Origin of the sequence: Streptomyces sp. NPDC048196, from assembly GCF_040652715.1 — a bacterium.
Taxonomy (GTDB): Bacteria; Actinomycetota; Actinomycetes; order Streptomycetales; family Streptomycetaceae; genus Streptomyces; species Streptomyces siderophoricus.
Map to the genome: position 1 here is coordinate 1 of NZ_JBEZMM010000054.1, position 49,572 is coordinate 49,572.

Genomic DNA, 49,572 nt, shown 5'->3' on the forward strand with positions numbered 1-49,572 from the left:
CGCTTCCCTTCGGTCTTGCGTTTCCGACTCTATCAGATCCTCGCGGCTCCGATTTTCGCCGGTGCGATTCGGCCTTTCGGCTTCTTCGCGGTTCCAACCTTACCAGATCCGTTTCCGTCTCCGGCGCCCTGTTGAAGCAGGCTCGGCCGTTCGGCTTTCGCTTTTCGGCCTTTCCGACTCTATCAGATCTTGTTCGTTCCGTTTACCGGTCCGAATTCGTTTCCGATTCCCCGTCGGAGGGGGTTTTGCCGCGCCTTTCGGCGTGGTCACTACGTTAGCGGAATTCCTCGTCGACGCATAATCGCGCCGCGGTCCGAATTTCGGCATGCCGAAATTGTTCCCGGTGAGGGGCCGTGCAGTAGTGGTGTGCCGCGAGGCGGCGGAAGGGCTGCCGCAGAACCGTTCCGGCGCTGTGGCAACTCGGAGGACACTACAGATCCGGGTGACCGGTGTCAACCTGCCTCGGGCGGGTCGCTCCTCAGTCGAGGTCGGTGAGGCGACCGCCGGCGTCCGGCTGGGCCTCTTCCACGCGGCGCAGCAGGCGGGTGAGTACCTGGCCGAGGAGTTGACGCTCCTCGCCGGAGAGGTCCTGGAGGAGGTCCTCCTCGAAGACCGAGGCCATGCGCATCGCGGCGAGCCACTTCTCGCGGCCCTCGTGGGTCAGTTCGACGATGACGCGGACGCGGTTGTTCTCGTCGCGTTCGCGGGTGACCAGTCCTTCGTTCGCCATCCGGTCGATGCGGTGGGTCATCGCGGCCGGCGTCAGGCCGAGGCGCTTGGCGAGTTCGCCGGGGCCCATCCGGTAGGGGGCGCCGGAGACGACGAGGGCCTTGAGGACCTCCCACTCGGCGTTGCTCATGCCGAGGGTCGAGGTCTGCCGCCCGTAGGCGACGTTCATCCGGCGGTTGAGGCGCTGGAGTGCGGAGACGACCTGCTCGACCTGGGGGTCGAGGTCCTGGAATTCGCGCTGGTAGGCCGCGATCTGTTCCTCGAGGGACGGCTCGGCAGCGTCGGCGGCCGCATCGGAGGGCTCAGGCATGCGGCGCAGTATGACATGAAAGTGATTGGCGTTGAAGTTCTTCGCCATGTACTCTTTAGCTTCGAAGTCTAGAGCGTTCAAGTCTTCAGGGTGAGACCGTCCGGATGACAACTGTCCGGGTCGCGCGTCTCGCCCTGGTGTCTGTCCAGCCCCTTCGACTGTCCCTTATGTCTTTGATGACCTGACCTAGGTAGGTGAGTGTGACCACCGCGATGGGCGCCGCGCTGCGCCGGATCCAGCTCGGGAACGCGCTGAGCGCGTTCGGTAACGGCTTCACGGTTCCGTATCTGTACGTCTATGTGGCGAAGGTGCGCGACCTTGGTGCCAGTACGGCCGGTGTCGTGCTGGCGATGCTGGCCGTGGCCGCGCTGGCCGTGCTTCCGCTGACCGGTCGGGCGATCGACCGGCGCGGCCCCCTGCCGGTGGCCATCGTCGGTACGGTCTCCGCCGCGATCGGCTCCCTGGGGCTCGGGCTGTCGTCGACCGAACCGCTGGTCATCGCCTCGGCGGCGGCGCTGGGTGCCGGTATAGCGGTGGTCCAGCCGGCCCTGGCGACGATGATCGTGTGGTGCTCGACGACGGTGACCAGGTCGCGGGCGTTCGCCACCCAGTTCTTCCTCAACAACCTGGGGCTGGGCGTCGGCGGGCTCGTCGGCGGGCTGCTCGTCGACGAGTCGCATGCGGCGAGCTTTGTGCGGCTGTTCGCCATCGAGGCCGTGATGTTCCTGGTGCTCGGCGCGGCGGTGGCCACCGTACGGCTGCCGCGGGTGCCGAAGGTCGAGGACGCGGTGCCGAGCGAGGAGCGGCCCGCGGGCGCCTGGCGGGCGCTGTTCGCCGACCGGCGGATGATGTGGGTCTGCCTGCTGGGGTTCGTGCTGTTCTTCGCCTGCTACGGGCAGTTCGAGTCGGGGCTGGCCGCGTATGCGACCGAGGTGACCCGAATACCGCCGGCCAGCCTGGGCATCGCGCTCGCGGCCAATACGGCGGCGATCGTGGCGGCGCAGTTCGTGGTGCTCAAGCTCGTCGAGCGGCGGCGTCGCAGCCGGGTGATGGCGCTGGTCGGCATGGTCTGGACGGTGGCCTGGCTGGCCGCCGGACTGTCCGGGCTGGTGCACGGTGCGCAGGCGGTGGCGACGACGCTGCTGATCTCGACGTACGCGCTGTTCGGCATCGGTGAGTCGATGCTGTCGCCGACGGTGGCGCCGCTGGTGGCGGATCTGGCGCCGGCCTCGTTGATCGGCCAGTACAACTCGGCGTTCGCGCTGGTCAAGCAGTTGGCGCTGGCGGTCGGTCCGGCGGTCGGTGCCCTGATGGTCGGTCATGGCATGTACGGCGCGTACATCGTGATGCTGGTGGTGTGTGCGCTGGGGATCACCGCGCTGTCGCTGCGGGTGGGCCGGATGCTGCGGCCCTGGCAGGACAACCCGCACCGGGCGGCGCCGGCCGCGGTGGTGCCCGCGGCGCGGGTGCCGGCCGAGGCGGAGTCGGTGGTCTGCGGGGCCTGAGGTCCGGCAGGTGTCGGTCGGCCGCGGTCCCGTGGGGGGTCCGCGGCCGACTGTCCGTTTCAGGCGCCCCCTGGAGGAGGCCCGTTTCAGGTGGCCCGTTCAGGCGTCCCTGAGGACGGTCCGTTCGGCCGCGTGGCCGGATCAGCTCCGGGGCAGGGCGAACTCGCACCACACGGCCTTGCCACCGCCCGGTGTCCGGCGGGAGCCCCAGGACGAGGCGATGGTGGCGACGATGGAGATGCCGCGGCCCGCCTCGTCGGCCGGTTCGGCGCGGCGGCGGCGCGGGAGGTGGTCGTCCCCGTCGGTGACCTCGACGATCAGCCGGCGGTCCGTACGGCGCAGGCGCAGCCGCATCGGGGGCGTGCCGTGCTGGAGGGAGTTGGCGACCAGCTCGCTGGCCGCCAGGACGCCGAGGTCGTGCAGCTCCGGTGAGAAGCGCCAGGAGGCGAGCACGCCGGAGGCGAAGGCGCGGGCGCGCGGGGCCGCTTCGGTGCCGCCGTGGAGTTCCAGGGCGGCGTTGTGGAAGAGCTCGGCGTCGTGGCCGCTGCGCTCGGGGTGCTGGAGGACGAGGATGGCGACGTCGTCGTCGTGGGTGGCCGTGATGCCCAGGGAGCGGAGCAGGCGGTCGCAGACGATGTCGGGCGGGCCGGCGGCGCCGGCGAAGGCGCGTTCCAGGGCCTCGACGCCGTCGTCGATGTCCTTGTCGCGGCGCTCCACCAGGCCGTCGGTGTAGAGGACGGCGCTGGCGCCGGGGCCGAGCGTGACGGACCCGGAGGTGTGCAGCCAGCCGCCGGTGCCCAGGGGCGGGCCGGTGGGCTCGGCGGCGCGGCGGACCGTGCCGTCCGGGTCGCGGACGAGGATGGGCAGGTGGCCGGCCGAGGCGTAGGCCAGGCGGCCCTCGTTGGGGTCGTGGACGGCGTAGACGCAGGTGGCGATCTGGTTGGCGTCGATCTCGGCGGCCAGGCCGTCCAGGAGCTGCAGGACCTCGTGGGGCGGGAGGTCGAGGCGGGCGTAGGCGCGGACGGCGGTGCGCAGCTGGCCCATGACGGCGGCCGCGCGCACACCGCGGCCCATGACGTCGCCGATGACCAGGGCGGTGCGGCCGGCGCCGAGGGTGATGACGTCGTACCAGTCGCCGCCGACCGCGGCTTCGGTGCCGCCGGGCTGGTACGTCGCGGCGACCCGGAGGTCGTCGGGCTGTTCGAGCTCCTGGGGGAGCAGGGAGCGCTGGAGGGTGACCGCGGCCTCGCGCTGGCGGGCCTCGCTGGCGCGCAGTCGTTCGGCGGACTCGACCTGGTCGGTGACGTCGGCGCCGAAGACCAGGACGCCTTTGTGCGGGGCGACGCAGGCGACCTCGGGGTCGGGTGCCGGGCCGCTGGCGGCGACCTCGATGGGGGTGCAGGTGAAGGTGTAGTAGCCGCGGGAACGGTCGCCGCCGGCCCCGCCGGGGACCTTGCGGGACTTGACCGTGCGGGGCTTGCCGCTGCGCAGGACCTGGTCCATCAGGGGGAGCAGGCCGAGCGCGTCCAGCTCGGGAAGGGCCTCGCGGGCGGTGCGGCCGGCGGGGCGGGGGCCGAAGACGGAGGCGTAGGCGCCGTTGACGTAGGCGAGGCGGTGCTCGGGGCCGTAGACGACGGCGACCAGGGCGGGGATGGTGCCGAGGATGTCGTGGACGGAGAGCGCGTCGACGGTGGGCGACAGGGTCACGGGCGCGGTCTCCTGGGCGGACGCCGGGTCGGGGCGCTCGGCGCGGGCGGCGGGGACGGAGCCGGTGGTGGCGGCCGTCGGGGCGGCCGGGGTGCCGTCCGCGGACGCGGGCGGGGCGGCGGGCTCCGGGGCCGCGGTGGGCGGGGTGGCCGGCGTACCGGCGGCGGGGCGGGCTGCGGCGCGGTCGGACCGCGCGGCGGCGCGCCGCTGTGTGCCGGGGAGTTTGGCGCTCCAGCGCGTGAAGATCACGGAGGGGTACCTCTTACTTCGCGTCGTCGCGCGGGATCGGGCCGTCGGCATGGTGGGACCTCCCGGCGGCGGGCCGGGGGAGGGTCGGCTGGGGGCGCTCTCGGCGCCCTTTTGCGGAATGCAGCAAACGTCCAGAATCCTCGTGATTGTCACTCTTTGCAGATACGAGCCCACCCATGGTCACACGTCCAGTGTGGCCGACCGGACGGACATCCGTCAGACGCCCGGCGGCCGGTGTGGAGTTCCGCACTCCGCAACCACCGGCCCGCCCGGGGCTGACGTCAGGTCAAAATTTCTGTCGGTACGGCGCGTCAGCTGGCTTCGTTGTGCCGGCCGGTGCCCGCGGCGAGTTCGAACTCGGCGCGCGGGTTCTCCAGCGAGCCCAGCGAGACGATCTCGCGTTTGAACAGGCCCGCGAGGGTCCATTCGGCCAGGATCCGGGCCTTCCGGTTGAAGGTCGGCACCCGTCCGAGGTGGTACGCGCGGTGCATCAGCCAGGCGGGGTAGCCGCGCAGCTTGCGCCCGTAGACGTGCGCGACGCCCTTGTGCAGGCCGAGCGAGGCCACCGAACCGACGTACTTGTGCCGGTAGTCCTGGACCGTGCCGCCGCACACCGTCGCCGCGACGTTCTCGGCGAGCACCTTGGCCTGCCGGAGGGCGTGCTGGGCGTTGGGCGCGCACACGGGGCGGGGCTCGTCGGGCTTGGCGGGCGGTTCGGCCGTCAGGTCGGGGACCGCCGCGGCGTCGCCCGCCGACCAGGCGTGTTCCACGCCGTCCACCCGGAGCGTGGCATTGCACCTGAGGCGGCCGTGGTCGGTCAGCGGCAGGTCGGTCGCGGCCAGGATGGGGTGCGGTTTGACGCCGGCGGTCCACACCAGCGTTCTGGTGGGGAAGCGGGAGCCGTCGCTGAGCTGGGCGACCCGCTTCTCGCACGAGTCCAGGCGGGTCTCCAGCCGTACGTCGATGTTGCGGCCGCGCAGCTCCCGTACGGCGTAGCGGCCCATTTCCGGGCCCACTTCGGGGAGGATCCGGCCGGTCGCCTCGACCAGGATCCACTTCATGTCCTCGGGCTTGACGTTGTGGTAGTAGCGGACGGCGTAGCGGGCCATGTCCTCCAGTTCGGCGAGGGCCTCCACGCCCGCGTAGCCGCCCCCCACGAAGACGAAGGTCAGCGCGGCGTCCCGGACCGCCGGGTCGCGGGTGGAGGAGGCGATGTCGAGCTGTCCGAGGACGTGGTTGCGCAGTCCGATGGCCTCTTCGACGGTCTTGAAGCCGATACCGAATTCGGCCAGGCCCGGGACCGGCAGGGTGCGGGAGACCGAGCCGGGGGCCAGAACCAGCTCGTCGTAGACCACCTCGATGGCGCCGTCGCCGGACTCCTCCGCCGCCAGGGTGGCGATCGTCGCCCGGCGTTCGTCGTGGTTGATGTCGGTGACTTCGCCGACCACCACGGTGCACTGCGGCAGGACGCGGCGCAGCGGGACGACCACGTGGCGCGGGGAGATGGAACCGGCCGCGGCCTCGGGCAGGAACGGCTGGTACGTCATATACGGATCGGGATCGACCACGATCACCTCGATGGAGCCCTCCCGCAGCTGCTGCTTCAGTTTCCGCTGCAGGTGCAGGGCGGTGTACATCCCCACGTAGCCACCGCCGACGACGAGAATGCGGGCCACGTTGTTCGAAGACACAGCCTTCACAGGGGTTCTCCTCGCGGTGTCGACCGGGCCCGGGGCGGCGCCGATCAGGCGGCCGGCCGGCGGCGCGACCACCCTCGGGTGCCGCGCTCCCGGGAAAGCGCAGCACTGTTCCATGACGCACCCCCGCAGCGCCTTTGTCCACAGGCCCGTCGAAATGTATGACCGGGCGCTGCCCTGGGGACGGAGCCGCACCCTCCGGGTTGCCGGGCCCAGCTGCGCTGGTCAGCGGGCGGGTGGCGGAAAGCGTACGGGGGCACAATTCGGGCGGATCAGTCCGTTGGGCCGATCGGGGGGCGCACCGTGCGGAAGGCCCCCTTCAAACTTGACCCGGGCTCAACTATGTTCGTATCTCGTTGGGGTGCACCCTTTCGTCGGTGCGTCCCGGCAGTCAGGGCGGGGAGTCTCCGGGGGGAGACGTCATTACCGGGGGATCACTATGACCATTCAGGGCTCTCAATGGCCGACAGCCGTCGCCATGGCGCACGCCACCGACGGCGGCAGCGGCACGCACGGCAACAACGGCAACAACGGTGCGAACGGCACCCACGGCAACGGGGGCGGCGGCAGCCTCGGTGCCGGTTCGGGCGCGGGCGGGCGGACCACACCGCTGCGGGTGGACGCCCAGCGCAATCTGGAACACGTACTGCGCGCCGCGCGCGAGGTGTTCGGCGAGCTGGGCTACGGCGCGCCCATGGAGGACGTGGCACGGCGCGCCCGGGTCGGGGTCGGCACGGTCTACCGCCGGTTCCCGAGCAAGGACGTCCTGGTCCGCCGCATAGCCGAGGAGGAGACCTCCCGGCTGACGGACCAGGCGCGTGCGGCGTTGGGGCAGGAGGACGACCCGTGGTCGGCGCTGTCCCGCTTCCTGCGGACGTCGGTCGCCTCGGGCGCCGGACGGCTGCTGCCGCCGGGGATCCTGCGGGTGAGCGCGGAGGCCGACCGGGCGGACGCCGCGGTGGACGGCCTCGGCGAGGCCCGGGTACCGCAGCAGCGGATGGCGCCCGGCCCGGACGGCGGGCCGGCCGACCTGCGGCTGGTCGAGCGGCGCGGCGGGCCCGAGGACGGCCCGGCGGCCGAACCGGCACCCGCCCCGGCCGAGGCGACGGACGGCGCGGAGGCGCTGCTGGAGGTCGTCGGACGGCTCGTGGAGCGCGCCCGGGCGGCCGGTGAGCTGCGGCCCGACGTGACGGTCTCGGACGTCCTGTTGGTGATCGCCACGGGTGCGCCCGCGCTGCCCGACCCCGGTCAGCAGCAGGCTGCCTCCGCGCGGCTGCTGGAGATCCTGCTGGAGGGACTGCGCTCGCGCGCGGGGCGGTGACGTGGGGGCCCGTTCCGGTGGGATGTCCCGCTGGTTCCGGCCCCGGGCGTTCCGGGCGCGCGGGGGCCTCGGCCCGCGATGTGGCCCGTACGGGTTTCCCGTGGCGTATGACCCGATTGCGCCATATGGCCCGTACGGGTGAACGCCCGTGCGGGCGGGCGGACGCCCTCCCCGGATGAGTGGTTGACGGACGAGGCCCCCAGCCGCCACCGCCCGATGTGGCACGCTTGCGCGGTATTCGGGTGTGACGGCGGCTTCGGGGGCCTCGGCGATGGGTGTTGACGGGCGGGACGAGCAACGCGACGGCGAGACCGGGCCGGGCGGGTCCGGGACGGCGCCGCCCCCTCAGGTGCCCGGGCAGGCCGGGCCGTCGGGGGCCACTCCGACAGGCGGGCAGGCCGGGCCGTCGGGGGCCACTCCGACAGGCGGGCCGGCCGGGCGGCAGGCCCGCGCCGGCGGTCCGGCGGGCGACGGCCCCAGCGTGCCGCCGCAGCGGCACGGGGCCGGCCGGGCGGCGCCGCGCGGCGGGCCGGGGGGCGTCGGGGGCGCCACGGGAGGAGCGGCCGGAGGGGATCAACTCCCGGCGTCCGACGACAAGTTGATCGCCGGGATGCGGGCCGGCGGCGACGGTGCGTACGAGGAGATGTACCGCCGGCACGCCGACGCGGTCCGGCGCTACGCCCGGCACTGCTGCCGCGACGAGCACACCGCCGAGGACCTGACCGGTGAGGTCTTCGCCCGGACGCTGCAGGCGGTGCGCGGCGGCGCGGGACCCAGCACCGCGGTCCGCGCGTATCTGCTGACGACCGTGCGCCGGGTCGCCGCCTCCTGGGCGAAGACCGCCCGGCGCGAGCAACTGGTCGAGGACTTCGCGGTGTTCGCGGTCTCCGCGGCCGGTGCGACGCTGGACGACGGCACCCTGGACCTGGGTGCGGACGTGCACGCCATGCACGAGGCCGAGCAGTCGATGGCCGTGCAGGCGTTCCGCAGCCTGCCGGAGCGCTATCAGACCGTGCTGTGGCACACCACGGTCGAGGACGAGTCGCCGAGCGAGGTCGCCCCGCTGCTGGGGCTGACCGCGAACGCCACCGCCGTATTGGCGCACCGCGCCCGCGAGGGCCTCAAGCAGGCGTATCTGCAGGCCCACGTCAGCCAGTCGCTGACCGCCGGCGGGGACTGCGCCCGGTACGCCGACCGGCTCGGCGCGTACGCCCGCGGCGGGCTGCGGATGCGGGCCGAACGGGGCCTGCGCGAGCACCTGGACGGCTGCGCCCGGTGCCGTACCGCGGCGCTGGAGGTCGAGCACGTCAACGAGCGGATCGGTGCGGTGCTGCCGGTGGCGGTCATCGGCTGGTTCGCCGCCGGGTACGCCGTGAAGACGGCCGCCGCGGCGGCCGGGGCCGCGGGGGCGGCGGGGGCCGGTGCGGTCGCCGCGGCAACGGGCGGTTCCGGTACGGCAGGTGGCGCGAGTGGCACGGGTGGCGCGAGTGGCACGGGTGGCGGTGTCGCGGGTGAGGGGCTCGGCGCGCCGGTCAAGGTCGGCATCGGCGTCGGAGTGGTGGTGGCCGGTGTGACGCTCGTGCTCGCGCTGGCCGGCGGCGACCCCTCGCCCGCGTCGCACCCGCGGGCCGAGCCGCACCGGCCGGCCCCGGCCGCGCCGCGTCATCCGTCGCCCGCCCCGGCGAAGCCGCTGCCACCGGCGGCCGGTGCCGCACCGAGCCCCCAGCCGACCCCGTCGCACCCCTCGGCCCACCGCCCGGCACCGTCCCGGCCGGCGCCCGCCCCGACGCCCACCACCCGTACGCCCGCACCGACGACTCCCCCTCCGAAGCCCCCGCACGAGCCGCCCCGGACGCGCCCGGAGCCGCCGGAGCCGCCGGAGCCCGCCCCGACCTCGTATCGAGTCGCCGCGCTCGACCACGACTTCATGGGCGACGGCAGCGAACCGGAGGTGCGCACCCTGGGGAGCGGCTGGCTGTGGCAGCGCCGGTCGCCGGAGATCGCCGGGACGTCCTACGCGGACGGCGCGACCATGCACGCCGGGTCGTCCGTCCTCATCGACCTCAACCGGTCGTGCACCTCTTACGACGCCCTGGTGGGTGTCGACGACCTCAGCCTGGGGATGGGCGCCCTGCGCTTCTCCGTGTACGCGGACGGGGAGCGGCTCTGGCGGTCCGCGGTGGTCCGCGGCAATCGGCCGGCCGTCCCGGTCCATGTCCCCCTGAGCGGCCACAGGACGCTGCGCCTCGTCGTCGACCCGGCGACACCCCTGGACGCGGTGGCTCTGGGCGACTGGGCGGAGGCCCGCATCAGCTGCCGCTGAACCCGCCGGCGGCGCCAGCGACGCACTCGGACCGGCCTCCAGGCGTACGCCCACGGCGCGCAGTGCGTCTTCCCCGCCGTCGCACGCGCGGCCCGGCCGGGCACACGGGCCGCGCGCCCCGTAGCTCCGGCCCGACCAGGGCAAAGGGCAGACGCGGGGCCCGCAGACCCGGCCTCAGGACAACCGGGCGCGCGGAACCACGCCGCCCGCGACCGCCTTCTGGCGCGGCGCCTCCGCCCCCGTCCAGCAGCTCCCGCGGCGGGCGACCAGGCGGCGCAACCACAGTTCCGTGGCGACGAGTTCCGCCAGCCCGTCCAACGGGAGCGCGGCGCCCTCGGCCGCCGCGCGAAGGGCGGTGCGGACCACCCGCGCCTCGATCAGGCCGGCGTCGGCCAGCAGGGGCGCGTCGAAGAGCTGCACCAGATCGCCGACCGCACCGCGCAGCCCGGCGCGTACCGCCGCGGCGTGGGTGACGTGCGAGGTGGCGCCCCAGCCGGGCGGCAGGTCCCGTACGCCCGCGCCGGCCAGTACGGAGCGCAGTACGGCGGCCCGTGCCCCCGGCTGCACCCGGAGGGTGTCCGGGAGCGCGCGGCAGGCGAGCACCACCTGGTTGTCGAGGAAGGGCGCGTGCAGCCGCTGGCTGCGGACCTCCGCGGCCTGCTCGAAAACCCGGTGGTCGGCGGCCTGCCGAGCCAGAGCCGCGCGGGCCCGCCGCTCACCGGGGCGCCCGACCGCGGCCGTACGGGACGCCGCCTCGCTGAGGCGAACCGATACTTCGGCCAGCGCCTCGCCCGTGAGCCAGCGCGCCGCAGGCCCGGGACGACACCAGGTCAGCGCGGCCAGCGAGGCGTCCACCGCCCCGCCGGTCACCGGCTCGTCGGCGAACTGCCGCTCCAGCAGGCGCCGCGCGGCCTCCGTGATGCCCTCCGGGTACGGCGTACGGGCGAGCCGCCGCGCCGCCCGGTAGACGGTGAACGGCACCAGGACGGACTGGGCGGACGGGCCGTCGGCCTTCGCGAGCGCGGTGACCGGCCGCAGGAGATGGCGTCGGCGGCGGTCCATGAGGAGGTCGGCGAGCCGGGCGGGATGGGCGTCGAGGACCTGCCGGGCGCCGTGCCCGACGAAGTGGTCCGCGCTGCCCGCCAGCAGCCGGCGCCGGTGGCGGCCCGCCACCGTCAGGGAGGGCCCGGGCTCGTCCGTGAGCGGGCCGCTTTCGAGGTCGGCATACGGGAGGGCCTCCTCCCCGGCGGCGACGACGACGTGGTGCAGCCGCGGGTTGTCGGCGATGCTGCGGGCCCGCTCCAGTTCGGCGTCGTGGTGGGCCCGCGCGCCATTGGTGGCGCGGTCGTTGAAGGTGACGGCCAGCAGGCGTTCCCCGTGGCCGTTGAGGCGTCCTGGACGGCCGGGCAGACCGGCGGCCAGAAGGGCGAGGGTTCCGGACGCGGAGCCTCCGGAGAGGTCGGCGCCGACGCCGGGGGCCGGCGCGCCGCGTGCCGCGCGCCGCTCGGCGGGCCCCATACCGGGCACCGGGCCGGGATCGAGGCCGTCGAGCCCGTCCGGGTCGGGGGCGTGCCGCGGGACCGCCAGCCGGGCGCGGACGGCCTCGACGAGCGCGTCCCGGACCCCGTCCACGGCCTGTTCCGGCGGGAGTTGGGGCGCGGCGACGGCGAGCGAGGTGGTCGGCTCGTAGGAGGTGATCTCCCTGGCGCCGCCGCGCAGCACGAGGGCGTGGCCGGGCGGGATCCGGCGGACGCCCTCGTACGGTGTGCCGGCGCCGAGCGCCTCGGGGGCGTCGGGGCAGGCCAGCAGCGCGGCGAGGTGGCCGATGTCGAGGCTGGCCTCGATCAGGTCGGCGAGCGGCAGCGCGGCGGTGGCGTAGGCGGTGCCGCCCGCCCAGGGGGTGTGGAAGACGGGGCGAGCGCCGGCCAGGTCACCGGTGACGGTGATCCGCCGTCCTACCTGGACGACCGCGGTGTAGCTGCCGGACCAGGCGGTGAGGTGCCGCAGGGCGCCCCCGCGGGCCGCGTACAGGCCGACCCGCAGCTGGTCGTCGGTGGCCCCGCAGATGCCGAAGACGGCGAGCCGGGTCTCGGGGTCGGCCTGGACGACGCGGACCTCGTCCGGCCGCCAGTCGCCGACCGCCCACAGGGGGTCCGGGTCGCCCCAGAGGATCTGCGCGCCCACCGGGAGGACGGTGCGGCTGCCGACGCCCTCCGGGTCCGCGGCGGACGGCCTCGTGGCGGCACTGCTCCACCCCACCAACCAGCGCATGCCGCCTCCACCCGAATTACCCGCCCACCGGGGCCAACGGCCGCCCCGTACCGCGGATCGCCAAGCTGTCGCCGAGCCGTAGTGACGGCCTTGCCGCCCGTAGTGGCGACCATGCTGCCATGACAACGGCGCGCCGGAGAGGTCGCGGCGGGACGTATACGGGCAGTTCACGGCGGACGGCGGGCGGCGGGCGCGTACGGTGGACGGCAGACCCGCGGCGCGGCACCAGGGGATCCGTCGACAAACCCGACAACTGGCCATCTGGGCGAGGCATTTGGTCCACCGATGCGCCAACTCGCCCCCGGTAGGCCCCCCGTGTGGCCCCCGAGGCGCCCGCGCGGCGCTCCTTGACGCGCCACGGCGCGAAATCATCACCCGTCGATTTTCGGCCAAAGTCCGTAGGGCACAGCGCAGTTGACAACTACGAGCCTCATGTCAACCGGTGGCACGATCCTACGGTGGACGGCCTGCGCGACGGTCCGGGAGGCGGGCTTCGCCCCCCGGACCGGACCGTCACCCGCGGGGAATGAGGTGACGGTGTCCCCCAGCCCACTGGATCCAGTGCAGCGGGCCGACCCACGCACCAGTCATGGAAGCGCTCCCGGGGTCGGGCAACCAGCGCGCACGGCCAGGCGCACGGGCACACGTACCCGGAGCACATGCCAGATCCCGCACCCCTGTCTGAACATGAATCTCGCCATCCGGGACACCGGCCCTTAACGGTCGGGATCCGGCGAACTACTCTGGGTGGACGCATGCCCCGGGGTAGCGGGGCGGCCGTCGCTGTGTCGAGGGGTGCGCATGTCCAGGGATATACGCGGGCCGAACGAGAAGCTCGGCACCGTTCTCGCCCTCGCGGGTATCAGCAACGCCGGACTGGCCCGCCGGGTCAACGACCTCGGCGCGCAGCGCGGGCTGACGCTTCGTTATGACAAGACGTCGGTGGCGCGATGGGTCTCCAAGGGCATGGTGCCGCAGGGCGCCGCGCCCCATCTGATCGCGTCCGCGATCGGCAGCAAACTGGGCCGGCCGGTGCCGCTGCACGAGATCGGGCTGGCCGACGCCGACCCTGCGCCCGAGGTCGGCCTGGCCTTCCCGCGCGACGTCGGCGCCGCGGTGCGCTCGGCGACCGAGCTCTACCGTCTCGATCTGGCCGGACGGCGGGCCGGCGGAGGCGGCATCTGGCAGAGCCTGGCCGGATCCTTCGCGGTGAGCGCGTACGCCACCCCCGCCTCGCGCTGGCTGATATCCCCGGCCGACAGCTCGGTGGCCCGGGAGGCGGCCGAGGCGCGCGACAAGGACGCCGCGGCGGCCGGCGACGCCGGGATCCCGCAGCACGTGGGGCACAGCGACGTCAGCAAGCTGCGCGAGGCGGCGGAGGACGCGCGCCGCTGGGACTCCAAGTACGGCGGTGGGGACTGGCGTTCTTCCATGGTGCCGGAGTGCCTCCGGGTGGACGCGGCGCCGTTGCTGCTCGCCTCGTACAGCGACGAGGTGGGCCGCGCGCTCTTCGGGGCGACCTCCGAGCTCACCCGGCTCGCGGGGTGGATGGCCTTCGACACCGGCCAGCAGGAGGCCGCGCAGCGCTACTACATCCAGGCGCTGCGGCTCGCCCGGGCGGCCGCCGACGTCCCCCTCGGTGGGTACGTCCTCGCCTCGATGTCCCTCCAGGCGACGTACCGCGGCTTCGCCGACGAGGGCGTCGACCTCGCCCAGGCGGCCCTGGAGCGCAACCGCGGTCTGGCCACCGCCCGCACCATGAGCTTCTTCCGCCTGGTGGAGGCGCGGGCGCAGGCCAAGGCCGGTGAGGCGCGCGCCTGCGAGGTGGCGCTGAAGGCGTCCGAGGGCTGGCTGGAGCGGTCCCGGAGCGGCGACCCCGACCCGTCGTGGCTGGACTTCTACTCGTACGAGCGGTTCGCCGCCGACGCGGCCGAGTGCTACCGCGACCTGCGGCTGCCCCGCCAGGTGCGCCGCTTCACCGAGCAGGCGCTGTCCCGGCCGACCGAGGAGTTCGTCCGCTCGCACGGGCTGCGGCTGGTGGTGTCCGCGGTGGCCGAACTGGAGTCCGGCAATCTGGACGCGGCCTGCGCGGCGGGCGCCCGCGCGGTCGAGGTGGCGGGCCGGATCTCCTCGGCCCGTACGACGGAGTACGTCCGCGACCTGCTGCACCGCCTCGAACCGTACGGCGACGAGCCGCGCGTGGTGGAGCTGCGGGAACGGGCGAGGCCCTTGCTGGCGGCGCCGGCGTAGGTGGGCGAGGCGGGCGGTGGGGCGCGGGGCCGGGCGACGGGCCGGGCGACGGACCGGTGAGCCGCGGTGGGGCGGGCGACGGACCGGCGGGTCGGGCGACGGACCGGTGGGCCGCTGGGCCGCCGGGTCGCCGGGTCGCCGGGTCGCCAGGTTGCCGGATCGCCAGGTCGCCGGATCGCCCGGCAGTTCCGAGCGGCCGCCGAGGGAGCTTGCCGATCGAGCCTGCCTATCGACGATCAAGCTTGCCGATCGAGCTTGCCGGGGGAAATGCCGACGGGATTGTCAGTGCCGGCCGTCATGATGGGATACGTCGTCGGGATGGCGCGCGGACCCGCGGTGACGGTCGGGCCTGCGGTCATGCGGTTGGGCATGCGGTAGGGGAGGTGCAGTGTCGTCGTACGACTGCGACGTGCTGGTGATCGGTGCCGGCATCATCGGGCTCTCAACGGCGTATGCGATCACGCGCGCCGCGCCGGGCACGCGCGTCGTGGTGCTGGAGAAGGAGCAGGGCCCGGCCCGGCATCAGACCGGGCGCAACAGCGGAGTGATCCACAGCGGCATCTACTACCCGCCCGGTTCGCTCAAGGCCCGCTTCGCGCTCCAGGGCTCCGCGGAAATGGTGAAATTCTGCACCGAACACGACATTCCGCATGAGGTCACCGGCAAGCTGATCGTCGCCACCGACCGCAGCGAGCTGCCCCGGCTGCACGGCCTGATCCAGCGCGGCCGCGAGCACGGCCTGCCGGTCCGCGAGCTGGGCCCGGCCCAGATAGCGGAGTACGAACCCGAGGTCCGCGGCCTGGCCGCCATCCATGTCGGCACGACCGGCATCTGCGACTTCGGCGCGGTCGCCCGCCGGTTCGGCGCACTCGCCACGGACGCCGGCGCCCGGATCGTCTACGGCGCCGACGTGACGGTGATCGGCCGCCGCCCCGGCCGGGTGGCGGTCCGTACGGCCGACGGCACGGTCCACCGCGCCCGCGCCCTGGTCAACTGCGCCGGTCTGCACTGCGACCGGATCGCCCGGCTGGCCGGCGATGCCCCCGGGATGCGGATCGTCCCCTTCCGCGGTGAGTACTTCACCCTCGCCCCGGAGCGCGCCGCCCTCGTCCGCGGCCTGGTCTACCCGGTCCCCGACCCCGCCTTCCCGTTCCTGGGGGTCCACCTCACCCGCGGCATCGACGGCGCCGTCCACATCGGCCCGAACGCCGTCCCCGCCCTGGCCCGCGAGGGCTACGACTGGCGCACGGTCCGCCCCGGCGAGCTGGCCGGCACCCTCGCCTACCCCGGCTCCTGGCGGATCGCCCGCCGCCACTGGCGCTACGGCGCCGGCGAGCTGCACCGCTCCCTCTCCCGCCGCGCCTTCGCCGACGCGGTCCGCCGCCTCCTGCCCGCCGCCCGCGAGGAGGACCTCCTCCCGTCCCCGGCCGGCGTCCGCGCCCAGGCCGTCCTCCCCGACGGCACCCTCGTCGACGACTTCCTCTTCTCCGAATCCCCCGGCATGATCCACGTCCTCAACGCCCCGTCCCCCGCCGCCACCGCCTCCCTCCCCATCGGCCGCGAGGTGGCCCGCAGGGCGCTGGGGGTGCTCGAGGCGGCCCGGAGCTAGGGGTGTCGCCTCGATCAGACCGGGGAGGCGCCCCCTGGCTCCGTCGATCCGGAGCCCGCACGCCACCCCCGTAGAATCGAACCCACTGTGTCCGAGAACCGCACCCCCTCCCCCGCCCCCGTGACCGACGCCGTGGCAGCCGACGCTATGGAAGCCGTGGCCGTGGCTGACGGTCGGCGTACCGCGCCGGCGCCGCGTCGTGGCGAGCCGATGTTCCCCGACGGCACCGGGCCCGCGGCCGACCCCGCGGGGTCGCACCACGAGCGGCGGATCCGGTCGTTCCAGCCCCGCCGCAGCCGGGTGTCGCCCTCGCAGGCCGATGCGCTGCGCCGGCTGTGGCCGACGTGGGGCCTGGACATCGACGGGCTGTCGCGGCTGGACCTCGACGCGTTCTTCGGCGGTCTGCCGGTCGTGCTGGAGATCGGTTTCGGGATGGGCGAGGCCACGGCGCAGATGGCCGCCGCCGACCCGGCCACCGGCATCCTCGCCTGCGACGTGCACACCCCCGGCCAGGGCAATCTGCTCGGTCTCGCGGAACGGAACGGGCTGTCCAACATCCGGGTGGCCAACGGCGACGCGATCATCCTGCTGCGCGAAATGCTGGCGCCGGGCTCCCTCGCCGGGCTGCGCGTCTACTTCCCCGACCCGTGGCCCAAGAAGCGCCACCACAAGCGGCGCCTGATCCAGCCCGAGTTCGTCGCCCTGGCGACGACCCGGCTCGCGCCCGGCGCGCTGGTGCACTGCGCGACCGACTGGGAGCCGTACGCCGAGCAGATGCTTGAGGTGCTCTCCGCCGAGCCGACGCTGGAGAACCTCCACCCCGGCTTCGCGCCGCGTCCCGACTTCCGGCCCCTCACCAAGTTCGAGGGCCAGGGCCTGGACAAGGGGCACACCGTCCACGACCTGCTGTTCCGCCGCCGCGGCGCGTAGGGCGACCGCCGCTCGTTACGGTCGAGGGGTGCACCCGCCCGTTCAGCCACCGCCGCAGCCGCGCCGGAGAGCCCTCTGGCGCGGCCTGCTCCGCCGTACGAACCGCGACGTGACGACCGACGACACGCCCTGCGACATGCCCGGCAACTTGGCGGGCGGTACGCCCCGCGACACGGTCCGCGATGCGACCGGCGACACACGTTGCGACATGCCCCACGTCCTGGCCGGCGATACGGCCGGGGGCCGCCCCCGCGAGACGAGCCGCGGTATGCCTTACGACGGGACCCGCGGTATGCCACGCGACAGCACCCGCGGTATGCCACGCAACAGAGCACGCGGTGTCCGTCGCCACAGGCCCCGCCGTACGACCCTCCGCGCTACCGCGCTGATATCCCTGCTCGTCTCCCTGCTCGCGCTCTCCGGCGTGATCATCGTCGGGATGGTCCGCCGGGAGACCGGTACCGAGGGCCTGCTCGTGGGGCTGGGGCTTGCCGTCTTTCCGGTGCCGCTGCTGGTCGCGGCGTTCCGCTGGCTCGACCGCATCGAGCCCGAGCCCCGGCGGAACCTCGCGTTCGCGTTCTCCTGGGGGGCGTGTGCCGCGGCTCTGGTGGCGCTGGTCACCAATGGCTTCGCCACCGACTGGCTCGCCGCCAACCTCGCGTCCGCCTCGCCCTCCGAGGCCGAGACCTGGGGCGCGACGGCGATCGCCCCGGTCGTCGAGGAGACGGTGAAGGCCGCCGCCGTACTGCTCCTCTACCGCTTCCGCCGACGCGACTTCGACGGCATCACGGACGGCATTGTCATCGCCGGCATCACCGCCACGGGCTTCGCCTTCACCGAGAACATCGTCTATCTGGGCAACGCCTTCGGCGAGGACGAGTCCATGGGCCACACCGGCCTGGACTCGCTCACCGTGGGTACCTTCTTCGTCCGCATCATCATCTCCCCCTTCGCCCACCCCCTCTTCACCATCCTCACCGGCCTCGCCTTCGGCATAGCCGCCACCCGCTACCCCCGCCGGCGCGCCGCCCGTATCGCGCTCGCCGCCCTCGGCCTGCTCACCGCCGTGCTCCTGCACGCCATCTGGAACGCCGCCTCCTCCCTCGGCGACATCGGCTTCCTCCTCGTCTACGGGCTCTTCATGGTCCCCGTCTTCCTCGCCCTGACGGCCCTGGCCGTCTGGGCCCGCAAGCAGGAGCTCCTCTCCCTCCCCGGCTACCTCGCCCCCTACATCACGGCCGGCTGGCTCACCCCGGCCGAACCGGACGCCCTCGCCTCCCTCAAGACCCGCGCCCTGGCCCGCGACATCGCCCGCCGCACCGAGGGCCCCGCCGCCGCCCGCGCCGTCACCGCCTACGCCACCGCCGCCACCGCCCTCTCCTTCCACCGCCGCCGCGCCCACCTCAGGGGCCCCGACCCGGACTTCACCACCCGCGAGCAGTACCTGCTGCAACGGGTCAGGCAGTACCAGAGGTGGGGACGGCCGGCGTTGACGTGTGCGTTGCGGACTAGCCGTCGTACGGACGGTCCGCCCAACGTGACCGATGCTGGCGGATGCAGTCGACCCGTATCTGGTGCTCCTTGACCCGCGTCAGCGCACGAACGAACTGCTGCGTCAGCCCGTCGATCACCTCATAGGCGTCGGTCAGCTGGAGGGCACCCCGGTCGAAGAGGGCATGGCAGTTCGGGCAGAGGCACAGCACGTTGTCCACCGTGTCGGGCCCGTGGTGCGGCTTGCCCAGGGCCTGAATGTGCGCGGCTTCGCTGATGGCCTCGCCCTCGGGTGACACCACGAGCCGCAGTCCACACACCTGGCAGGTGTTGTCGTACATCTGCTTGACCTCGCGTACGACGGCCGAGTCACGTATGAGTCGTTCGTAGGCGACGGTTCGGCGAAATTGCTCTTCCAGGTCGGTCTTCTTCTCACCGTCCGGTGCCACGGGTTGCGGTTTCGGTGATTCGCCGGGTGCCAGCTTGAGCAGCCGGAACTGACAAATGCGAAAGCCTTCCTTACCGATCGTGGTCCAGCTCTCCGCGACTCGGAAGAGGCCGCAGTACTCATAGCCACCGGTGGCCTTCTGCCGCTTGATGTCCAAGCCGCGAATGACGCGTACCGGATTCCCCAGCGCCTGGTTCAGCAACAGTCCGGCGTTACCGCGCGAGTCCATCGTCTGATCGGCCACCATGCGCTGAGTGGTGCGGTCGCGTCCGCCCTCGCCGGTGTAGACGATCTCGGACTCGCCGTAGACGTCGTCGAGGTAACCGCCGGAGAGAACGATGGAGTCGACGCCCTGGTGAGCGGTTCCGGAGATCCCCAATCCGCTTTGCCGGTGCACCCCTTTCTCGTGCAACTCGGCATGTCCCTTGAAGTGCTGACCTTCATGGACACCCGGTGGGCTACCGAACTTCACGGGGTTCGCCGCGTTCTTCTTCGCCATGCACGCATACTGCCAAGTGCTTGATCGCTACGTCATCAGTTGGTGCAGCAATCCCGGGCGTAGGCTCACAGGAGTTGTTTCTTCTGTGGTTTGTCTGGTGTCTCTTCTGAGGAGTGGAGTGGGCATGGCCGGCGTTCCGAGCAGTGTGGTGGCGGCGAGTGGGTTGCTCGGGGGTTATGGGGTGGCTCGGTGGACGAAGAAGCGGCCGTTGGGGGGTGTGGCGTTGGCTGCGGCGGGGGCGGTGGCGGCTCGGGAGTGGCAGCGGAAGGCCGGTGGTAAGACGGCGGCGGCGTTGAGTGGGGCCTATGTGGCGGCGTTCGTGGGGTCGCATCCGTTGGCCAAGAAGATCGGGGCCTGGCCTTCGGTGTTCGCGGTGGCCGGTGGGGTGGCGCTGGCGTCCTGGGCGGTGGTGGACCGGCGGGGGTAGTGCGCCGGGGGTCACCGGTACGCAGCACGCATCACGCACTACCTCTCGCGCACTACCTCTCGCGCGGTACCTATCGCGCGGTACGCATCACGTATCACGCGATACGTATCGCGCAGCACTACGTCTCGCGCGCTGCGTATCGCGTACCACGCGGTGCGCGCTGCGTGATGCTCCCCAACACGCAACGCAGGAAGCGGGGCCCCCAGGGCCCCGCTTCCTGCGTTGTGGGGGGAGGCGGCTCTCCCTGGCGTGGGGCAGGTCAGGCCGATGCCTCGTTCAGCAGGGTGAGTTCGGGGGCGGTGAGGGTCAGGTCGGTGACGGCCAGGAGGGGGGCGAGCTGGGCGGTCGTGCGGGCGCTGGCGATCGGGGCGGCGACCGTCGGCTGGGCGGCGAGCCAGGCCAGCGCGACGGTGGCGAGCTCGGCACCATGGGCGGCGGCGACCGTGTCGAGGGCCTTCAGGACGCGGGGGCCGCGGTCGGTGGCGAGGTACTGCGCGGCCTTCCCGGACCGGGCGCTGTCGACCGCCGCACCCGGCCGGTACTTGCCGGTCAGGAAGCCGGAGGCCAGGGCGTAGTACGGGACCGCGGACACGCCGTTGCGGGCGGCCACGTCGGCGAGTTCGCCCTCGTACGTGTCGCGGGAGACGAGGTTGTAGTGCGGCTGCAGGGCCACGTAACGGGCCACGCCCTCGCGGTCGGAGAAGGCGAGGGACTCCTCCAGGCGCTGCGCGGAGATGTTGGAGGCGCCGATCTCGCGGACCTTGCCGGCCCGGACGAGGTCGTCCAGGGCGGTCAGGAACTCACCGACCTCGACGGACTCGTCGTCGTAGTGGGTGTAGTAGAGGTCGATGTAATCCGTGCGGAGCCGGGTGAGGGACTCCTCGACCGCGGACTTGATGGTGGCGGCGGACAGACCCTTGTAGTCCGGGTGCGCGCCGACCTTGGTGGCGATGACGATGTCGTCGCGATTGCCGCGCGCGGCCAGCCAGTTGCCGAGGACCGTCTCGGATTCGCCGCCCTTGTTGCCCGGCACCCAGGCCGAGTACACATCGGCGGTGTCGATGAAGTTGCCCCCGCCCGCCACGTACGCGTCCAGTACGGCGAAGGACTCGGCCTCGTCGGCGGTCCAGCCGAAGACGTTGCCCCCGAGGGAGAGGGGGGAGACGGACAGCGAGCCCAGGGCCCTGGGGGTACGGGAGTTGTTGCTTGTCGCGCTCATGGTGGGGACAGCGCTGCGGGGCGGGTGGTTATTCCCTCGTGCGGCGGTTGTTCCCCCGTAGGGCAGCTATTCCCTCGAAGGGGATATTCCCCATGGTCCTATCTCCAGGGTCGCATCCCCATGGTCGTGTCCCCATGGTCGTGTCCCCATGGACGTGTCCCCATGGACGTGTCCCCATGGACGTGTCCCCATGGACGTGTCCCCATGGACGCGTTCCCATAGTCACATCCCATGGTCGTGTCCTCACGGCCGTATCCGTGATTCCTGTGGGCCGCCCGCCCCGCTTCGTCAGACGTTGACGCCGTGGTCGCGCAGCCAGGGCATCGGGTCTATCGGGTCGCCGGCGCCGGGGCGTACCTCCAGGTGGAGGTGCGGACCGGTGACGTTGCCCGTGGCGCCGACCCGGCCGATGACGTCGCCAGTGCTGACCTTGCCCGAGGTCTTGACCATCGAGGACAGGTGGCAGAACCACAGCTCGGTGCCGTCGTCGAGGGTCAGGACGATGCGGTAGCCGTACGAACCGGCCCAGCCGGCCTGGGTGATGGTGCCGGAGTGCACGGCCTTGACGGGCGTGCCGGTCGGGGCGGCGAAGTCCTGGCCGGTGTGGTCCGCGACCCAGCGGTCACCGGCCTGACCGAAGCTCGCGGTGAGGGTGTACGAGGAGACCGGGGTGATGAAGCTCTGCGCCAGTTTGGCGAGGCGTTCGGCCTCGACCTTACGGCGGGCCTCCTCCTCGGCCTTGCGCTTGGCCTCGGCCGCTGCCTCCTTCTTGGCGGCCGCGGCCTGCTCGGCGGCCTTCAGGTCCGCGGCGGCGTCCGTGGTGGCCTGCTTGATCGCGGCCTGCTCGGCGGCCTCGCGGGCCTCCTGCTCGGCTGAGCCCTGCTGGGCGTCGGCCTGCTGGAGGATACGGCTGCGCAGCGCCTCACCGGCGTCCGCGCCAGAGCCCGAGCCCGTAACCGCGTCAGAGCCGGAGCCCGTGCCCGTGCCCGTGCTCGATCCGGCGCCCCCGCCCGTACCCGTGCCCGCGTCCGTGGTGGACGGCGAGCCCGGACCGGCGTTCCCGGTGAGCGGGTCGGCGGGAGTGGTGGCGGAGGAAGAGGCGGAAGCGGTGTGCGCGCCCCCATCGGTGTGCGAACCGCCGTCGGATATCAGGTCGCCGACGCCGGGCAGGGAGGCGGCGTCCGGGAGGTGGTCGGAGACGGCGTCGGCCACTCCGCCGAGGTCGGGCATCGAGATCGGCACCGGCGGCCGGCCCTCGGCCGTGGCCATCCCGCCCGCGCCGACCGCCGCGATGACGCCGACGCCCAGGACCGTCCCGCCGCGGGCGAGTCCACCGCCGCGCTGCTTGGCCACCCGGTGCTTGCCGCGGGCCGGGCGGACGGACTCCTCGGTGGGGTTCCATTCCTCCCACTGGCCGTCGGCGTCACCGTTCGCCTCACCGGCCGCCGCGAAGCGGGTGTCGGTGCCGACAGTGGTGTCGGCACCGAAAGCAGCGTCAGTGGCGAAAGCAGCGTCGGTGCCGAAAGCAGCGTCAGTGGTGAAAGCGGTGTCGGTGACGGCTGCGGTGTCGCCGGGATGCGCGAAGGCGTGGGGGGCGCCTGACGCGTACCGGGCGTACGGGGCGTCCGGGCCCCGGTCGTCGGAGTCGTAGGCGGACGGAGCCTCGGGGCCAGGCCTGTTGGACGCCACGGGGGCGCACTCCTTTCCTTCCTTCTCGCCTACCGGGTTAGCTGACGGGTTCGGAGCAGGAAGGTCTCCTACGGGCACCCTCTGGCGAAGGCGTCCGATTCACCCCAAGGTGGTGGTTCCCCGGTTCCCTTGGTGCAGTTCGAGGTGCTGGAGGTGCGTGAAAAGCGCGTGCGGGATTCGGCGTCGGCGCACGGTGCCGCCTCTTGCGGCGGCTGGGACGACCGCGCTGCGTTATCGGACAGTAATAGAGATCGCGACGGTTTTCCAAGCCTTCCCGGGAATCCATATGCCTCGCGCACCAGCTTTGGCGTGGTGTTTTCCGGTCACCATGGCCATAAATCGGGCGAGTTGACCGCACCGCCCCGTGCCGCGTCTAAACGATCTCTCGATGATTGTGCGTCAGTTGTTATGCGGAGGGGTGCCTGCCCATTACGGAACGTGAAGACAGTAACGTCGGATCATGGTCGTCAACGCCGAGCGCCCTGGACACTCCCTGCACCCCGGACACTCCGAGCGCCCCGGACCCTTCGAAAGTCCCGGATACGCCGAGAGCCCCGGACCCGCCGAACCCCTCCGCAACGCCGGTCACGGCCGCCACGGCCGTCCCGGCCACGGCGGAGTCCCGACCGGAAACGCCCAGGAGGTGGCGCGGCGGTACCAGGAGTTCTCCTGGCGCGAGGCGCGCGGCCGGTCCGACGCCCACGAGGAGTTGAGCGCCCGGATCGGCCAGGACCAGGAGCTGTGCGAGCTGCTGGCGGGTTCGCTGCCGGCCGGCGACAAGCAGCAGCCCCAGCTCCTGCTCGCCGCCGTACGCCATCTCGACGGGCCGCACGCGGAACAGGGCCCGCGCGGCGCGGTGGCGTACGGGCGCTGGCGCGAATGGACGATCCGGCACTGGGACCAGGTGCGGGACGTCATCATGCGCCGCGGCACCCAGACCAACGAACCGGCCCGCTGCGCCACGCTGCTGCCGCTGCTCGCCCGGCTGCCCCAGCCGCTGGCCCTCCTGGAGGTCGGCACCTCGGCCGGGCTGTGCCTGCACCCGGACCGCTACCGGTACGCGTACGGACCCTGGTACGGGGAAGCAGGCGATCCGGCGGCCCACGCCCCGCTCGTCGACGTAGGCGCGGCCGACAGCCCCGTGGTCTTCCACTGCCAGGTGCAGTCGCCGGGGCCGGGGGCGGGGGCGGCGGAGCAAGGGGCGTCGCACGTCCCCATCCGCCTGCCCGAAGTCGTCTGGCGGGCCGGGATCGATCTCGCACCGCTCGACCCGGTCGCCGACCGGGACGACCTGCGCTGGCTGCAGTCGCTCGTGTGGCCCGGCGACGAGGCGCGGGCGGCCCGGCTGTCCGCGGCCGTCGACGCGGTGCGGGCGGTGCCGCGGCCGCGGATCGTCCGCGGGGACCTGATCGACGAACTGCCCGCTTTGGCGGCCGAGGCGCCGGCCGGGGCGACGCTGGTCGTGTTCCACACCTCCGTGCTGAGCTATCTGCCGTACGCCCGGCGCGAGGAGTTCGCCCGGCTCGTACGGTCGGTCCTCGACGGGCGGGACGGCGGCGGGCACTGGGTCTCCCAGGAGCACCACTCCGTACTGCCGTGGCTCCCGCTGCCCGCGCACCACACCCCACGCCCGGACGACCCGCTGCAGCTGACGCTCGCCCTGGACGGGCACCCGGTCGCGCTCACCGGGCCGCACGGACAGAGCTTCCGCCCGCTGTAGGCGGCCCCCGGCGGGTGCCTGGCAGCGGCCGGCCCTGCCGGGCCCAGGCCCAGGCGCACCCTTGTCAGCCCCTCCGCCCGCCGTAGTAGTGCGCCGCGCGAACCGGCCCGGAGCGCCGAGCCCTCACTCCCCCATCGGCCGCTGCACCGCCAGCAGGGCCATGTCGTCCGCCGGGTCCCCGCCCGTGTGCCGGGCGACGTCCTCGATGAGGGCGTCCAGGAGGCTGCCGGGGCCCGGGAAGTGCCGGCCGCGGAGCTTGTCGGCCGGGTCGTAGAAGCGGCCGCGCAGGTCGCGGGCCTCGGTCACACCGTCCGTGAAGAAGACGAGCAGCGAACCGGCCGGGAAGAACGACTCGTCGGAACGGTCCGGCCAGCTCGCCACCTCCCTCATCCCCAGCGGCAGCGCAGGCACGGCGGGCGTCAGCTCGCACAGCCCGCCGTCCGGGCCCAGCAACAGGGGCGCCGGGTGGCCGCGGTTGAGGACCCGCAGCACGGGCCGCCCGTCGGCGGGGATCTCGGCCAGGACCGCGGTGGTGAACCCCTCGTACCGGTCGAGCCCCGCGCGCCGCCCGCCCTCCCGTTGCAGTGCCCGCTCCAGCCGGCCGGCCACCGCCTCCAGGGTGGCCTCCTGTTCCGCCGCCTCCCGGAAGGCGCCGATGACGACCACGGCGGACTCCACCGCCTCCAGCCCCTTGCCGCGGACGTCGCCGACGATCAGCCGTACGCCGTGCGGGGTGTCCTGCACCGCGTAGAAATCGCCGCCGATCCGGGCGTCCGCCCGCGCGCCCACGTACCGGGCGGCGACCGCGAGCCCGCCGAGCCGCTCGGGCGGCGCCGGCAGGACGGCCCGCTGCGCGGCCTCCGAGACGTCCCGTACGGACGCCAGACGGGCGTCGGACCTCCGGACGACGCGGTTGATGGCGAGCGCCAGCAGGGCGACCACGAAGACGGTCGCGATCTCGGTCACCGACTCGTGGGTGTCCTGGGCGGCGCTGCGGTACGTCACCACCAGGGACTCACCGGCCATGGCGGCCAGGGCCGTGAGGGCGGTGGCGGGCAGCGACAGGAGCGGCGCCGCCACCAGCGGGGCGGCGGAGAAGAAGGGCGCGGCGGTGTACCTGGGCGGCGTCGCCATGTCGAACGCGAGGCCGCCGACGATGAGGACGGCGGGGAGCCAGCAGGCCAGGCTGCGGCCCAGCGGGGACATCCGGGCCCGGCGTGCCCGGCGCTCCCCGTCGCCTGAGGGCCCGTCGCCCTGCAGCATCCGCACCGGCCTCTCCCCGCTCCGCCCGTCCGCCGTACGCGTACCGGCATGCCGGCCGTCACCTCGACGTCCCAAGGCTGTCCGCTCCGGGGAGGCACGGCGATCCCACGGGGGCCGGACGGGTCAGCGCCGGATCACATGACGCGCCCCCGGAGGATCACCGGCGGATGCGCGACCGGGCCCTGGAGGACCACCGACGAGCGTCACCAGGAGGAGGGGAGAAAGAAGGCAAGGGAAAAGGGGAGGGGAGAGAACCAGCCCCTCCCCTTCCCCTTCTGGTGGGCCATCAGGGGCTCGAACCCTGAACCAATGGATTAAAAGTCCACTGCTCTGCCAATTGAGCTAATGGCCCGCACCGAGCAGCATAGCCCGAGGACGTGCCGCAGCCCGAAGGCATTACCGAACGGCCAGGTCACAGGGGTGCCGCGGACCGTGCGGCGGGCCCTCGGGCGGGGCCTCCCGACCGTACAACGCACCGGGCCCGTACGGCACTTGTGTGCGTACGGGCCCGGTGGTGAGCGGCGTCGGTCAGTGATCAGCCGTTGCGCTTCCAGCGCGGCTTGTCCTCGCGGCGGCCGTAGGAGCCGGCGGTGGCGCCACGGTGGTCGTCACGGCGGCCGTAGGGACGGTCACCGCCGGAGCGGTGGCCACCGGAGGAGGGGCGGCCGCCGGAGCGGTCGTCGCGGTTGAAGGGCCGGTCGCCACCGCCGGAACGGTAGCCGCCGGAGCGGTCGTCGCGGTGGAACGGGCGGCTCGGGCGGTCGCCGCGGTCGCGGTTGAAGCCGCGGTCACCGCGGTCGAAGGAACGGCCACCGGCGCGGTCGCCACGGTCGTCCCGGCGGAAGCCACCGCGGTCGTCACGACGGTCACGGTCGAAGGAACGGCCACCGGAACGCTCGTCCCGGTTGAAGCCACCACGGTCGTCGCGACGGTCATCCCGACGGTCCCGGCGCTCGAAGCCACCGCGGTCGTCGCGACGGTCGCGGTCGAAGGAACGGCCACCGGAGCGGTCGTCACGACGGTCGTCGCGGCGGTCGAAGGACCGGCCACCGGCGCGGTCGCCACGGTCGTCCCGGCGGAAGCCACCGCGGTCGTCACGACGGTCACGGTCGAAGGAACGGCCACCGGAACGCTCGTCCCGGTTGAAGCCACCACGGTCGTCGCGGCGGTCCCGGCGCTCGAAGTTGCCGCGGTCGTCGCGACGGTCGGAGGCGGCCGGACGGCGCTCGTCGGCGGCGCTCCGCTCGGCGGCGGCGGCCTCGGCGGCGACCTCCGCGGCGGCGGTCTCGGCGGCGGCGGCCAGCACCTCGGCCGGGTCCTCACCGCGCTCGCGGGCGGCGCGGGCGGTCAGCCGGTCGGCGTCCTCGCGCAGCTCGGCGGCCCGGCGCTGCAGGCGCTCCAGCTCGCGGGTGAGCTGGGCGACCTCGCGCTCGGCCTGCTTGGCGGAGTTGTTGGCGGACTCGGCCTGGACCTCGGTGAGCGAACGGGCGCCGGTGATCCGGGCGACGTCCTCGTCGAAGGTGCCGGAGCCGACGATGTGCCGGGAGGCGTCCACACCGGCGTCCTCCATCAGGCGGAAGATCTGCCGGCGCTGGTGGGGCAGCGAGAGCGAGACGACCGTGCCGGACTGGCCGGCGCGGGCGGTACGGCCCGAGCGGTGCAGGTAGTCCTTGTGGTCGCCGGCCGGGTCGACGTTCAGGACCAGGTCGATGCCGTCGACGTGGATGCCGCGGGCGGCGACGTCGGTGGCGACCAGCGCGTTGACGTAGCCGTCCTTGAAGTCCGCGAGGACCCGGGTGCGGGCGCCCTGGGTCATGCCGCCGTGCAGCGCGTCGGCCTTCACGCCGGACTCGACGAGCTGCTCGGCGATGCGGTCGGCGCCCAGCTGGGTGCGGACGAAGATGATGGTGCGGCCCTTGCGGGCGGCGATGGCGGCGGTGACCGGCGCCTTGTCCTTCGGCTTCACGACCAGGACGTGGTGGGTCATGGTGGTGACGTTGCCCTGGGCGCTGTCGACCTCGTGGCTGACCGGGTTGGTCAGGTAGCGCTTGACCAGGGTGGAGATCTCGTTCTCCATCGTGGCGGAGAACAGCATCCGCTGGCCGCCCGCGGGCACCTGGTCCAGCAGCTCGGTGACCTCGGGCAGGAAGCCCAGGTCGGACATCTGGTCGGCCTCGTCGAGGACGGCGACCTGGACGTCCTCCAGGGAGCAGGCGCCGCGGTTGATGATGTCCCGCAGCCGGCCCGGGGTGGCGACGAGGATGTCGACACCGCGCTCCAGGGCGTAGATCTGGTTGCCCATGGACGTACCGCCGCAGACGACCTTCATCTTCAGGCCGAGCACGTCGCCGTAGGGCTGGAGGGCGTCCGCGACCTGCATGGCCAGCTCACGGGTCGGGGTGAGGATGACAGCGCGCGGCTTCTTCTTCTCGGTGCGACCGTCGGCGAGCCGGGCCAGGGTGGGCAGACCGAAGGAGAGGGTCTTGCCGGAGCCGGTGCGGCCGCGGCCGAGGATGTCCTTGCCGGCCAGCGCGTCCGGGATGGTCGCGGCCTGGATCGGGAAGGGGGTCGTCACGCCGTTCTGCGCGAGCTTGCGCACGACGCCCTCGGGGAGGCCGAGGTCGGCGAAGGTGATGGTGTCGGCGTCGGCCTCGGCGTCGGCAGCGGTGTCGGCCTGGACGTCGGCAGCGGTGTCGGCGTCGGTCGTGGCCTCGGTCACCTCGGCGGCCGGACGCTCGTCCTGCTCGTCGTGTGCGGGCATGACGGACTGATCAGTGGAAATGGACATGCGAAATGCGAAACCTTCCGGAGTCTCGGCACGCGCCCAAACTCCGTGTGTTTCACACGACCGCCTCAATGCGGTCAGCCACGGCAAGGGAGAGAACGCGCCACGCGGCGCGCTTCTTTTCTGGCGCCGGGCAAATGGGATCAAACGATCTACCACCATACGCACTCCGCCCCCCGGATGGCAAATGAGCCGCTGACCAGGGCTTTCCGGCCGGGCCCCGCGTCTTCCCGGTCCGACCCCGCGCCTTTACGGCCGCCGCCCCGCCTCCGCTTCCGCTGTCAGCCCCCTGTCAGCGCCCGGTCAGGCGCCGCCTCAGGCCCCCTCGTCCATGGTGCCCGGCTCCCCCGGATCCCCCGGCTCGGCCAGCGACGACATCGGCGAGACCGGGGAAGGGCCGGACGCCTGCGCGGTCGGCGGCGGTGCGGGGGTGCTCGGCGGCGGGGTCGGGGCGGCGGTGGGGGTGCTGGGGGGCGGGGGCGTGTCGGGCGGGGAGGACGGCCGGGCGGAGTGGGACGGCGAGGGGCCGGCGGGTCCGGGGAGCCCGCCGTGGCCGCCGGAGCCGCCGCTGTTGCCCGCGCCGGGTTCCGGCCCCGAGGGCTGCACCGGGCCGGGGGTCGCCCCCTCCTCGGAGGGCTTCGGCTTCGCGGACTTCGACTTCTTGCCCGGTTTCTCGTCGCCGCCGGCCGGGCGGGCCTCGCCGTTGCGGCCCAGTTGCCGCGCTCCGGCGCCGCGCCCGTCGGCGGTCGGTCCGCCGGGGCCGGGCTGCCCGCCCTGGCCGTCGTGCCGGGCGGCACCTCCGGACGGCTTGGGCTGCCCCGGGTCGCTGACGCTCATGCAGCCGGCCAGGGACGCGGCCAGTGCGGTGAGGGTCACGGCGGCGACGGCGACCCGGGCCAGCGCCCGGCCGGCCGGTGACGGGGCCCCGGACGGCTGCGCAGCGGACGACCGGGAGGCGTACGGCTGCGAGGACGGCACCGGTGGCTCCGGTGGCCGCGCCGCCGCGGGGGCGGCGGGCGGCGGTGTCGGGGACGGTGAGGGGCGGTAGGGGCTCGGGCGCACGGCGGGACCTCCGGATCCGGAGCGCAGGGACGGCGGCACGGACGCCCTGCCCAACTCCCGCCCCCCGCTTGAGGACACGCGCCCCGCGCCGCCGATCACGCCGGGGCGCCGCCGCGGCTCAGCCGTAGCCGAGCGAATGCAGCCGGGCGTCGTCGATGCCGAAGTGGTGCGCGATCTCGTGAACGACCGTCACCTCCGCCTCGGCGACCACGTCCTCACGCGTCGCGCACATCCGGAGGGTGGGCCCCCGGTAGATCGTGATCCGGTCCGGCAGCACGCCCGCGTACCACTCACCGCGGTCGGTGAGCGGCGTCCCCTCGTACAGCCCGAGCAGCTCGGGGTCCTCGGCCGGCGGTTCGTCCTCGACGAAGACCGCCACGTTGTCCATCAGCCGGGTCAGCTCCGGCGGGATCCGGTCCAGGGCCTCGGCGACCAGTTCCTCGAACTCCTCGCGCGTCATTTCCAGCACACCACCATTCTCCGCCACCTTTCCCCGCCTCCGATCGTCGCCGCCCGCCCGCCGTCCCGCACCACCACCCAGGTCGCCGCGCCCTGATTGACGGCCGCCCTGCCGGGCATACGGGGCCAATGGCCCGTGCTGAGCGCTCCCGGACATCGGCCCCCGACCTCCCGCGAAACCCCCTGCTCCGGTGGCTGCCCCGCCCGTTCCGCCCACCGTGGCGTCCGGGCCGGGACCGGCCGCCCGGCGTATCGGCGCCGCCCGGAGCCGTCCGCCGCCCCTCCTGCTTCCGCCGTACGGAACCCGCCGTCGACCTCCTCGACCCGCCGCGTCCGCCGGCCCGTTCGCTCGGCCTGATAGCCGTGGCCGCGCTCGGTTCCTGGCTGGGGCTGGTCCTCATCGGCACCGTGCACGCCCCGGTCGGCCCGATGGACACCAGCATGGCCCTGCGCCCCTCGCTGACCGGCGGGACCCGGATCGACGTCGCGCCGCTCGGCGACCTGGAGCTGAGCAGCCACTACGCGCCACTCCGCCTCGACGTCGACGTCGACCGGCTGGACCCGGTCCGCTCGCAGGCGCTGGTCGCCCACCCCGAACGGTTCGCCGGCCTGCAGGACGAGGTCACCCATGACGTCACCCGCGGCGCCCTCGGGCTGGCGGCGCACTCCTGCCTCGCCGTGGCCGCCGGCGCCACCGCACTGGGCCTGGTCGTCTACCGCCGCCCGCGCCGCGCCCTGGCCGCCGGCGGCCTGGCGCTCGCCCTGCTCGGCGCCTCCGCCGGCACCGCGTACGCCACCTGGAACCCGGACTCGGTCCTGGAGCCGAAGTTCTCCGGGCTGCTGTCCTCGGCCCCGTCCGTGGTCGGCAACGCACGCAGCATCGTCAGCGAATTCGACGTGTACCAGAAGGAGTTGGCGCGACTGGTCACCAACGTCACCAAGCTCTACGACGCCACCTCGACGCTGCCGGCGTACCAGCCCGACCCCAGCACCCTGCGCGTCCTGCACGTCTCCGACATCCACCTGAACCCGGCCAGCTGGCGGATCATCGCCTCCCTGGTGAAGCAGTACCGGATCAACGTGATCGTCGACACCGGCGACACCATGGACCACGGCTCGGCCGCCGAGAACCACTTCCTCGACGCGGCGTCCACGCTCGGCGCGCCGTACGTGTGGGTGCGCGGCAACCACGATTCGCGCACCACGCAGAAGTACCTGTCCGGCCGCCGGCACGTCACCGTCCTCGACAACGGCCGGGTGGTCCGGGTCGCCGGGGTGCGGATCGCGGGCACCGGCGACCCGCAGTTCACCCCGGACCGCTCGGTCGTCGCGGCCGGGGACGCCGCCGAGCGCGCCGCCGGGGACCGGCTCGCCGACGTGCTGCGCACCGAGCGGCTGGCCGGGACGCCGGTCGACCTCGCGCTGGCTCACAACCCGGCCGCCGCGGCGCAGACCGACGGGCTGGTCCCGCTGGCACTGGCCGGCCACATCCACCACCGCGAGAACACCACGCTCCCCCGGGGCACCCGGCTGATGGTCGAGGGCTCCACGGGTGGCGGCGGGCTGCGCGCGGTGCAGAACAAGAAGCCCGCCCTGGTCCAGGCGTCGGTGCTCTATCTGGACCGCAGGACCAAGCGGCTGCAGGCCTGGGACGAGATCACCCTGGGCGGGCTGGGCCTGTCCCGCGCCGAGGTCAGCCGCCACCTCCCGCGGGAGAACCAGCCCGGCGCCACGCCGGCGCCGACCCGCTCCGCTCACCCGTCCGGCCCGCACCCCGGGCCGTCGGCCGGCCGCTCACCGGGGGCTTTCTCGCGGCCGACCAGGACCCCTTCCGACGGCTCCGGGTAAACCGTTTTGGCGAACGGTCCTCCCATCCCATATGCTTCTCACGTCCCCGACGGCGCCGGTAACGACGCCAAGGAGGCCACCAGCCCTCATCGTCTAGTGGCCCAGGACGCCGCCCTTTCAAGGCGGTAGCACGGGTTCGAATCCCGTTGGGGGCACGCAACACCGTGTGTGAGAATGGTTCAGGCCGCTTTCACACAATGCAAGGTCCTGTGGAGCAGTTTGGAGTGCTCGCCACCCTGTCAAGGTGGAGGCCGCGGGTTCAAATCCCGTCAGGACCGCTGCGGCTGGGTAGCTCAGTTGGTACGAGCGATCGCCTGAAAAGCGATAGGTCGCCGGTTCGACCCCGGCCCCAGCCACACCCTTTGGACGAAGGCCCCGGTTCCTCGAACCGGGGCCTTCGTCGTTCCTCCGCCCGGCGGGATCCGCCGCTCAGCCGTCCGCCGCAGGGGCCGCCTCGCTCTCGCGGCCGCCGGGGTGGCGGTGGCGCCAGACCCAGAAGACCGTGCAGGAGAGCACCGACCAGGCGGCCAGCACGAGGAACGGGAAGGCGTGCTGGTGGCCGCCGAAGTAGACCGCGGTGTGCTGGGCGTTGACCGAGGCGCCCGGCGGGAGCCAGCGGCCGATGTGGCCGAGGACCGACGGCAGCAGCGGCCAGGAGACCGCGCCGCCGGAAGAAGGATTGCCCAGCAGCACCATCAGGCCCCAGGTGGGGATCATGGCCCAGCGCCCGATGAGGGTGTTGAACATGGTGAAGACCATGCCGGAGGTGAACATGGTCAGCGCCAGGATCAGCCAGGACTCGAAGAACGGCAGCCGCAGGGCGCCCAGCCACCAGTCGACCACCGCCGCGATGGCGAACGCGCCGAGCAGCGCGTAGACGATGGTGAAGGCGATCCGCTCGGCCGGGTTGAGGGCCCGGGCGTGCACGCTGAGCTGGATCGCGCCGACGAAGCCGATGATCACCGCGGCCAGGGAGATGTAGAAGAGGGCGAGCCCGCGCGGGTCGCCCTTCTGCAGCGGGATGATGTCCCGGAGGCGGACGTCCACACCGGTCGCCCGGCCGACCGCGGCGCCGGATTCGGCCAGCAGCTGGGCCACCGTGGCGCCCGAGGCAGCGGAGACGTCCAGTTCGACGCCGCGCCCGTGTGCGCGCAGGATCGCGAACTCCCGCTGCTCGTCGACGGCCGCCCGGGCCGCGCCGTTCGAGGGGTACCCGGTCAGCCGGAGGGCGGCGTTCAGGGCCTTCTCCATCCCCTCGGCGAAGGCCCTCACCTGCGGGGCGGCGGGGGAGCCGACCACCGCGGTGGGGATGTGCCGCGGCGCCGGGTTGGCCATGGCGTACGTGTACGAGCCGGCGAAGAGGCCGGCGGCCGCGGCGAGGATGAGGACCAGCACGCCGGCGGGGAAGAACGGGGACCTCTTGAAGGCGGACCATTTCTCCGCCCCGGTCCGGGGGCCGGGGTCGCCGCGATGATCAGGCATGCGGCCACGCTAAGCCACCGATGTCCGACATTCCCGTACGGGAGGCCGTCCGCGGGCGGGCGCCCGGCCGGGCCGGCAAATGGTTCGCCAGTCGTTCACCCGAGGTGAGATCCTGGGGGACGTATGTCCAGTCAGCCTGCCTCCGCCCTGCCCGACGGCATCTCCTCCACCCCGCCCGGCACCGCTGCTCCCACCCTCCCCGCGCTGAGCGAACGCCTGCCCGAGCTGATGCTGCGCGACGCGCAGCGGCTGGGGCGCCGGCTCGACGGCGCGCGCCGGATCCGTAAGCCCGAAGCCCGGGCCGCCGTGCTCGCCGAGATCGCCGACGGCATCGGCGAGGCCGAGCTGCGGGTCGCCCAGCGGCGCGCCGCACTCCCGGAGATCACATATCCGGAAGAGCTGCCGGTCAGCCAGAAGAAGGACGACATCCTCGCCGCGATCCGAGACCACCAGGTCGTGATCGTGGCCGGTGAGACCGGCTCCGGCAAGACGACCCAGATCCCGAAGATCTGCCTGGAGCTCGGCCGGGGCGTGCGCGGCCTGATCGGGCACACCCAGCCGCGCCGGATCGCGGCCCGTACGGTCGCCGAACGCGTCGCGGAGGAGCTGAAGACCCCGCTGGGCGAAGTGGTCGGCTGGAAGGTCCGCTTCACCGACCAGGTCGGCGCCGACACCCTCGTCAAGCTGATGACGGACGGCATCCTGCTCGCCGAGATCCAGACCGACCGCGAGCTGCGCCAGTACGACACGATCATCATCGACGAGGCGCACGAGCGCAGCCTCAACATCGACTTCATCCTCGGTTATCTGGCGCAGCTGCTGCCCCGGCGCCCCGACCTGAAGGTCGTGATCACCTCCGCGACCATCGACCCGGAGCGGTTCGCGCGGCACTTCGGCTCGTTCGCCACGGTCGGGGCGGCGGACGCCGCCGCGGGCGACGGCGACGAGGCTCCCACCGCGCCGATCGTCGAGGTGTCCGGCCGTACGTATCCGGTGGAGGTGCGCTACCGCCCGCTGCTGGAAGAGGGCGGCACCGACTCCGACCGCGACCAGATCACCGCGATCTGCGACGCGGTGGACGAGCTGCAGGCCGAGGGGCCGGGCGACATCCTGGTCTTCCTCTCCGGCGAGCGGGAGATCCGCGACACGGCGGACGCGCTCAACAAGAAGCAGCTGCCGCACACCGAGGTGCTGCCGCTGTACGCCCGGCTGTCGCACGCCGAGCAGCACCGCGTCTTCCAGCGCCATACCGGCCGGCGGATCGTGCTGGCCACGAACGTCGCCGAGACCTCGCTGACCGTGCCGGGCATCCGGTACGTCATCGACCCGGGCATGGCCCGGATCTCCCGCTACAGCTACCGCACCAAGGTCCAGCGGCTGCCCATCGAGCCGGTCTCGCAGGCCAGCGCCAACCAGCGCAAGGGCCGCTGCGGCCGGACCAGCGACGGCATCTGCATCCGGCTGTACTCCGAGGACGACTTCCTCTCCCGCCCCGAATTCACCGACGCGGAGATCCTCCGGACGAACCTCGCCTCCGTCATCCTGCAGATGACCGCGGCCGGCCTCGGCGACATCGAGAAGTTCCCGTTCATCGATCCGCCGGACCGCCGCAACATCAAGGACGGCGTGCAGCTCCTCGAAGAGCTCGGCGCGCTCGATCCGAAGCAGAAGGATCCGAAGAAGCGGCTCACGCAGACCGGCCGCAAGCTGTCCCAGCTGCCGGTCGACCCGCGGCTGGCACGGATGGTGCTGGAGGCGGACCGCAACGGCTGCGTCCGCGAGGTCATGGTCATCGCGGCCGCGCTGTCCATCCAGGACCCGCGCGAGCGGCCGTCCGACAAGCAGCAGCAGGCCGATCAGCAGCACGCCCGCTTCAAGGACGAGACCAGCGACTTCCTGGCGTTCCTGAATCTGTGGCGCTATGTGCGCGAGCAGCAGAAGGAGCTGTCCTCGTCGGCCTTCCGCCGGATGTGCCGCAACGAGTTCCTGAACTACCTGCGGATACGCGAGTGGCAGGACATCTACTCCCAGCTGCGTACGGTCGCCAAGACGATGGGGATCCATCTGAGCGAGGAGGACGCGGCACCGGACCACATCCACACCTCCCTCCTCGCCGGTTTGCTTTCGCACATCGGACTGAAGGACACCGAGGCCAAGAACGAGTACCTCGGCGCCCGCAGCGCCAAGTTCGCGGTCTTCCCCGGCTCCGCGCTCTTCAAGAAGCCCCCGCGCTGGGTGATGTCCGCCGAGCTGGTCGAGACCTCCCGGCTGTGGGCGCGGGTGAACGCCAAGGTCGAGCCGGAGTGGATCGAGCCGCTCGCCCAGCACCTGGTCAAGCGCACGTACAGCGAGCCGCACTGGGAACAGAAGATGGCCGCGGTGATGGCGTACGAGCGGGTCACGCTCTACGGCGTACCGATCGTCGCCCAGCGCAAGGTCAACTACGGCCGGATCGATCCGGAGACCTCGCGCGAGCTGTTCATCCGCAATGCCCTGGTCGAGGGCGACTGGCGCACCCACCACCAGTTCTTCCATGACAACCGCAAACTCCTCGGTGAGGTCGAGGAGTTGGAGCACCGCGCCCGGCGCCGCGACATCCTCGTGGACGACGAGACGCTCTTCGACTTCTACGACCGGCGGATCCCCGAACACGTCGTCTCCGGCGCCCACTTCGACTCCTGGTGGAAGACCAAGCGCCGGGACGAGCCGGAGCTGCTGAACTTCGAGCACTCGATGCTCATCAACGAGTCCGCCGAGGCCGTCACGAAGGACGACTACCCGGATTCCTGGCGGCAGGGAAAGCTGAAGTTCAAGGTCACGTACCAGTTCGAGCCGGGCGCGGACGCGGACGGCGTGACCGTCCACATCCCGCTGCAGGTCCTCAACCAGGTCTCCTCCGAGGGCTTCGACTGGCAGATCCCGGGCCTGCGCGAGCAGTTGGTGACGGAGCTGATCCGGTCGCTGCCCAAGCCGATCCGGCGCAACTACGTCCCGGCGCCGAACTTCGCGGCCCGCTTCCTGGACGCGACGGTCCCGCTGCAGGGCGCCCTGACGGCCTCGCTGGCCGCCGGGCTGCAGCGGATGGTGGGCGTGCCCGTCGATCCGGCGGACTTCGACCCGGACAAGGTCCCCGACCACCTCAAGATCACCTTCCGGGTGGTCGACGAGCGGCGGCGCAAGCTCGCCGAGGCCAAGGACCTGGAGGCGCTGCGGCACAAGCTCAAGCCCAAGACCCAGGCGGCCATCTCCAAGGCCTTCGAGCAGGCCGCCGAGCGGCCCGGCCGGGGCGGCAAGGGCGGCAAGGGCAGCGGGTCCGCGGCCGACGAGGCGGCACCGGCCGGCGTGGAGCAGCGCACCGGCCTGACGTCCTGGACGATCGGCACGCTGCCGCGCACGGTCGAGACCCGGCGGGCGGGCCAGCTGCTGAAGGCGTATCCGGCGCTGGTGGACGAGGGAAGCAGCGTCGCGGTCCGGCTCTTCGACACCGAGGCCGCGCAGCAGTCGGCGATGTGGGCGGGCACCCGCCGCCTCGTCCTGCTCAACATCCCCTCCCATCCCGCCAAGTTCGCCCAGGACAAGCTGAGCAACCAGCAGAAGCTCGCGCTGTCCCGCAATCCGCACGGTTCGATCGCGGCGCTCTTCGACGACTGCGTGACCGCCGCCGCGGACCGTCTGATCGCGGCGCGGGGCGGACCGGCGTGGGACGAGGAGTCCTTCCGCAAGCTGTTCGACGCGGTCCGGGCCGACCTCGTGGACGTCACGCTGCGGACGATCCAGCAGGTGCAGGAGGTGCTGGCCGCCTGGCAGGCGTGTGAGCGCCGGCTGAAGGAGACGTCCTTCCCCTCGCTGCTGCCGTCGCTGACGGACGTCAAGGCGCAGCTGGCGGAGCTCATCAAACCCGGCTTCGTGACCGCGCACGGCGCCAAGCGGCTGCCGGACCTGATGCGCTATCTGATCGCCGCCGACCGCCGTCTGACGCAGCTGCCGACCAACGCCGAGCGGGACCGCTCCCGCATGGCGAAGGTGAAGGAGATGCAGGACGAATACGTCTGGCTGCTGGAGCAGTTCCCGCCGGGCCGTGCGGTGCCGGCCGAGGCCCGGGAGATCCGCTGGATGATCGAGGAGCTCCGGGTCAGCTACTTCGCGCACGCCCTGGGGACCGCGTATCCGGTCTCCGACAAGCGGATCATGAAGGCGGTGGACGCGGCGGTGCCCGCCTGAGGGCGGGCCTCCGGTATCGAGTTCGACCGCACCCCCTGACCTGCTGTACAGTCTTGCTTCGCAGCCCGCCGCAAGCGGAAAGCGAAACGCAAGGTCCTGTGGAGCAGTTTGGAGTGCTCGCCACCCTGTCAAGGTGGAGGCCGCGGGTTCAAATCCCGTCAGGACCGCCTCTGTTCGGCCCGCATCCTTCTTGGATGCGGGCCGTTCTGCGTTTGGCTGTGCGCCGTACCCGCCGCGCGTCCGCCGTGGCCCGTACGCCGGTCCGGCGCCCGTCCGCCGCTTCCGCCTTCCGCGCGCCGTCGGCTGCGGCCCGTGACTGCTTTGCTGCCCGCTGTATTGACGGGACCTTCCGGCGCCGGTACTCACTTGGGGAGGTTTGTGGGGGCCGGGGAGGTACGCACGATGACGACTGCGGTACGGCACGAAACCAGGGCACTGCTGCGAGCCCATCTGGCCGCGGCCCAGGGCTACCGCCACCAGATGCGGCACTGCCCCATCTGCCATCAACTGCTGCGGCTCGCCATGGAGCCGCACACGGCCCGCTCCGGGCCCGCCGCGGAGCCGGCCGCACCCGCTTCCGCCCCGGCCCCCGCGCCGGCCGCCTGCGAGCCGCCGGCGGCCGAGGACAAAAGTCCCGCACCGCGGTGACCAAGGACGCCCGCGCGGCGTCTTGTCCGGTGGAAGCGTGGGAACGGGCGGGGAAGAGTGGGAAAGGGTGGCGAGGGAAAGCGCCTCCCGGAGGGGGTAATTCCCCTACCGCAGTGGGCGGATGGCCACAAGCGGCGCGCCGTGTGACGGGAGTCACCGAACAAGTTTTGCCGGGCAGGGTACTTACACCCTCCCTACAATGGGTCAATTTAATATGTGCAATTGCACCACCCGCCCGGGCGCATCGCATACCCATTCCCGGAGTCACTCCTGAGGGCCCCCGGAGGGCCCCTGAAGGCACCGTGGACGCCGCCGGGCGCCGGCCCCGGCGACAGCTGGCCCGAGGCTTCTGACCGGCCCTGGAGCGGCCGTACACATGAAAATCGCGCTGGACCCGGCGGAGTCCAGCGCGATCGGTGACGTACCCAGTGGAGCGGGTGTGGGGCCTGTTGGGGTCAGACGCCGCGTCGTATGAAGCTGTGTGAAGCGTGGTGGAGCAGGTCGAGCCTGGTGCGCGAAGTGGGCGTTTTCGGGTTGGGGGCCCCGAAAACGGCCTGGCTACGCGGCTTTTCAGGCCTCGCTGCGCTGCTGCGGAATGCCCGCCAGCAGTGCGCGGACCTCAGCCTCGCGGTAACGCCGATGCCCTCCGAGCGTGCGGATGGACGTGAGCTTGCCTGCCTTGGCCCAGCGGGTGACCGTCTTGGGGTCGACACGGAACATCGTGGCAACCTCGGCAGGGGTCAGCAGCGGCTCGGCGTCAGGGGTGCGAGCGGTCATGAGCGGCCTCCTCGGGAGAACCGAACCATCACGGTTCTTTCCTCTAAATTCTGCACCTTGACCCGCGTTGCCCGAAATGGCGGACGCGGGCCGAGTCGGTTATAGGACGAACGGCTTGTCCTCGGCACTACAACTACACCATCTGTCCAGCCACGTCGGCCAAACCGATGGAATTGCCCTCTCAGGTGTTCAACCTCGGCGGATGCCGATGGACCGTGCCATAGCGGACAGTCACACCGCCGTGACGATCAGTCACAACGGGCTCAGCCGCCACGAGACCCCTCAAGGACCGCAATACCGATCTATCCGCCCTTAGTTGGACGGAAGGAGCCCGGGCCGGGCTCCTTGTCCTATTTTGGCACGAGGAGGAGGCTTGCTAGCAAGACCCGAAGTAAGTGCTTTAGGTCACGCTTGGGGCAATCGCCCGGTTAAGGACCTACGTCCCTTACCGCCCGACCACCGCGAAGCGAGCACCGTACGACAGCACCGTGAACTCGGGAAAGGGTTCGGGCGGTCAGCTCGAGAACTGACGTTCGCGGACCGCGCGCCACCGCTGGGAGAGCTTCTCGTACGCGGCACCGGCCCGCTCGCCGTCCCCCTCGCGCAGCGCCGCCAGTCCCTCCGCCACCTCGGCGGCGGAACGGTCCTCGGCGAGCTGCCCCTCGGGCACCGCGTGCACCAGCCCTCCGTAGTCCAGCTCCACGAGCGAGCGTGGGTGGAATTCCTCGAGCCAGCGCCCCACATCTACCAGGCCGTCGATCAGCGGGCCCTCTTCCAGGGCGTTCCGCAGCGTCCGCAATCCCCGCGCGACCCGCCGTCTGGCCTGCACCATCGGCGTGCGGTAACGCAGCACGGTCCCCTGGTCACCCTCCGCGTACTCCCGCTCGGCGTCGTCGAAGAGGACGAACCAGCGGACCGGGACGTGCCAGGACGCGCCGCGGATCCACGGCCGGGCGTCGGGGTTGCGCTCGCGCCACTGCTCGTAGTCGGTGGCGGCCTGCCGACGCACCACCGGGGGCAGCGCCGCGTCCAGCACCGCCGCCGGCAGCAGCTCCTCCAGGCCCTCCAGGGCCTGCCAGCCGCGCAGCCGGGTGCGCCAGGGGCAGACACACACCACCTCGTTCACGACCGCGACGAAGGCGTCCGCGCTCTCGTGGACCGGGACCGGCACCGGCGGGGTCGGCAGCAGGTCGGCCAGCGCCCGGCGCTGCTCGTCCTGGGCGGTGGGGGTGTCCTCCCGCTTGGCATAGCGCGCCCAGTGGGAGCGCTCCGGCTCGGGGAACGCTGCCAGCGGCTCGTAGACCCGCAGGTATGCCATGTACGGGACCTTCACCGACGACGCCAGAGCCACGCCCGCTCCTTACGAGGAAGTCCACCGCCCGAGGACCCGCCGCACGGCGTGCCCGACACGCCCGAGGGCCCCCGACCGGCCTGCGATACGACCAGATCGTCCCACGTCCGTCCCCCGGGAGAGGGTGATCCTCGGCACCTGACCGATCAACCGCCGTCGCAGGTCTTACGCTCTTCCCAACCGGCCCTCCCCACCCGTAGGAGGGCGTCCTTCGCGACTTATGGGAGTCACCACCGTGACTGACGTACGTCCGGCCCCCGCCGGCACCGACGGCGGCGTTCTGCACACCCTGTTCCGATCGGAACAAGGGGGCCATGAGCAGGTCGTTCTCTGCCAGGACCGGGCCAGTGGCCTGAAGGCAGTGATCGCCATCCACAGCACCGCGCTGGGTCCCGCGCTCGGCGGCACCCGCTTCCATGCCTACGCCTCCGAGGAGGAGGCCGTGCTGGACGCACTGAACCTGTCGCGCGGCATGTCGTACAAGAACGCCCTCGCCGGGCTGGACCACGGCGGCGGCAAGGCCGTGATCATCGGCGATCCCGATCTGATCAAGACCGAGGAACTGCTGCTCGCCTACGGCCGGTTCGTGGCCTCGCTCGGGGGCCGCTACGTCACCGCGTGCGACGTCGGCACGTACGTCGCCGACATGGACGTGGTCGCCCGTACGAACAAGTGGACCACCGGCCGTTCCCCCGCGAACGGCGGCGCCGGCGACTCCTCCGTCCTGACCGCCTACGGCGTCTTCCAGGGCATGCGCGCCTCGGCACAAGCCCTGTGGGGCGACCCGACGCTGCGCGGCCGCAAGGTGGGCATCGCCGGTGTGGGCAAGGTCGGGCACCTCCTCGTCGAGCACCTCCTCAAGGACGGTGCCGAGGTCATGATCACGGACGTCCGCGCCGACGCGGTGGCGCGGGTCCGCGCCGAGCACCCGCAGGTCACCGCGGTCGCCGACACCGAGGCGCTGATCCGCACCGAGGGCCTGGACGTGTACGCGCCGTGTGCGCTGGGCGGGGCGCTCAGCGACGACTCGGTGCCGGTGCTCACCGCGAAGGTGGTGTGCGGCGCGGCCAACAACCAGCTCGCGCACCCCGGCGTCGAGAAGGACCTCTCCGACCGCGGCATCCTCTACGCCCCCGACTACGTCGTGAACGCCGGCGGCGTCATCCAGGTGGCCGACGAACTGCACGGCTTCGACTTCGACCGCTGCAAGACCAAGGCGGCGAAGATCTTCGACACCACGCTGGCAATATTCGCTCGTGCGAAGGCCGATGGGATCCCGCCGGCGGCGGCCGCCGACCGGCTCGCGGAGCAGCGGATGGCGGAGGCACGGAGGAGCTGACCGAACGTTCCGGCCAGGGCGGCCGGAAACACCACCTTGCGCGGCCCGCCACGGCCGGTCGGGGAGACATCCCTCACCACCCGTCGGCGGGTCGCCGCACGGGACAGGTTAAAATCGCAGTTGACCAGCGGGGACGGGGCACCCTGCGGGTCGTGCCGAGCGGCGGGTGATGCGGGCGACGTACCGTATGGCCGCGGAAGCAGGTACCGTTAAAGCTCTACGGGCCGGTCTCTCTGTCGAGAGCCCGCTCTGATCCATGAACGCGTGTCAAGACTCTGGGGCCATCGAGCCCCGTCACTGAGGGGGTCGACCCATGGGGCGCGGCCGGGCCAAGGCCAAGCAGACAAAGGTCGCCCGCCAGCTGAAGTACAACAGCGGTGGGACGGATCTCTCAGCACTGGCCAGCGAGCTGGGTGCAACTACGGCACCGTCGAGCCAGCAGCCTCCGAACGCGGAGCCGTTCGAGGATGACGAGGACGACGACCCGTACGCACGGTACGCAGAGCTGTACAACGACGACGATGACGAGGATGAGGGCGACTCCTCCCAGCAGCGTCGTCGTGCTTGACGTCCTGCGCGCTCGCGGCACCCGCTAGCAGCATCACGGACCCGGTCCTGGGCATTGCCCGGGCCGGGTTTTGTGCTGCCCGGAACGCGAGCGTCCGGGGACCGGCCGGGCCGGTCCGCCGGAGGTGCGCCGCAGCGGCGGCCGCACCGGTGGGTGCCGGTGCGGCGGCCGGTCCGCTCAGGCGGCGTAGTCACCGGTCAGGGTCACCGCGTCGGCGTGGTCGCCGCGCTCGACGATCTCACCGCTGACCCAGGCGTCCACCCCGCGGTCGGCGAGCGTGGTCAGCGCCACGTCCACCGACTCCTGCGGGACGACGGCGATCATGCCGACGCCCATGTTCAGGGTCTTCTCCAGCTCCAGGCGCTCGACCGAGCCGGCCGTGCCGACCAGGTCGAAGACCGGGCCGGGCGTCCAGGTGGAGCGGTCGACGGTGGCGTGCAGCCCGTCCGGGACGACCCGGGCGAGGTTGTTGGCCAGTCCGCCGCCGGTGATGTGCGAGAAGGCGTGGACCTCGGTCGTCCGGGTCAGCGCCAGGCAGTCCAGCGAGTAGATCTTCGTGGGCTCCAGCAGCTCCTCGCCCAGGGTCCGGCCGAACTCGGCGACCTCCTGGTCGAGGGTCATCCCGGCCCGGTCGAAGAGGACGTGCCGGACCAGGGAGTACCCGTTCGAGTGAAGTCCGGACGAGGCCATCGCGATCACCGCGTCGCCCGTACGGATACGATCCGCGCCCAGCAGCCGGTCCGCCTCGACGACGCCCGTACCGGCGCCGGCCACGTCGAACTCGTCCGCGCCCAGCAGGCCCGGGTGCTCCGCGGTCTCGCCGCCGACCAGCGCACAGCCGGCCAGCACGCAGCCCTCGGCGATGCCCTTGACGATCGCCGCGACCCGCTCCGGGTAGACCTTGCCGACGCAGATGTAGTCGGTCATGAACAGCGGCTCGGCGCCGCACACGACCAGGTCGTCGACGACCATGCCGACGAGGTCGTGACCGATGGTGTCGTAGACGCCCATCTTGCGGGCGATGTCGACCTTGGTGCCGACGCCGTCGGTGGCCGAGGCCAGCAGCGGGCGTTCGTAGCGCTTGAGGGCGGAGGCGTCGAAGAGGCCGGCGAAGCCCCCGAGCCCACCGACGACCTCGGGGCGGGTGGCCTTCTTCACCCACTCCTTCATCAGGTCCACGGCGCGGTCGCCGGCTTCGATGTCGACGCCCGCGCTCGCGTAGCTGGCGCCGGAAGGTTCAGCGGACATGGCTGAGAACTTTCGTGTCGTGTGTGTACGAGCTCTACGGGCGACGCAGCGCGTCGGCCCCGCCGACCCCGGCGGTGAGCGTCTGGACGCCGTCCACGTCGGACTTCGTCGGTGCCGCGGTCTCCGACTCCAGGAGGTGCTTGCCCAGCAGCTCCGGGTCGGGCAGCTCCATCGGGTACTCGCCGTCGAAGCAGGCACGGCACAGGTTCGGCTTGGCGATCGTGGTCGCCTCGATCATGCCGTCGATGGAGATGTACGCGAGCGAGTCGGCGCCCAGCGACTTGCCGATCTCTTCCACGCTCAGCCCGTTGGCGATCAGCTCCGCGCGGGTGGCGAAGTCGATGCCGAAGAAGCACGGCCACTTGATGGGCGGCGAGGAGATCCGGATGTGGACCTCGGCCGCACCGGCCTCGCGCAGCATCCGCACCAGCGCCCGCTGGGTGTTGCCGCGGACGATCGAGTCGTCGACGACGACCAGCCGCTTGCCGCGGATGACTTCCTTGAGCGGGTTGAGCTTGAGGCGGATGCCGAGCTGGCGGATGGTCTGCGAGGGCTGGATGAAGGTCCGGCCGACGTAGGAGTTCTTGACCAGGCCGGACCCGTAGGGGATGCCGCTGGCCTCGGCGTAGCCGACCGCGGCGGGGGTGCCGGACTCGGGCGTCGCTATCACCAGGTCCGCGTCGGCGGGCGCCTCGGCGGCCAGCTTGCGGCCCATCTCCACGCGGGAGAGGTACACGTTGCGGCCGGCGATGTCGGTGTCCGGACGGGCGAGGTAGACGTACTCGAAGACACAGCCCTTGGGGCGGGCCTCGGCGAAGCGGCTGCTGCGCAGGCCGTCCTCGTCGATGGCGACCAGCTCGCCGGGCTCGATCTCCCGGATGAAGCTGGCGCCGACGATGTCCAGGGCGGCGGTCTCGGAGGCCACCACCCAGCCGCGCTCCAGCCGGCCGAGGACCAGCGGGCGGATGCCCTGCGGGTCGCGGGCGGCGTAGAGCGTGTGCTCGTCCATGAAGCAGAGCGAGAAGGCGCCCATGACCTGGGGAAGGACGCGCGGCGCGGCCTCCTCGACGGTCAGCGGCTTGCCGTCCTCGTCGACCTGGCCGGCGAGCAGCGCGGTCACCAGGTCGGTGTCGTTGGTCGCCGCGACCTGGGTGGCCCGGCCGCCCTCACGGGGCAGCGCGGCGACCATCTCGGCCAGCTGGGCGGTGTTGACCAGGTTGCCGTTGTGGCCGAGCGCGATGGAACCGTGCGCGGTGGCGCGGAACGTCGGCTGGGCGTTCTCCCACACCGAGGCACCGGTGGTGGAGTAGCGGGCATGGCCCACGGCGATGTGGCCCTGGAGGGAGCCGAGGGAAGTCTCGTCGAAGACCTGGGAAACCAGGCCCATGTCCTTGAAGACGAGGATCTGGGAGCCGTTGCTCACTGCGATGCCCGCGGACTCCTGTCCACGGTGCTGCAGCGCGTACAGCCCGAAATAGGTGAGTTTGGCGACCTCTTCACCCGGAGCCCAGACACCGAAGACGCCGCATGCGTCCTGGGGGCCCTTCTCGCCGGGGAGCAGGTCGTGGTTGAGTCGTCCGTCACCACGTGGCACGCCCTTGAGTCTAGGGCAGGTCGCGCATTCATCCGAACCGGGGATGGCCGCGCTCCTGGATGAGTGCATGAACGGGCCATGAAGCGTGCTTGACGTGGTCACGGCCACCCGGACAGGATTTCTGCCCATGCAGACCCCGCAGCCCTTGGCGCACCTGGTGTGTTGCCGGGCGCCCCGCTCCGCGCAGCGCCTGGTGCGCCGCCGCCACGTCGACCTCGGTCGCGTCGCGAGCGCGATCTGTCGCTGAGCATCAGCAGCGTAGCTGCGGGTGACGGCGGGTCCGGCGGTTTTCCCGGACCACCCCTCTGAGCTGGCCTTTCGCCGCGCCCTCGCCCCTTCCTGCCACCACCCGGAATGCCGCTTTCGCGTCGTACGCACTGAATGCCGCACGAGCGCCCCGGCGTTCCGGTGTGAGATACGCGACGCCTCTCCGCCCGCCGCCGTCCCCGGGGGCTTCCGCGCGCCGCGCCCCGCCCCGAGACGCCCCCTCCGGAGAGTCGAACCCATGCCGTCCGAAGATCCCGCCCGCACCTCCGCAGCGCCTGATATGTCGCTCAACTCCCCCGATTCCGCGGATCCCTCCGCCCCCTCCGCTCCCGTCCCGCCCTCCGGCCTCTCGCGGCGCGCCTTCGGCGGGCTCGCCGGCGCCGGTGCCGCGGCCGCCGTGGGCGGACTGGGCGCCGTCGCTCCGGTGGCCGCCGCCGGCCCTGCCGCGGCGGCCGCCCCGTTCACCGAGGAGGCGTTCCGCGCCGCGCCCGGCCGGCACTCGCGGCGCCCCAACATCCTCTTCATCCTGGGCGACGACCTGGGCTGGGCCGACCTGTCCTCGTACGGCTCGCCCCACATCCGTACGCCGCACCTGGACCGGCTGGCGCGCCAGGGCGTCCGCTTCAGCCACGCCTACGCCGGCTCCGCCACCTGCTCGCCCACCCGCTTCTCCCTCTACACCGGGCGATACCCGGGCCGTACGAAGGGCGGGCTCGCCGAGCCGATCGCAGACCGGAGCGCCGGCCTGGATCCGCACCACCCCACCCTCGCCTCGCTGCTGCGCACCGCCGGCTACTCGACCGCGCTGATCGGCAAGTGGCACTGCGGCTACCTGCCGGACCACAGCCCCACCAAATCGGGCTGGGAGACCTTCTTCGGCAACTTCGGCGGGGCGCTGGAGTACTACTCGAAGCTGGGGCTCGCCGGGGAGTACGACCTCTACGAGGGCGACGCCGAGTACCGGGACCTGCGCTACTACACCCGGATCCTCACCGAGCGGGCGATCGGCCACATCGAGCGCGACCATGACAAGCCCTGGCTGCTGAACCTCAACTTCACCACCCCGCACTGGCCGTGGATCGCCGACGGCGACGAGGAGGAGAGCGCGAGGATCGTCCGCCGGATCGAGGCGGGCGAGCCGGGCGCGCTCCGGCACCAGGACGGCGGCTCGCTGGAGAAGTACCGCGAGATGGTCGAGGACCTCGACCGCTCGATCGGCGAGGTCCTCGCCGCCCTGCGCCGCTCCGGCCAGGAGGAGGACACCCTGGTCCTCTTCGCCAGCGACAACGGCGGCGAACGCTGGTCGTACAACTGGCCGCTGTCCGGGAACAAGGCCTCACTCCAGGAGGGCGGCATCCGGGTGCCGACCATCGCGCGCTGGCCGGCCCGGCTGCGCCCCGGCCAGGTCAGCCATGAGCCGGTCTTCACCCCGGACTGGACGGCCACGCTGCTGGAGCTCGCCGGCGCCCGGCCGGACCGCGGGCACCCGCTGGACGGTACGAGCCTGGCCGGCCATCTGCTGCGCGGCGAGCGGATCGCCGGGCGCGACCTCTTCTGGCGGGTACGCGGCGAGCGGGCGCTGCGGCGCGGCGACTGGAAGTACTACCGCGGCAGGAGCGGCAAGGACCAGCTCTTCCACATCGTCAGCGATCCGCGCGAGCAGGCCGACAAGGCGCCGGACGAACGGCGGCTGCTGGGCGAGCTGCGGGCGGCCTGGGAGGCGGTGGACGCCACGCTGCTGCCGTATCCCAAGGACTGACCGGCCACCACCCGGCGCATCCGCCGGCCGTCCTCATGCCCCGTTGGGCAGCCGCTCGGCCCGCCGGCCCGCCGTCCGTCAGCCCATCACCGGCAGCTGGCCGCCGAGGCCGGCCCGCTCGCCACTGGCACTGACCGTCGCGGCGGCCAGCTCCGCGTCCCAGGTCGTCCGGCCGGTCGCCAGGCGTATCCAGGTCAGCGGGTCGGTCTCGACGACGTTCGGCGGGGTGCCGCGGGTGTGCCGGGGGCCCTCGACGCACTGCACCACGGCGAACGGCGGCACCCGGACCTCGACCGACCCGCCGGGCGCCTTGACGGCCAGGGCATCGGCCAGCAGCCGCGTCGTGGTGGCCAGCGCCTGGCGGTCGTACGGGATCTCCGCGCCGGTCGCCGCGGCCAGGTCGTCGGTGTGCACGACGAGCTCGACGCAGCGGGTGACCAGGTAGTCGGCCAGCCGCATCGCGCCGGGCCGGGCGGCCACCAGGCGCTCCGCACCCTCCGGCGGCAGGAGGCGCTCGAACTCCTCCGCGGTGCGCGCCAGCACTTCCACGGGGTCGTTGCCGGACGCCAGCGCGCGGGTGTCGGCGTCGATCCCGGGGGCGAGCGGCGCGGTGGCGAACGGCCAGTCCAGCAGGGTGGTCGTCACCTGCGGCGGGGCGGGCAGCGCGAGCGCTCGCGACACGCTGCCGAGCACCAACACCAGATGCGCCACGAGCTCCCGCACCGTCCAGTCGCCCAGCCGGGTCGGCAGCGCGAACTGATCGGCCGTCAGCTCACCCACGGCCGCGCGGACCTGCGTGAACTGCGCGCGGACGGCGGCGCGGGTCTTCTTCTCGTCGTACTGGCGGGAGCGCGACTTCCGGGCGGCAGGAGACATGCGATCAGCGTAAGCGGCAGCACTGACAACCGCCCCGCCTCACGCAGTACGCCCGGGCCCGCGCCCGGCCCGCACGCGGAACGGCCCGCCAGACCTGCTGGCGGGCCGTTCCGAGGCGGAGCAGATCAGGCGATCAGCCCCGGGATGGTGCCTTCGTGGGCGGTGCGCAGTTCGCTGAGCGGGATGCTGAACTCGCCCTGGAGGTCGATCTCTTCGCCGTCGACGACACCGATGCGGGTGGCCGGCAGGCCCCGGACGGTGCACATGTCGGTGAAGCGGACTTCCTCGCTGCGCGGCACGGCGACGACCGCACGGCCCGCCGACTCGGAGAACAGGAAGGTGAACGCATCCAGTGCGTCGGGCACGACGAGCCGGGCACCTGCCCCGCCACGCAGGCACGACTCGACCAGCGCCTGGATCAGTCCACCGTCGGACAGGTCGTGGGCGGCGTCGATCATGCCGTCGCGGGAGGCGGAGATCAGGATCTCGGCCAGCAGCCGCTCCCGCTCCAGATCCACCGCCGGCGGCAGACCACCCAGGTGCTCGTGCACGACCTGCGACCAGGCCGAGCCACCGAACTCCTCCCGGGTCTCCCCGAGCAGGTAGATCAGCTGCCCTTCCTCGGCGAACCCGATCGGCGTGCGACGCGTGACGTCATCGATCACACCCAGCACGGCCACGACCGGCGTGGGGTGGATCGCCGTCTCGCCCGTCTGGTTGTAGAGCGAGACGTTGCCGCCGGTCACCGGGGTGCCCAGGATCTGACAGGCATCGGCCAGACCACGGGTGGCCTCGGCGAACTGCCACATCACCGCCGGGTCCTCGGGCGAACCGAAGTTCAGGCAGTCCGAGACCGCCAGCGGCTTGGCACCGGCAGCCGCCACATTGCGGTACGCCTCCGCCAACGCCAGCTGCGCACCCGCGTACGGGTCGAGCTTGGCGTAGCGGCCGTTGCCGTCCGTGGCCAGCGCCACACCCAGATTGGTGTCGGCATCGATGCGCACCATGCCCGCGTCCTCGGGCTGCGCGAGGACGGTGTTGCCCTGGACGAAACGGTCGTACTGGTCGGTGATCCACGCCTTGGACGCCTGGTTGGGGTGCCCCACCAGCTGCAGGACCTGCCGCTTGAGCTCCTCGCCACCCGCCGGACGCGGCAGCTTGCCCGCATCATCGGCCTGCAGCGCGTCCTGCCAGTCGGGGCGGGCGTAAGGCCGCTGGTAGACCGGGCCCTCGTGGGCGACGGTGCGCGGGGGGACGTCGACGATCTGCTCGCCGTGCCAGAAGATCTCCAGGCGTTCGCCGTCGGTGACCTCACCGATGACGGTGGCGATCACGTCCCACTTCTCGCAGATCTCCATGAACCGCTCGACGTGCTGCGGCTCGACGATCGCGCACATCCGCTCCTGCGACTCACTCATGAGGATCTCCTCAGGAGAGAGCGAGGAATCGCGCAGCGGCACGGAGTCCAGCTCGACCCGCATGCCACCGGAACCGGCCGACGCCAGCTCACTGGTGGCACACGACAGGCCCGCACCGCCCAGGTCCTGGATACCGGCGACCAGCTTCTCGCCGAAGATCTCCAGGGTGCACTCGATCAGCAGCTTCTCCTGGAACGGGTCACCGACCTGCAC

General features: G+C 72.5%; 34 protein-coding genes, 5 tRNA genes and 1 riboswitch. Of the genes, 20 read left to right on the top strand and 19 right to left on the bottom strand.

Annotated features, from left to right (window positions below; translation table 11 throughout):
* Positions 1-478: 478 nt before the first annotated feature.
* On the bottom strand, positions 479-1,039 hold the full coding sequence (locus tag AB0E02_RS33115; RefSeq protein WP_030415913.1) for a MarR family transcriptional regulator: 561 nt from the start codon (positions 1,037-1,039) through the stop codon (positions 479-481).
* Between the two features lie 200 nt (positions 1,040-1,239).
* Between AB0E02_RS33115 and AB0E02_RS33120 the strand changes: the two genes are divergently transcribed.
* Positions 1,240-2,544: an MFS transporter gene (locus AB0E02_RS33120; RefSeq protein ID WP_030415914.1), complete on the top strand. Its 1,305-nt coding sequence runs from the start codon at positions 1,240-1,242 to the stop codon at positions 2,542-2,544.
* Positions 2,545-2,685: 141 nt separating this feature from the next.
* Here the strand turns inward: AB0E02_RS33120 and AB0E02_RS33125 are convergent, their stop codons facing one another.
* Together AB0E02_RS33125 and AB0E02_RS33130 are read right to left on the bottom strand one after the other, a co-directional pair.
* The gene (locus tag AB0E02_RS33125; RefSeq protein ID WP_362146430.1) at positions 2,686-4,500 is read right to left on the bottom strand and encodes a SpoIIE family protein phosphatase; all 1,815 of its coding nucleotides are present in this window, start codon (positions 4,498-4,500) and stop codon (positions 2,686-2,688) included.
* 311 nt (positions 4,501-4,811) lie between these two features.
* The gene (locus AB0E02_RS33130) at positions 4,812-6,191 is read right to left on the bottom strand and encodes an NAD(P)/FAD-dependent oxidoreductase (RefSeq protein ID WP_362146499.1); all 1,380 of its coding nucleotides are present in this window, start codon (positions 6,189-6,191) and stop codon (positions 4,812-4,814) included.
* A gap of 484 nt (positions 6,192-6,675) precedes the next feature.
* Between AB0E02_RS33130 and AB0E02_RS33135 the strand changes: the two genes are divergently transcribed.
* Positions 6,676-7,518: a helix-turn-helix domain-containing protein gene (locus tag AB0E02_RS33135; RefSeq protein WP_362146433.1), complete on the top strand. Its 843-nt coding sequence runs from the start codon at positions 6,676-6,678 to the stop codon at positions 7,516-7,518.
* Between the two features lie 271 nt (positions 7,519-7,789).
* Positions 7,790-9,841 carry a sigma-70 family RNA polymerase sigma factor gene (locus AB0E02_RS33140; RefSeq protein WP_362146436.1) on the top strand — a complete coding sequence of 684 codons (2,052 nt, stop codon included), beginning with the start codon at positions 7,790-7,792 and terminating at the stop codon, positions 9,839-9,841.
* A gap of 174 nt (positions 9,842-10,015) precedes the next feature.
* Here AB0E02_RS33140 and AB0E02_RS33145 read toward each other — a convergent pair whose 3' ends face one another.
* Complete coding sequence (locus tag AB0E02_RS33145; RefSeq protein WP_362146439.1) at positions 10,016-12,112, bottom strand: asparagine synthase-related protein; 2,097 nt, start codon at positions 12,110-12,112, stop codon at positions 10,016-10,018.
* Positions 12,113-12,913: 801 nt separating this feature from the next.
* Between AB0E02_RS33145 and AB0E02_RS33150 the strand changes: the two genes are divergently transcribed.
* The 4 genes from AB0E02_RS33150 (at position 12,914) to AB0E02_RS33165 (ending at position 18,486) form a co-directional block, all read left to right on the top strand.
* On the top strand, positions 12,914-14,362 hold the full coding sequence (locus tag AB0E02_RS33150) for a hypothetical protein (RefSeq protein WP_030415920.1): 1,449 nt from the start codon (positions 12,914-12,916) through the stop codon (positions 14,360-14,362).
* Between the two features lie 388 nt (positions 14,363-14,750).
* Positions 14,751-15,971 (top strand): L-2-hydroxyglutarate oxidase, encoded by a 1,221-nt coding sequence (lhgO, locus tag AB0E02_RS33155; protein WP_362146442.1) that lies wholly within the window; start codon positions 14,751-14,753, stop codon positions 15,969-15,971.
* Positions 15,972-16,118: 147 nt separating this feature from the next.
* Entirely contained in the window at positions 16,119-16,901 is a 783-nt protein-coding gene (gene trmB, locus AB0E02_RS33160; protein WP_307811517.1) for a tRNA (guanosine(46)-N7)-methyltransferase TrmB, read from the top strand.
* Positions 16,902-17,217: 316 nt separating this feature from the next.
* Positions 17,218-18,486: a PrsW family intramembrane metalloprotease gene (locus AB0E02_RS33165; protein WP_362146502.1), complete on the top strand. Its 1,269-nt coding sequence runs from the start codon at positions 17,218-17,220 to the stop codon at positions 18,484-18,486.
* Here the strand turns inward: AB0E02_RS33165 and AB0E02_RS33170 are convergent.
* On the bottom strand, positions 18,410-19,339 hold the full coding sequence (locus AB0E02_RS33170; RefSeq protein ID WP_362146445.1) for a YDG/SRA domain-containing protein: 930 nt from the start codon (positions 19,337-19,339) through the stop codon (positions 18,410-18,412). The genes AB0E02_RS33165 and AB0E02_RS33170 overlap by 77 nt on opposite strands.
* Before the next feature lie 124 nt (positions 19,340-19,463).
* On the opposite strand from AB0E02_RS33170, the gene AB0E02_RS33175 reads away from it, so the two are divergent.
* Positions 19,464-19,766 (top strand): hypothetical protein, encoded by a 303-nt coding sequence (locus tag AB0E02_RS33175; protein ID WP_030415925.1) that lies wholly within the window; start codon positions 19,464-19,466, stop codon positions 19,764-19,766.
* A gap of 259 nt (positions 19,767-20,025) precedes the next feature.
* Here AB0E02_RS33175 and AB0E02_RS33180 read toward each other — a convergent pair whose 3' ends face one another.
* Positions 20,026-20,985, bottom strand: a complete 960-nt coding sequence (locus AB0E02_RS33180) for an aldo/keto reductase (protein ID WP_362146448.1) — start codon at positions 20,983-20,985, stop codon at positions 20,026-20,028.
* Between the two features lie 288 nt (positions 20,986-21,273).
* Positions 21,274-22,674: a M23 family metallopeptidase gene (locus AB0E02_RS33185; protein WP_362146451.1), complete on the bottom strand. Its 1,401-nt coding sequence runs from the start codon at positions 22,672-22,674 to the stop codon at positions 21,274-21,276.
* A gap of 11 nt (positions 22,675-22,685) precedes the next feature.
* Positions 22,686-22,840, bottom strand: a riboswitch (cyclic di-AMP (ydaO/yuaA leader).
* Between the two features lie 294 nt (positions 22,841-23,134).
* Here AB0E02_RS33185 and AB0E02_RS33190 point away from each other — a divergent pair.
* Positions 23,135-24,394: a DUF2332 domain-containing protein gene (locus AB0E02_RS33190; RefSeq protein WP_362146454.1), complete on the top strand. Its 1,260-nt coding sequence runs from the start codon at positions 23,135-23,137 to the stop codon at positions 24,392-24,394.
* A 123-nt stretch (positions 24,395-24,517) separates the two neighbouring features.
* Here the strand turns inward: AB0E02_RS33190 and AB0E02_RS33195 are convergent, their stop codons facing one another.
* From AB0E02_RS33195 to AB0E02_RS33215, 5 genes are all read right to left on the bottom strand, one after another.
* On the bottom strand, positions 24,518-25,657 hold the full coding sequence (locus AB0E02_RS33195; protein WP_362146505.1) for a PP2C family protein-serine/threonine phosphatase: 1,140 nt from the start codon (positions 25,655-25,657) through the stop codon (positions 24,518-24,520).
* A 276-nt stretch (positions 25,658-25,933) separates the two neighbouring features.
* Positions 25,934-26,009: transfer RNA gene (locus tag AB0E02_RS33200), tRNA-Lys, on the bottom strand.
* Positions 26,010-26,192: 183 nt separating this feature from the next.
* Entirely contained in the window at positions 26,193-28,445 is a 2,253-nt protein-coding gene (locus AB0E02_RS33205; protein ID WP_362146457.1) for a DEAD/DEAH box helicase, read from the bottom strand.
* A 312-nt stretch (positions 28,446-28,757) separates the two neighbouring features.
* On the bottom strand, positions 28,758-29,420 hold the full coding sequence (locus AB0E02_RS33210) for a hypothetical protein (RefSeq protein WP_362146460.1): 663 nt from the start codon (positions 29,418-29,420) through the stop codon (positions 28,758-28,760).
* A gap of 202 nt (positions 29,421-29,622) precedes the next feature.
* Positions 29,623-29,973: a metallopeptidase family protein gene (locus tag AB0E02_RS33215; protein ID WP_030416647.1), complete on the bottom strand. Its 351-nt coding sequence runs from the start codon at positions 29,971-29,973 to the stop codon at positions 29,623-29,625.
* Positions 29,974-30,092: 119 nt separating this feature from the next.
* Between AB0E02_RS33215 and AB0E02_RS33220 the strand changes: the two genes are divergently transcribed.
* The 4 genes from AB0E02_RS33220 to AB0E02_RS33235 all read left to right on the top strand — a co-directional run bounded on the left by AB0E02_RS33220 (position 30,093) and on the right by AB0E02_RS33235 (position 32,167).
* Positions 30,093-31,811: a metallophosphoesterase gene (locus AB0E02_RS33220; protein ID WP_362146464.1), complete on the top strand. Its 1,719-nt coding sequence runs from the start codon at positions 30,093-30,095 to the stop codon at positions 31,809-31,811.
* A gap of 82 nt (positions 31,812-31,893) precedes the next feature.
* Positions 31,894-31,966 (top strand) — tRNA-Glu (locus AB0E02_RS33225).
* 48 nt (positions 31,967-32,014) lie between these two features.
* Positions 32,015-32,089 (top strand) — tRNA-Asp (locus AB0E02_RS33230).
* 4 nt (positions 32,090-32,093) lie between these two features.
* Positions 32,094-32,167 (top strand) — tRNA-Phe (locus tag AB0E02_RS33235).
* A gap of 73 nt (positions 32,168-32,240) precedes the next feature.
* Here the strand turns inward: AB0E02_RS33235 and AB0E02_RS33240 are convergent.
* The gene (locus tag AB0E02_RS33240) at positions 32,241-33,293 is read right to left on the bottom strand and encodes an ABC transporter permease (protein WP_362146466.1); all 1,053 of its coding nucleotides are present in this window, start codon (positions 33,291-33,293) and stop codon (positions 32,241-32,243) included.
* Between the two features lie 123 nt (positions 33,294-33,416).
* Here AB0E02_RS33240 and hrpA point away from each other — a divergent pair, with 123 nt between their 5' ends.
* From hrpA to AB0E02_RS33255, 3 genes are all read left to right on the top strand, one after another.
* The gene (gene hrpA / locus AB0E02_RS33245; protein ID WP_362146469.1) at positions 33,417-37,514 is read left to right on the top strand and encodes an ATP-dependent RNA helicase HrpA; all 4,098 of its coding nucleotides are present in this window, start codon (positions 33,417-33,419) and stop codon (positions 37,512-37,514) included.
* Positions 37,515-37,606: 92 nt separating this feature from the next.
* Positions 37,607-37,681: transfer RNA gene (locus AB0E02_RS33250), tRNA-Asp, on the top strand.
* A gap of 235 nt (positions 37,682-37,916) precedes the next feature.
* Positions 37,917-38,162, top strand: coding sequence for a DUF6274 family protein (locus AB0E02_RS33255; protein ID WP_362146472.1), 246 nt, complete (start codon positions 37,917-37,919; stop codon positions 38,160-38,162).
* 570 nt (positions 38,163-38,732) lie between these two features.
* Here AB0E02_RS33255 and bldC read toward each other — a convergent pair.
* Positions 38,733-38,939, bottom strand: a complete 207-nt coding sequence (bldC, locus tag AB0E02_RS33260) for a developmental transcriptional regulator BldC (RefSeq protein ID WP_003949541.1) — start codon at positions 38,937-38,939, stop codon at positions 38,733-38,735.
* 514 nt (positions 38,940-39,453) lie between these two features.
* A complete protein-coding gene (locus tag AB0E02_RS33265; RefSeq protein WP_362146475.1) occupies positions 39,454-40,290 on the bottom strand; it encodes a hypothetical protein in 837 nt (278 codons plus the stop codon).
* Positions 40,291-40,510: 220 nt separating this feature from the next.
* Here AB0E02_RS33265 and AB0E02_RS33270 point away from each other — a divergent pair, with 220 nt between their 5' ends.
* Together AB0E02_RS33270 and AB0E02_RS33275 are read left to right on the top strand one after the other, a co-directional pair.
* Positions 40,511-41,629: a Glu/Leu/Phe/Val dehydrogenase dimerization domain-containing protein gene (locus tag AB0E02_RS33270; RefSeq protein WP_362146478.1), complete on the top strand. Its 1,119-nt coding sequence runs from the start codon at positions 40,511-40,513 to the stop codon at positions 41,627-41,629.
* A 313-nt stretch (positions 41,630-41,942) separates the two neighbouring features.
* Entirely contained in the window at positions 41,943-42,197 is a 255-nt protein-coding gene (locus AB0E02_RS33275) for a DUF3073 domain-containing protein (RefSeq protein ID WP_201811735.1), read from the top strand.
* A gap of 177 nt (positions 42,198-42,374) precedes the next feature.
* Here AB0E02_RS33275 and purM read toward each other — a convergent pair whose 3' ends face one another.
* Both purM and purF read right to left on the bottom strand, forming a co-directional pair.
* Positions 42,375-43,445: a phosphoribosylformylglycinamidine cyclo-ligase gene (gene purM, locus AB0E02_RS33280; RefSeq protein ID WP_201811733.1), complete on the bottom strand. Its 1,071-nt coding sequence runs from the start codon at positions 43,443-43,445 to the stop codon at positions 42,375-42,377.
* 34 nt (positions 43,446-43,479) lie between these two features.
* Positions 43,480-45,039 (bottom strand): amidophosphoribosyltransferase, encoded by a 1,560-nt coding sequence (gene purF / locus AB0E02_RS33285; RefSeq protein ID WP_362146483.1) that lies wholly within the window; start codon positions 45,037-45,039, stop codon positions 43,480-43,482.
* A 127-nt stretch (positions 45,040-45,166) separates the two neighbouring features.
* Between purF and AB0E02_RS33290 the strand changes: the two genes are divergently transcribed.
* Complete coding sequence (locus tag AB0E02_RS33290; RefSeq protein WP_362146486.1) at positions 45,167-45,286, top strand: putative leader peptide; 120 nt, start codon at positions 45,167-45,169, stop codon at positions 45,284-45,286.
* A 258-nt stretch (positions 45,287-45,544) separates the two neighbouring features.
* Complete coding sequence (locus AB0E02_RS33295; protein ID WP_362146489.1) at positions 45,545-47,065, top strand: sulfatase-like hydrolase/transferase; 1,521 nt, start codon at positions 45,545-45,547, stop codon at positions 47,063-47,065.
* Positions 47,066-47,143: 78 nt separating this feature from the next.
* Here AB0E02_RS33295 and AB0E02_RS33300 read toward each other — a convergent pair whose 3' ends face one another.
* Together AB0E02_RS33300 and purL are read right to left on the bottom strand one after the other, a co-directional pair.
* Positions 47,144-47,941, bottom strand: coding sequence for a sterol carrier family protein (locus AB0E02_RS33300; RefSeq protein WP_362146492.1), 798 nt, complete (start codon positions 47,939-47,941; stop codon positions 47,144-47,146).
* Between the two features lie 125 nt (positions 47,942-48,066).
* A partial coding sequence (purL, locus tag AB0E02_RS33305) for a phosphoribosylformylglycinamidine synthase subunit PurL (protein WP_362146495.1) occupies positions 48,067-49,572 on the bottom strand: 1,506 nt, incomplete at its 5' end.

What these genes read in the sequence shown, in the direction of transcription:
- AB0E02_RS33165 (WP_362146502.1), top strand. Translation starts at nt 17,218, where the DNA reads ATGCCACGCAACAGAGCACGCGGTGTCCGTCGCCACAGGCCCCGCCGT.
- AB0E02_RS33115 (WP_030415913.1), bottom strand. Translation starts at nt 1,039, where the DNA reads ATGCCTGAGCCCTCCGATGCGGCCGCCGACGCTGCCGAGCCGTCCCTC.
- AB0E02_RS33180 (WP_362146448.1), bottom strand. Translation starts at nt 20,985, where the DNA reads ATGAGCGCGACAAGCAACAACTCCCGTACCCCCAGGGCCCTGGGCTCG.
- trmB (WP_307811517.1), top strand. Translation starts at nt 16,119, where the DNA reads ATGGAAGCCGTGGCCGTGGCTGACGGTCGGCGTACCGCGCCGGCGCCG.
- AB0E02_RS33150 (WP_030415920.1), top strand. Translation starts at nt 12,914, where the DNA reads ATGTCCAGGGATATACGCGGGCCGAACGAGAAGCTCGGCACCGTTCTC.
- AB0E02_RS33220 (WP_362146464.1), top strand. Translation starts at nt 30,093, where the DNA reads ATGGCCCGTGCTGAGCGCTCCCGGACATCGGCCCCCGACCTCCCGCGA.
- AB0E02_RS33175 (WP_030415925.1), top strand. Translation starts at nt 19,464, where the DNA reads ATGGCCGGCGTTCCGAGCAGTGTGGTGGCGGCGAGTGGGTTGCTCGGG.
- AB0E02_RS33170 (WP_362146445.1), bottom strand. Translation starts at nt 19,339, where the DNA reads ATGGCGAAGAAGAACGCGGCGAACCCCGTGAAGTTCGGTAGCCCACCG.
- AB0E02_RS33275 (WP_201811735.1), top strand. Translation starts at nt 41,943, where the DNA reads ATGGGGCGCGGCCGGGCCAAGGCCAAGCAGACAAAGGTCGCCCGCCAG.
- AB0E02_RS33270 (WP_362146478.1), top strand. Translation starts at nt 40,511, where the DNA reads ATGGGAGTCACCACCGTGACTGACGTACGTCCGGCCCCCGCCGGCACC.
- AB0E02_RS33295 (WP_362146489.1), top strand. Translation starts at nt 45,545, where the DNA reads ATGCCGTCCGAAGATCCCGCCCGCACCTCCGCAGCGCCTGATATGTCG.
- AB0E02_RS33300 (WP_362146492.1), bottom strand. Translation starts at nt 47,941, where the DNA reads ATGTCTCCTGCCGCCCGGAAGTCGCGCTCCCGCCAGTACGACGAGAAG.
- AB0E02_RS33135 (WP_362146433.1), top strand. Translation starts at nt 6,676, where the DNA reads ATGGCGCACGCCACCGACGGCGGCAGCGGCACGCACGGCAACAACGGC.
- AB0E02_RS33255 (WP_362146472.1), top strand. Translation starts at nt 37,917, where the DNA reads ATGACGACTGCGGTACGGCACGAAACCAGGGCACTGCTGCGAGCCCAT.
- AB0E02_RS33240 (WP_362146466.1), bottom strand. Translation starts at nt 33,293, where the DNA reads ATGCCTGATCATCGCGGCGACCCCGGCCCCCGGACCGGGGCGGAGAAA.
- AB0E02_RS33290 (WP_362146486.1), top strand. Translation starts at nt 45,167, where the DNA reads ATGCAGACCCCGCAGCCCTTGGCGCACCTGGTGTGTTGCCGGGCGCCC.
- bldC (WP_003949541.1), bottom strand. Translation starts at nt 38,939, where the DNA reads ATGACCGCTCGCACCCCTGACGCCGAGCCGCTGCTGACCCCTGCCGAG.
- AB0E02_RS33205 (WP_362146457.1), bottom strand. Translation starts at nt 28,445, where the DNA reads ATGTCCATTTCCACTGATCAGTCCGTCATGCCCGCACACGACGAGCAG.
- AB0E02_RS33190 (WP_362146454.1), top strand. Translation starts at nt 23,135, where the DNA reads ATGGTCGTCAACGCCGAGCGCCCTGGACACTCCCTGCACCCCGGACAC.
- purM (WP_201811733.1), bottom strand. Translation starts at nt 43,445, where the DNA reads ATGTCCGCTGAACCTTCCGGCGCCAGCTACGCGAGCGCGGGCGTCGAC.
- AB0E02_RS33195 (WP_362146505.1), bottom strand. Translation starts at nt 25,657, where the DNA reads ATGCTGCAGGGCGACGGGCCCTCAGGCGACGGGGAGCGCCGGGCACGC.
- AB0E02_RS33140 (WP_362146436.1), top strand. Translation starts at nt 7,790, where the DNA reads ATGGGTGTTGACGGGCGGGACGAGCAACGCGACGGCGAGACCGGGCCG.
- AB0E02_RS33145 (WP_362146439.1), bottom strand. Translation starts at nt 12,112, where the DNA reads ATGCGCTGGTTGGTGGGGTGGAGCAGTGCCGCCACGAGGCCGTCCGCC.
- hrpA (WP_362146469.1), top strand. Translation starts at nt 33,417, where the DNA reads ATGTCCAGTCAGCCTGCCTCCGCCCTGCCCGACGGCATCTCCTCCACC.